This window comes from Nonomuraea terrae (assembly GCF_004348995.1).
Classification (GTDB): Bacteria; Actinomycetota; Actinomycetes; order Streptosporangiales; family Streptosporangiaceae; genus Nonomuraea; species Nonomuraea terrae.
This window is the reverse complement of sequence record NZ_SMKQ01000006.1, coordinates 1-57170: the sequence shown is the minus strand read 5'-3', so window position 1 is coordinate 57170 and position 57170 is coordinate 1. Positions and strand designations below refer to the sequence as shown.

The window sequence follows — 57170 nt, the reverse complement described above, 5'->3', positions numbered from 1 at the left end:
GCAGGAGGCGACGGCGGGCAGCACGATCCGGCCGCGCTCGTTGAGGGCCGTCGCCGCGATGGTGCGGCCCTTGGCGACCAGCTCCAGGCACGGGTCGACGTAGCCGAAGGCCCATCGGCTGTAGCGGCCCGGGTAGTCCATGCCCGAGGAGAAGGCGCCGCCGCGCCGCTCGCCGAGAGCCGTGACGATCTCTTCCAGGGCGGCTTCGTCGACCTCGCGTGACTCGCGTTCGACGCCGATGCCCCCGGCGGTGGTATATCCGCTCGTCGCCATTTCCTGCCCCTTACCACGTCAAATGATCGAGCCCCGGGGCGGACACGAGAAAGGCCGCCATCCGGGGCGGCCAGTCCGTCGAGAATGCGAAACCCGCGCCGCCTAGGAGCGGCGCCACCACTGGAGCTGAGCGTGATTTCGCATGCGTTCCACACTAACCGCCCCACCATGATCGCGCAACGCGACCCGCCACCCCCATGGACGGGCTTCAATACAGAGCTGTACTGTATTGAAATATGACCTCTTCGGAAGGGAGCCCCGAGGTGACCGAGACCGCGGCGTTCAAGCTGCCCCGCGACCGGCCCACGCCGTTCGATCCGCCCGCCGGGCTCGCCGGACTGCGCGAGATCACCCGCCTCAGCTACACCGACGGCCACCAGGGCTGGCTGGTGACCGGTTACGCACTGGTGCGCGAGGTGATGGCGGACCCGCGCTTCAGCGCCCGGGCCGAGCTGCAGCACATGCCCTTCGGGCCCGCGGGGCCCCGGCAGCCCGCGCCGCCCGGGATGTTCCTGTCGACCGATCCGCCCGAGCACACCCGCTACCGCCGTCTGCTCACCGGCGAGTTCACCGTGCGCAGGATGCGACTGCTCACCGAGCGCATCGAGCAGATCGCCCGCGAGCACCTGGACGCCATGGAGCGGCAGGGCCCGCCCGCCGACCTGGTCGAGTCGTTCGCGGCGCCGATCCCGGCGGTCGTGATCTGCGAGCTGCTCGGCGTGCCGGAGGACGAACGGGGCCGGTTCCTGGCCCACGCCGTCACGCTCACGCGGGGCGACCGCCCGCAGGAGGAGATGATGGCGGCGGTGACGGCGATGGTCGCCCACATGCGGGAGCTGGTGGCGGCCAGGCGGGCCAGGCCGGGCGACGACGTGCTCAGCGGGCTGACCAGGAGCGACCTCACCGACGAGGAGCTGGCCAACATCGGCTTCATGCTGCTCGGCGCCGGGCTGGACACCACCGCCAACATGATCGCCCTGGGCGCGTTCCTGCTGCTGTGCCGTCCGGACGAGCTCGCCGTGGTCCGCGCGGACCCGGGGCACACCGATCAGCTGGTGGAGGAGCTGCTGCGCTACCTCGCGATCACCCCCTTCCTCGTCCGGACCGCGCTGGAGGACGTCGAGCTGGGCGGCGAGCCGGTGCGCGCCGGGGAGACGGTGACCCTTTCGATCGCGTCGGCCAACCGTGACCCCGCGCGCTTCCCCGATCCCGACCGGTTCGACCCGCTGCGCCCGGCCGGCGGGCACGTGGGCTTCGGCCACGGCGTGCACCAGTGCCTGGGTCAGCAGCTCGCCCGGGCCGAGATGAGGGCGGCGTTCCCCGCGCTGCTGGCGAGGCTCCCGTCACTGCGGCTGGCCGTCGAGCCGGAGCAGGTGCCGCTGCGTACGGACACGCCCATCTACGGGGTCCGCGCCCTTCCTGTCACCTGGGAGTAGGCGAATAGACTCGCGGCGGCGGTACGACGACGAGCAGGGGGCGGGGGCATGACCGGGGCGACGCGAGCACCACGCCCGGCCGGCCGCCCGCGCAGCCAGGAGGCCGACGCCGCGATCCTCGCCGCCGCGGTCGACCTGCTCATCGAGCTGGGCGCGCAGCAGCTCAGCATCGAGCAGGTCGCCCGGCGGGCCGGGGTGACCAGGGCGACGGTCTACCGCAGGTTCGCCGACAAGACGGCGCTGCTGGTGCGGGCCCTGGAGTGGAACGCCCACGCGTACAACCCCGGCTTCACCGGCTGGCGCGACGTCGAGGACATGATCGCTGACTGGGCGGCCTACCTGGCGTCGCCGCGGCACCGCCGGCTGCTGCGCCGCCTGTGGGGCAGCGTCGACGACTATCCGGAGCTGATGGCGACGTACCGGCCGCTCAAGGGCGGGCAAGGGGCGGCGGCGGTGGACGAGATCCTGCGCCGGGCCCGCGACGCCGGGCGCCTCCCCCAGGACGCCGATCTCGACGCGGTACAGGAGATCCTGCGCGGCGCGGTGTTCAGCGTCGCGCAGGACGCCGACGACGACGCCGGGCGGATCACGGCGTACTTCATGACGATCCTGAAACAGACCGGGTACCGGGCAGTGACAAGGGACCGGAAGAGAATCTAGCCTCGGCGTCCATGGGACCGCCCTGGGCCTGGCGGCCCGTCGCCGCGATCGCCGTGCTGCTGTTCGCGATCCTGCTGGCGCTGAGCCCCGGCTACGGATACCACCGTGACGAGCTGTACTTCCGCGTGTTGTCGGAGCATCCGGCCTGGGGGTACGCCGACCAGCCGCCGATGACGCCGATGCTGGCCGGGGCGGGGATCGCGCTGTTCGGCGACACGGTCACGGGGATCAGGGTGTTCCCGGCGCTGGCGGCCGCGCTGCTGGTGGCGCTGGTGGCGCTGATCGCGCGGGAGCTGGGCGGGGGCCGGGCGGCGCAGGTCATGGCGGCGGCGGGCACGGCGACGGGAGCGTACACGCTGATCTCGGGGCACACGCTGCTGACGGTCAGCTTCGACCTGCCGTTGTGGGCGGCGGCGATCCTGTTCATGCTCAGGGCTCTGTTACGGGATCAGCCGCGCTGGTGGCTCGCGGCGGGCGCGGTCGTGGGGCTGGCCACGTACAACAAGCACCTGATCGCGCTGCTGGTGCTGGGGCTCGCGGTGGGGCTGGCGGCCGTGGGGCCGCGGCGGACGCTGGCGAGCCCGTGGTTGTGGGGCGGGGCGCTGCTCGCGGCGGTGATCGCGGCCCCGAACCTGGTCTACCAGGTGGCCAACGACTGGCCGCAGCTGGCGATGGCGGCTGCGCTGAGCGCGGACGAGGGCGCCGAGATGCGGATGCTCTTCGTTCCGATGCAGCTGGTGTTGTTCGGGCCCGTCGTGCCGGTGATCGCGGCGTTCGGGTTCGTCCGGCTGTGGCGTGATCGGCGGGTGCGGGCCCTGGCCGTGGCGTACCCGGTCGCGGCGGTGGTGACGCTGGTGACCGGAGGCCGGTTCGACTACACGGGCGGGCTGATCCTGCTGCTGTTCGCCGCGGGGTGCGTCGGCGTCGCGGCGGCGGCCCGTACCCGGCTCGCGGGCGCGTTCCTGGCGGTCGGCGCGGTGGGGTCGGCAGTGCTCGCGCTGCCGCTGGTGCCGGTGGCCGGGCTGGCCGGGACGCCGGTGCCGGCGATCAACGAGGTGGCGCGGGAGTCGGTCGGCTGGCCGGCCTTCACGGCGGCGGTCACCGGGGTGCGCGACTCGCTGCCGCCCGCCGAGCGGGACCGCGCGGTGGTCCTGACGGGCAGCTACGGCGAGCACGGCGCGCTGCGCCTGGCCGGGGTGCCGCGCGTCTACTCCGGCCACAACGAGCTCTGGCACCACGGCCCTCCCCCGGCCGACGGCGTCACCGCGATCCTGGTGAACGTCGGGCCGCGCGGGCGGGCGCTGTTCGGCTCGTGCGAGGAGCGGGCACGGGTGGACAACGGCGTCGGCCTGGAGAACGAGGAGCAGGGCATGCCGGTGCACCTGTGCCGGGAACTACTCCAGCCCTGGGCGACAATCTGGCCTATGTGGCGACATTTCAGCTGACCAGATTTCATTTCCTTAAGTAAAGTAACGTTTTACGTTTGCTATTGCTTTGCTGACACGTTCTCTTCACTCTTCTCGGCAGAGGCGTAAAGATCACCTGCCTCCCTCTGCCGTGAAGGAGAGCCCGTGCCCCACACCCTCCGCCGGCGCGCGATCCTGACCGGGATCGTCACCGCCGCACTGTTGTTACCCCAGGCGGTAGCACAGGCGGCGCCCGATCCGGCCAAGATCGACGCCGCTGTCCAGGCGCAGCTGGACCAGGACGACAAAGCCACCTTCTGGGTCCGGATGAAAGGGGACGCCGACCTGAGCGGCGCCCGCCGGGCCGTCACCAAGGACGCCAAGGCCGAGCAGGTCTTCGAAGCCAAGACCGAGCACGCGCGCACCTCCCAGGCCGGTGTGCGCAAGCTGCTCGACTCCCGCGACGCCGACTACACCCCGTTCTGGATCGTCAACGCGGTGCGGGTGACGGCCGGCGAGAAGCTCGCCGCCGAGATCGCCGCGCTGCCGGAGGTCGAGGGCATCGAGCCGGTGCGCACGCTGTCGGTGCCCAAGCCCGACGCCGGCCCCGCCGAGTCCAAGGTGAACGCGGTGGAGTGGAACATCGACCGCGTCAACGCCCCGCGCGTCTGGGACGAGCTGGGCAACCGCGGCGAGGGCATCGTGGTCGCCAACATCGACACCGGCGTGCAGTTCGACCATCCCGACCTGGCGGCGTCGTACCGGGGCAGGAACCCGGACGGGTCGTACACGCACGACTACAACTGGTTCGACCCGGCGGGCATCTGCTCGCCGGGGGCGCCGTGCGACAACAACGGTCACGGCACGCACACCATGGGCACGATGACCGGCGCCAACGGCATCGGCGTGGCGCCGGGCGCGACGTGGATCGCCGCCAAGGGCTGCGAGGTCAACACCTGCACGGACGCCTCGCTGCTGGCGGCCGGGCAGTGGGTCCTGGCCCCCACCGACCTGAACGGCGAGAATCCCCGCCCGGATCTCGCGCCGCACATCGTCAACAACTCCTGGGGCGGTGACGGGTTCGACCCGTGGTACAAGCCGACCGTCGAGGCGTGGGTCGCGGCGGGCATCTTCCCGGCCTTCTCCAACGGCAACGAGGGACCGGCCTGCGACACCAGCGGCTCCCCCGGCCAGTACGAGATCTCCTACAGCGCCGGCGGTTTCGACGTGAACAACGCGCTGTACGCCCGTTCCAGCAAGGGCGAGGGCGAGAACGGCGAGACGAAGCCGAACATCGCCGCCCCCGGCGTCAACGTGCGCTCCTCGACCCCCGGGAACTCCTACGCCAGCTACACCGGCACGTCGATGGCCTCGCCGCACGTGGCGGCCACGGTGGCGCTGATCTGGTCGGGCTCGCCGGGCCTGGAGGGCGAGGTGGCGGCCACCCGTCCGCTGCTGGACAGCACGGCGATCGACGTCGCGGACACCGGCTGCGGCGGCACCGCGCAGGACAACAACATCTGGGGCGAGGGCCGGCTGGACACCTACGCCGCCGTGCGGGCCGCTCCGGACGAGGGCCTGGGGCGGCTGTCCGGCACGGTGAGCGCGGGCGGTGAGCCCGTCTCCGGGGTGACCGTCACGGTGACCGGCCCGCTGACCCGCAGGGTCGTGACGGGCGCGGACGGCGCGTACGCCCTGCCGCGCCTGCTGCCGGGCGCCTACCGGCTGACCGCGGAGAAGTTCGGCTACGAGACGGCCGCCACCGAGGTCACGATCACCGCCGGCCAGGAGGCGGGCGGGGACGTTCCGATGACCGCGCAACCGGCCGGCACGGTGTCGGGCACGGTGACCACGGCGGGCACGCCGGAGCCGGGCGCGACGGTCGCCGCGGCCGGCACGCCGGTGAGCGCGGTGACCGACGCCGCCGGCCGCTACAGCCTGCGGCTGCCGCACGGTACGTACGAGCTGGGGGTCACGCCGGTCTCGCGCTGCTCCAGCGGCGCCACGGCGGAGGTCACGGTGGGCGGGGACGTCGTGCGGGACATCGAGCTGCCGCTGCGCGGCGACGACTTCGGCTACACGTGCGCGAGCGGCCGGCAGGAGTACGTCGCGGGCACCGAGCGGCTGACGCTGACCGGCGACGACGAGGCCCAGCAGATCACGCTGCCGTTCCGGGTCCCGTTCTACGGCACCGGGCACGACCGGGCCTGGATCGGCACGAACGGATACCTGACGTTCGCCGAGGGGCGGGTGACGACCGGCGGCAACGGGCGGCTGCCGAGCACCGGCATCCCGAACAACGCGGTCTACCCGTACTGGGACGACCTGGTGGTGGACGCGCAGGCCGGGATCTACACGGCGGTGACGGGCACGGCGCCGCACCGGACGTTCGTGGTCGAGTGGCGCGACGTCACCTTCTACAACGAGACCGGCCAGCGGGTGTCGTTCGCGACGCTGCTGGGCGAGGACGGCTCGATCGGGTTCCGGTACAAGGACATCGAGAGCGAGCGCGACCAGGGCTCCAGCGCCACCGTCGGCGTCGAGAACGCGACCGGCGACGACGCCCTGCTGTACTCCTACGAGGAGGCAGCGCTGTCCAGCGGGCAGAGCCTGACGTTCACCGCGAGCCGGCACGGCCTGGTCACCGGCACGGTCACCGACGCCAACGACGGCGACCCCATCGCCGGGGCGACGGTGCTGATCGGCGACGCGGCCACGTTCACGACCGGCGAGGACGGCGCCTTCTACGGGCAGGTGCTGGCCGGCGACTACGAGGTCGTGGTGTCCAAGGAGCACTACGGCACCTTCACGCAGGCGGTCACGGTGGCCCCGGGGTCGGTGACGCGGATCGACACGGCGCTGGTCACCGGCCGGGTGAGCGCGTCGGCGGCGGAGCTGACGGTCGTCATGCCGGCCGGGCAGAGCCGTACGCGGACGCTGGAGCTGACGAACCTGGGCGCGCCGACGCCGTACACGGTGACGGGCGGGCCGTGGTTCTCCGTCACGCCGGCGAGCGGCGAGCTGGACCGGGGCGAGTCGGTGACCCTGGAGGTCGAGGTGGCCGGCGACGGGGTGGTGCCGGGAACGTTCCGCGAGGGCACGCTGGTGGTCGAGTCGGCCAGCGGCCGGCAGCCGGCCATCGAGGTGGCGGTGACGGTCGTGGTGCCCGAGCACCAGGTGGCCGTGGACGTGGGCGCCTCGCGGAGCTTCCGGGACAGCGCCGGTGACACCTGGACGCCCGACCGGCGCTACACCCAGGGCGGTCACGGCTACGTCAGCACGTCCAGCCGGGCGCGGAGCACGTCGAGGACCATCTCCGGCACCACCGACCAGGGCCTGTTCCGGACGGCGCGGGAGGACATGCTGGAGTACCGCTTCGACGGCGTCCCGGACGGCGTCTACACGGTGGAGCTGGACTTCGCCGAGATCGAGAACACCCGGATGGGCAAGCGGGTGTTCGACGTGCTGGTCGAGGGGCGGCTGGCGATCCCGGCGCTCGACCTGGCCCTGGAGGCGGGCACGTACACCGCGGTGACCAGGCAGTACACGGTGGAGGTGACGGACGGGCAGCTCAACGTGCGCTTCGCGAGCCGGCAGGGCGCGACGCTGGTGAACGCCGTGCGTGTCTCCGAACGGCCCGACCGCACGGCCCCGTGACGGCCCGAGCCCGTCCCGCCCTCCACGGCGGGACGGGCTCCCGAGCGTGACGTCCCGCGGCGTTCGGACGCCCCCGAGGCCACGGCGCTGAGCCGGGACGGCGGCGAGACGGGTGCCCCCGGGGTTCCGGCGGGCGGGCGGGATCTGTTACTGGTTGGTACATGAGACGTGTGCGGCTGGAGCGGAATCTTCGCGTGCCGATGCCCGACGGCGTGACGCTGCTGGCCGACCACTACGCCCCCGCCCACGGCGGGCCGGCGCCCGTCATCCTGGTGCGCTCGCCGTACGGGCGGCGCGGGATGTTCGGCTGGTACTACGGCCGCGGCTTCGCCCGGCAGGGCTTCCACGTCGTGCTGCAGAGCTGCCGCGGCGGATTCGGCTCCGGCGGCCTGCTCGACCCGCTCGGCGACGAGCACGACGACGGCCTGGCGACCGTGGCGTGGCTGCGCAAGCAGCCCTGGTACGGCGGCTCGTTCGCCATGTTCGGCCCGTCCTACCTGGGCTACGCGCAGTGGGCGATCGCGCCGTACGCCGGGCCCGATCTGAAGGCCATGGCGTTGCAGGTCACCGCCTCGCAGTTCCGGGACGCCGCGTACGTGGGCGGCGCGTTCGCGCTGGAGTCGGCGCTGAGCTGGACCACCCTGACCGACGGCATGTCGCGCCGGTTCGGCGTCGCGGCGGGCTTCACCGCACCCCGGCTGACCCGCCGCGCGGTCCTGTCGGGGCGGCCGGTGGCCGAGCTGGACGTGGCCTCGGCCGGGCGGCCGCTGCGTTTCTACCGCGACCTGCTGACGCATCACGCCGACCCCGCCGCGCCGTACTGGGAGAAGAGGGACTTCTCCGCGAAGGTGGGTGAGGTCGACGCGGCGGTCACCATGCTGGGCGGCTGGTACGACGTGTTCCTGCCGTGGCAGCTGAAGGACTACGCGGCGCTGCGGGCGGCGGGGCGGCGGCCGTACCTGACGATCGGGCCCTGGTACCACGTCGACTCGCGGCACGGGAAGCCGTCGATGGCCGAGGCGTCGGCCTGGTTCCGCGCGCATCTGCTCGGCGACTTCTCCGGGCTGCGGCCCGACCCGGTGCGGATCTACGTGACGGGCGCCGGGGAGTGGCGCGACTACCCCGACTGGCCGGTGCCGGGCATGCGGGAGCAGCGCTGGCACCTGCAGCACGGGTTCGGGCTCGGGGTGAAGGCGCCGCGCGAGTCGGGGCCCGACCGCTTCCGCTACCACCCGTCGCATCCGACGCCGGTGATCGGCGGGCCGGTGCTGCTGGCCGACTCCCGGCCGCGCGACCAGCGGCGGCTGGAGCAGCGCCGTGACGTGCTGGTCTACAGCTCCCCGGCGCTCGAGGCGGACGTGGAGGCGATCGGGCCGGTCCGCGCGGAGCTGTTCGTCCGCGCCGGCACGCCGTACGTGGACGTGGTGGTACGGGTGTGCGACGTGCACCCGGACGGACGGTCGCTGAACGTATGCGAGGGGGTGCGCCGGCTCGGCCCCGAGGACGGGGCGGACGGCGTCCGGCGGGTCGAGGTCGATCTGTGGCCGATCGGGCACCGGTTCCGGCGCGACCATCGGATCCGGGTGCACGTGGCGGCGGGCGCGTACCCGACCATCGCCCGCAATCCCGGCACGGGCGACCCGCTGCCGAGCGGCGGGCGGATGGTGCCCGCCGACGTCGAGGTGTTCCACTCCCCCGGCCGCCCGTCCGCGGTGGTGCTTCCGCTGTGCGCGCCTCGCGGCTGATGTCGCTGGTCCTGCTGCTGCAGACCAGGGGTGGGATGACGGCGGCGGAGCTGGCCGGGGAACTGGAGGTCTCCGAGCGCACGGTGCACCGCGACGTGGTCGCGCTGTCGGCGGCGGGTGTGCCGGTGTACGCCGACCGGGGCCGGGGCGGCGGCTACCGGCTGCTGGACGGCTACCGCACCCGCCTGACCGGGCTCGACCGGGCCGAGGCGGAGGCGCTGTTCCTGTCGGGGGTGCCGGCCGCGCTGCGCGAAATGGGGCTGGAGGAGGTGGCGGCCACGGCCCGGCTGAAGGCCGCCGCCGCGCTCTCCCCCCGGCTGCGCGACGCGCCGGCCGTCGCGGCGCAGCGCTTCCACCTGGACGCGCCGGGCTGGTTCGCGGGCGACGACCCGCCGCCGCCCGCGCTGGCGCCGCTGGCCAGGGCGGTGTGGAACGACCGGCGGGTGGCGGCCGTGTACAAGGACGCCGAGCGGGTGCTGGAGCCGTACGGGCTGGTGCTGAAGGCGGGGGCCTGGTACCTGGCGGCCCGGCTGAAGGAGCGGTTCCTGATCTTCCGGGTGCACCGGTTCGGCGAGGTCGCGCTGCTGGACGAGCCGTTCGAGCGGGATCCGGGCTTCGACCTGGCGGCGTACTGGAAGGAGCAGTCGGCGGCGTTCACCCGTTCGCTGCTGCGGGACGTCGTCACGCTGCGGCTGAGCGAGCGCGGGGTGCGCATGCTGCGGCACATCGCCGACCCGGCCGCGCTCGCCGACGCCCTGGCCTCGCTGCGGCCCGACGGAACCGTGCGGCTGGCGGTGGAGTCGGTGGAGGTGGCGTACTCGCAGGTGCTGCGGTTCGGGCCGGAGGCGGAGGTGCTCGGCCCGCCGGAGCTGCGGGCGATGGCCGCGCGGGCCGCCGCCCGCATGGCCGCGCTCTATGGGGATCAGCCATAGGCCTCCGGCCGCGTCCGGGATCAGCCGTAGGCCTCCCGGCCGGCGGCCGGGATCAGCGGTAATCCTCCCAGCCGGCCTCGCCGCCCTTCTCCCGCACTTCGGTGATGTACCGCCAGACCTGCGGGCGGCTGCCGTCGGCGTCGGTGACGCCGTACGCGGCGGCGAGGTCGCCGCTGGTGACGGAGCCGCCCGTCCACCGCCGCCGGTCGGGGTCGCGGGCGAGGGCGGCCACGCCGCGGCCGGTGTAGAGCGGCGTCTCGGAGACCATCCAGGTCGGATCCGCTTCGGCCGCGCGCCAGTTGTCCTCCGTGACGCCGAAGTTGTCGAGCATCACCTCCGAGCGCAGGAAGCCCGGAGTGACCGCGACGGCCGTGCCGCCGTGCGGGCGCAGCTCGTGCGACCAGGCGAACGCCAGCCGGTTGACCGAGGTCTTGGCCAGGTCGTAGTAGACGTTCTCCCGGTAACGCGTCTCGTTGAACTCCTTGGTGCCGTCGGTGACCTCGACGACCAGGCCGCCCTCGTGCTCGACGAGGAGAGGGAAGAGGTGGCGGCTGGTGATGATGTGGGTGTCGACGGCCAGCCGGAGCAGCCGCAGGCCCTTGGCGAGGTCGTGTTTCCAGACGGGGGTGTCCCACTCCCACAGGGGGTCGCCGCCCCACACGTCGTTGACCAGCACGTCGAGCCGGCCCTGCTCGCTCCTGACGCGGTCGGCCAGCTCGGCCACCTGGGCCGGGTCGAGGTGGTCCGTCCGCACGGCGATGCCGGTGCCGCCGGCCGCGGTGACCAGCTCGGCGCTCTCCTCGATGGTCTCCGGCCGGTTCAGCTCCGAGCGCGCCTCGCGCGTGCTCCTGCCCGTGCAGTAGACGGTCGCGCCGGCCTCGCCCAGCGCGACCGCGATGCCTCGTCCGGTTCCGCGGGTCGCTCCCGCCACCACAGCAATCATGCGGCCGATCGTGCCAGGGAAAGCCGACATCTCCTGTCATCTTTCCGGCGGGTTCGCCGTTCGGCGCGGCTGAGCGACCATTCGGCGATCACGCGCTGACCGCGGCCGCCTCGCTGTGGTTAAGGTGCAGGTTGCGGATCGTGCGGCCTTCAGGAATGCGTCTCACATATCGAGATAAGCCCCATATTTTAGGCCAAACCGTAATATGCACGACATTGGGGTTAATAACCCCGTAAAGCTAACCTCCCTCCATTGACTACACGTCAGGAGACGGTGACATCCGGCTCCTGATCCACTCATCGGAGGGTCGATGACTACCGGGGAACCCGGGCAGCCGCGTACCGACCGCAGCCCGTGGAACTGGCTGCTGGTCCTGCCGATCGTGCTGCCGCTGCTGACATTCCTGTACAACGCCGACGAGCCCCGCCTGCTGGGCTTCCCGCTCTTCTACTGGCTCCAGATCGCCTTCATCGTGGTCGGCGTCGCCACCACCACGCTCGTCTACAGGATGACGAAGTGAGCGCGCACACGACCGAGCTGGTCGTCTTCGTCGTCCTGTTCCTGATCGTCAGCGGCATGGGCTTCGTGGCCGCCCGCTGGCGCCGCCCGAACGACCTGGCCAGCCTGAACGAATGGGGCCTGGGCGGGCGGAGCTTCGGCTCCTGGATCACCTGGTTCCTGGTCGGCGGCGACCTGTACACCGCCTACACCTTCGTCGCGGTGCCCGCCCTCGTCTTCAGCTCCGGAGCCCTGGGCTTCTACGCGCTGCCGTACACGGTCGTGGTGTATCCGCTGGTCTTCCTCGTGCTGGCGCGCATGTGGTCGGTGTCGCACGTGCACGGGTTCGTCACGCCGGCCGACTTCGTCCGGGCCCGCTTCGGGTCGCCGACGCTGGCCCTGGTCATCGCGATCACCGGGCTCGTGGCGACGATGCCGTACATCGCGCTGCAGCTCGTCGGGATCGAGGCGGTGCTCAAGGCGATGGGCATCACCGGGCACCTGCCGATCATCATCGCCTTCGCGATCCTGGCGGCGTACACCTACCAGTCGGGCCTGCGCGCGCCCGCCCTGATCGCGTTCGTGAAGGACTCGCTGATCTACATCGTGATCCTGGCGGCGGTCATCTACATCCCGGCGCAGCTGGGCGGCTGGGACTCGATCTTCGACGCGGCCAAGGCCAAGTTCGACGCGACGCCGAACCAGAACGACGGCATCGCCCTCACCGCGGCCAACCAGCTCCAGTACATCACGCTGGCGTTCGGCTCGGCGCTGGCGCTGTTCCTCTACCCGCACAGCCTCACCGGCGTGCTGGCCTCCAAGAACCGCAACGTCATCAAGCGGAACATGTCGGCCCTGCCCGCCTACAGCTTCCTGCTGGGCCTCATCGCCCTGCTCGGCTTCATGGCGATCGCCGCCGGGACCAAGCCGGTGACGACGGACGGCAAGGCCGACACGAACACGATCGTGCCGGTGCTGTTCGACCAGATGTTCCCCGACTGGTTCGCCGGCGTCGCCTACGCCGCCGTCGGCATCGGCGCGCTCGTCCCGGCCGCCATCATGTCGATCGCGGCGGCGAACCTGTTCACCCGCAACATCTACCGCGAGTACATCAACAAGGACGCCACCGACGCCCAGGAGGCCAACGTCTCCAAGCTGGTGTCGCTGGTGGTCAAGGTGGGCGCGGTGCTCTGCATCCTGCTGCTGGACCCGCAGTTCTCGATCGACCTGCAGCTCATCGGCGGCGTGATCATCCTGCAGACGCTGCCTTCGGTGGCGCTGGGCCTGTACACGCGCTGGTTCCACAAGGGCGGCCTGATCGCGGGCTGGGCGGCCGGCCTGGCGGCGGGCATGTGGATGCTCTACCTCATCCCCAACCCGGCCAACGGCAAGCAGCACTTCGGCGGCTCGGCGTTCGGCCTGCAGAACCTCGGCTTCGACACCACGATGACGATCTACGCCGGGTTCCTGGCGCTGGCCGTCAACCTGGTGGTGGCGGTGATCGGCACGCTGATCTTCCGCGCCGCCAAGGTGGCCGACGGCGAGGACGCGACCAGGCGCGGCGACTACTTCGCCGACGAGGGCGACCCCGACGTCAAGGACCTGGACCTGGCCGGCTCGCACTGACCCCGCCGGCCCGCCCTCCCACGGCGGGGGGCGGGCCGTCAGTCGCGAGTGAGGTGACCGGGGTTGGCGACCTCCAGCTTGGCGCGTACGGCCTGCTCCAGCACGGCGAGGAGCGGGCCGTCGTCGGGCACGCGGCCGTCGCGGATGGCGGCGGCCAGCTCGGCGTCGTCGGCCACGCCCAGCTCGGCCAGGCGGGCGGCGTGCTCCGCGGCCTGCGCCGGGCCGAGCTCCAGCTCCCGCTCGACCATGCCGAGCACGTTCACCGCCACCCGGGTGTGGTAGCGGACCCGGCCCTCGACGGCCGGCAGCACGTCGCTCTGGAGGAAGTCGCGTACGGCGGCCACGAGCTCGGCGGCGGTGGGAACGTCATGCGGTTCGGTGCGCGTCACAAGCACCTCATTAGCAGAGTAGGAGCCTGATCCCAAGACGGAATCGTCCAGGAGCCGGAGGATTCGCCGGATTTCGCGGGTGAGGGTGGCAGGGTGACCATCAAAGCCCTCCTGAGCCTCGCCCTCGCCGCGGCGCTCATGCCCGCGGTCCCCCATGCCAGGGCGTCCGATGCCTTGCATGAGTGCGCCCGCGCCGAGACGCGGTGCGACGGCACGCTGCCGGTCCCGCTGGACTGGGACGACCCCGCCTCCGAACGCATCGAGGTCGCCTTCGCCTGGATCCCCGCCGCGAAGGCCGCGGCCGGCACCATCCTCGCCAACCCCGGCGGCCCGCTGCCCGCGCTGCCCGGCGTGCCGCGCGTCCAGCAGACGCTCGGCCCGGCGCTCCGAGCCAGCCGATCGAGGGCGCGCAGTGGGCCGGTTACCTGGCCTACCGGTGCGGTGACGGGGGCTTCCCCTTCGACCGGGAGGCGGGGCCGGACGAGCGGCAGGAGCAGCTCGCCGCGCACTACCAGCGGGAACGGCCGCTGGCCCCTTACACGCCCGCCGACCTGGGCCTGGACGTGCGCGCCGGCCTGGAGTTCTGCGTGCACTGGCCGACGCCGCGGCCCAGCCCGGTGCTGCCGCCCGGCGCGGACCTGCCCGGTGTGCCGATCCTGGTGGTCGGCGGTGACTTCGACACGCACACGCCGGCGGAGGTGGCGCGGGCGATGCGCGTCTTCCCCGGCGCGACCTTCGTGCGGGTCCCCTTCGGCACGCACAGTCTCGCCTGGGGCGCCGGCGAGGCCGGAGCGTGCGTGCGCGCGGTGCTGCGGTCGTTCGTGACCCGCCACCGGGTGCCGGAGGCGCGGTGCGGCGCGGAGAACTACCGGGCGACCGGGGCGTTCCCGCGCTCGCCTGCCGAGGTCGCGCCGGCGCCCGTGCCGGGACTGGACGCGGGGCGGCGGCGGGTGCTCGCGGCGGCGTTCGCCACCGCGGCCGACGCCGTGGCGCGGCGCAACCCGTACAACCTGGTCCACGGACTCATGACGGAACAGCCCGGGTTGCGGGGCGGCCAGGTCGCCTTCGGGGACGGGGTGATCACGCTGGACCGGGCCGTCTTCGTGCCCGGAGTGGCGGTGAGCGGGCGGATCACGCTCACGCCGGACGGTCGCGCCGCCGCCTCGCTCGAGGTCTCGCGGGCCCATCGGGTCCAGCTGTCGTGGACGGCGTTCACGCCGCACGAGCGTCCGGCCGTGTCGGGCACCTTCGACGGGACACCGTTCGAGTTCCGCCCCTGATCGAGATTTCAGGATTTATCTGGGTTAGATCATGTAACGGCTAGTCTGCGGCCATGCACACCGCCTCGCCCCTCGCCCCGTCACCTGCGCTCAGTCCCAGGCTCATCCACGCCGAGCTCTTCGTCGTGTTGTCGGTCTCACTCGGCGCCAGTGGGCTGCTGGCGTTCGTCCGGCTGATCGGGGCGCTGACCGCGCCGCGTGAGCTACAGGGTCAGCAGGCCGTGCTCGTCGGGTCGATGGCGCCCGGCAGGCCGTGGCTGGACCTGACGCTGCAGCTCGTCCAGATCGCGATCGCGGTGGCGCCGGTCGGGCTGGTGGCGTACCTGCTGGCGCGCTCGGGCGAGTCGATGCGCACGATCGGGACCGACTTCCGGCGGCCGGGCTCCGACCTGGCGCGCGGCGCGGTGCTGGCGGCGGCCATCGGGGGCTCGGGGCTGGCGTTCTACCTCGCGGTGTGGGCGCTCGGGGTGAACCTGACCGTGGTGCCCGGCGCGCTGCCCGAGGTGTGGTGGCAGGTGCCGGTGCTGCTGCTCGCGGCGGCGCAGAACGGGGTGCTGGAGGAGGTGATCGTCGCCGGCTACCTGCTGCACCGGCTCGGCCAGGCCGGCTGGGGGCCGTGGAAGGCCATCGTGGTGTCGTCGCTGCTACGTGGGTCGTACCACCTGTATCAGGGGTTCGGCGGGTTCGTCGGGAACGTGGTGATGGGGCTGGTGTTCGGGTGGGCGTACCGGCGGTGGGGCCGCGCGATGCCGCTGATCGTCGCCCACACCCTCATCGACGCCGTGGCCTTCGTCGGGTACGCCTTCCTGCACGGCAGGGTGAGCTGGCTGCCGTGAACCCGTTGACCCGGCCCCGGATCCATATTGAGATCGTTTCATGAGCTTCGCCGTGCCCGAGAGCGTACGCCCGATCCGTGACGCGGTGTACGCGTTCATGACCGAGCGGGTCGAGCCCGCGGAACCGGTGCTGCACGCGGGCGGGCCCGAGGCCGCGGCGCTGCTGGGCGAGCTGCGCGCGCAGGCGAAGAAGGAGGGCCTGTGGGCCCTCGGCCACCCGCGTGAGCTGGGCGGGGGCGGGCTGCCGTTCCTCGACTACGTCTACGTCAACGAGGTGCAGGGGCGCAGCGAGTACGGGCAGCTGGCGCTGGGGACGTACACGCTGCAGGACTCGCTGATGCTGCACGAGCACGCCTCCCCCGAGCAGCGCGAGCGCTTCCTGGCGCCGCTGGTGCGCGGCGACATCTCGCCGAGTTTCGCGATGACCGAGCCGGGCGTCTCCAGCAGCGACCCGACGCAGATCACCACGTCGGCGGTGCTCGACGGCGACGAGTGGGTGATCAACGGGCACAAGTGGTTCACGACCGGGGCCTCGCGGGCGGCGTACACGACGGTGATGTGCCGGACCGAGCAGGACGCGCCCCGGCACCTGGCGTTCTCCATGATCCTGGTGCCGACCGACACGCCGGGCTACACGATCGTGCGCGACACGCCGGTGCTGGGCCTCGGCGGGGCGCACTGCGAGGTGCGCTACGAGGACGTCCGGGTGCCCGCCTCCAACCTGCTCGGGGCGCGCGGCCAGGGGTTCGTCATCGCGCAGAAGCGGCTCGGCCCCGGGCGCGTCTTCCACTGCATGCGCTGGCTGGGCCAGGCGCAGCGGGCCTTCGACCTGATGTGCCGCAGGCTGCACGAACGGCAGGCGTTCGGCGAGCCGCTGGCGGCCAAGCAGCTGATGCGGCAGCACGTCTTCGACTCCTACACCGAGATCCAGTCCGCGCGCCTGCTCACCCTGCACGCCGCCGAGACGATCGACGCGGGCTCGCAGGCCAGGGTCGAGATCGGGGCGATCAAGGTGGTGGGCGCGCGGATGCTGCACAACGTCATCGACCGCGCCATCCAGGTGTACGGCGCCGCGGGGCTGACCCCCGACACGCCGCTGGAGCGGATGTACCGGCACGCCAGGGCCGGCCGCATCTACGACGGTCCCGACGAGGTGCACATCGACGCGGTCGGGCGGCGCATCCTGGGCGCGTACGCGGCGGGCGGCGGCTGGGAGTTCGGCCTTCGATGACCGATCTGCTCGCGATCCTGCGCGAGGCGCTCGGAGACGGGGCGGTGATCGCGTCCAGCACGCGGCTGCCCGGCGGCGCCTCCCGCGAGACCTGGGCCCTGGACGCCGTCACCCCCGGCGGGGGACGGCACGAGCTGATCCTGCGGCTGGACTCCCCCGGCGCGCCTCCCGAGGGCGGCGGGGCGGCCGGGTGGGGGCTGGCCGCCGAGGCGCGGCTGATGCGGGCCGCGGCGGGCGCCGGGGTGCCGGTGCCGCGGATCGTGGCCTGCGGGGAGACGTACATCCTCATGACCCGCGTGCCCGGCGAGACGATCCCGCGCAAGATCCTGCGCGACGACGCGTACGCGGCGGCCCGGCCGCGGCTGGCCCGGCAGTGCGGGCAGGCGCTGGCCGCGATCCACCGGATGCCGCTGTCTTCGGTGCCCGACGACGGCGGGCAGGATCCGCTGCTGCGCTGGCGCGACGTGCTGGACCAGCTCGGCCAGCCGCATCCGGTGTTCGAGCTGGCGCTGCGCCGGCTGGCCGCGACCCGGCCGCCCGGCGGTCGCCGGACGGTCGTGCACGGCGACTTCCGCAACGGCAACCTGATCGTCGGTCCCGAGGGGATCAGGGCGGTGCTCGACTGGGAGCTGGCCCACGCCGGCGACCCGCTGGAGGACCTCGGCTGGCTGTGCGCGAAGGCGTGGCGGTTCGGCTCGCCGCTGCCGGTGGGCGGCTTCGGCGGCTACGACGAGCTGATCGAGGGGTACGAGCGCTCCGGCGGGCAGCTGGTCGAGCGGGAGGCGCTGCGCTGGTGGGAGACGTTCGGGGTGCTCAAGTGGGGCGTCATCTGCGTCATGCAGGCGATGCGGCACCTGCGCGGCGGCGCGCGGTCGGTCGAGCTGGCCGCGATCGGGCGGCGGGTGTGCGAGACGGAGTGGGACCTGCTGAGCATGCTGGACGAGCTGCCGCGCTCATCACGGGGCTGATCACGGGCTGATCACGGCGCTGATCACGGCGCTGATCACGGCGCTGATCACGGCGCTGATCAGCTGGGCCGCCGCAGGGCCCGCCGCAGCGGCGAGAGCAGGAGCAGCACGCCGAGCAGCGCGTACAGGCCGGTGACCCCCGCCAGGGTGCCGGGCGGCTCGCCGATCTCCGCGCCCGGCAGGGTGCCGGCCAGGCCCATGGCGGCGTCGAGGTCGAGGGCGAACAGCGTGCCCGTGGCGGCGAGCGGCACGCCACAGGCGAGCGCGGCGGCGGGCCAGGCGGTCAGCAGCGTGACAAGGACGGCGACCGCGGCGAGGTAGCCGAGCCCGGCGGGCGCGGGCGCGAAGGCGGCGTTGCCCGTGCGCAGGGCTCGGGCGGCGGCTTCGGTGAGGGAGCAGAGGGGCACGAGCGCGGCCAGCCCGGCGACCGCTCCCAGCAGGTGACGTACGCGCTCATCCATCCCCGCTCACCGCCTCCTTCCTGCGCAGACCTTATCCGGCGGGCCCCGGCGGGGAACGGGATTTCAGCCGGGCAGGGCCGCCACGGCGACGATGGCCGTGTTGATCGCGATGTGCGTGACGATCGCCGGCCACAACGCGCCGGAGCGGGCCCTGATCCAGCACAGGATCGACCCGATCACGGCGACGGCGGCGATCGCGACCGGGTCGAGCGCGATCCCGCCGTCGCCGACGTGCACGCCGTGGCCGATCGCGAACACCGCCGTCACGATGACGCCGCCCCACCCCATCGGCGCGCCGAACACCCGCCAGGGGCGGCCGAAGACGTGGTCGAGCAGCGCGAGCAGCGCTCCCCGCCACAACAGCTCCTCGGTGGTGCCGGGCAACGTGAGCTGGAACAGCAGGTTCTCGAACGTCGGGCCGGCCGTCGCGACGCCGTTCGCCCAGTTGAGCAGTGTGTAGAGCAGGACGGTGACGACGGCGGTGACCGCCACCGGCCGCGCCGAGCCGGGCGCCGTGCGCACGGTCAGGCCGGAGCGCTCGCGCAGGGCGGGGCCGGCCAGCGCGAACAGCAGCGTCACCATGGCCAGGTCGATCAGCCTGCCCTGCCAGTTGCGCTCCAGGCCGCCGAAGAACCCGAGGTCGGGCGTCCCGATGAGGCCGAAGGTGGACAGCGCGGTCAGCCCGGCGGCGACCAGCAGCGGGCGCGGGCCGTCCACCCGCCGGGCCAGCACGGCCGGCACGGTCAGCGCCAGACCCGGCAGCACGAGCGCGGCGGCGAGGATCGCCGCCACACCGAGCCGCGCGCCGACCTCGCCCGGCCCGGCCACCACCAGGGCGAGCGCGGTCACCGCCGCGAACGGCGCGCACGCGAACGCCAGCGCCCGCCCTGGGACGTGCGGGCCCGTGTCGACCGCCGGGATCGTCGGGGTCGTCATCGCCCTCCTCCGAAAAGCCGGTCGGCGTTACACCGCCGGCCTCGCCCGCCGGGTGGCTCGTCCAGGCGAACGGCCGCGACCCTGGTCACCCCACGAGATTACGGCGGTGATCTCCTGGCCGGAAAGTCCCGGGACCACCCGTCAGGGGAAGTCCTTCGGGTTGATGGGGCTGGTGGTGGCGTTGCCGCCCCTGACCACGTTGAGGGTGAGGGTCCAGACCCGCGCCGCGGTGGCGGTCGTGACGTACGTCAGCCGCCGGTCGAAGCGCTGATAGACGGCGCTGCGGGTGAAGCGGCCCTTGGAGGTGCTGAAGCGGTAGCCGGTGGTGAAGTAGATCCGGTACGTGCCGTCCCTGACGTCCTTGATGCTCGCGGTGGAGCGGGCCCGCACGTAGATGCTGATCGCCTTGGTCTTCCCCCTGACCAGGGTGACCACGCCGTCCTTGGCGGTGCCGTTCTTGATCGTCAGCCGGCCGAGGCCGCCGCTGTAGCGGTCGTAGATGATGCGGCCGTTGGCGGGGCGGGCCGCGGCGGCGCTCTGGGACACCGCGACGCCGGCCCGCTCCGTCGTGGCCGTCGTGGTCGTGGCCGCGTTGGCGGGGACGGCGGTCAGTAACCCGCCGGCCAGTGCGACGGCCGCGACGACGCCGGTCTTGCGGGGGGTTCGTTCGAGAAATCTCATCACGTGAACATCTCCTTGCCATGGTCAGCGCCCCACCATAGAAGATCTCCAACGTTTGAGACAGCCGTTATGCACTGAGACCCAGAAATAGAAAAGGGCATTTCCCTCCTTTTCGGGGCGAAATGGCACGCGCATATAGCGCGATATTTCGGGATGAGGGGGCTGACGGGGTCTCAGCCGGCGGTCTCGCACTCGCGCAGCCGGCGTCGCAGGTGGGCCCGTTCCGGCTCGGTGCCGGCCAGGGCGAGCGCCTCCCGGTAGGCCGCCGCGGCCTCGCCTCCGCGGCCCAGCCGCCACAGCAGCTCCGCCCGCGCGGTCGCGTACGGCGGGTAGCCGCGCAGCCGCGGCTCGCCGGCCAGCTCGTCGAGCAGCGCGAGCCCCTGCTCCGGGCCGTCGCGCAGCGCCACGGCGACCGCCCGGTTGAGCGCGATGACCGGGGAGGGGTCGATGCGCAGCAGCACGTCGTAGAGCGCCACGATCTGCGGCCAGTCGGTGGTCGCGACGTCGGCGGCCTCGTCGTGCAGGGCGGCGATCGCGGCCTGCACGCCGTAGAAGCCGGGCGGGCCGCCGGTGAGCGCGGCGACCACCAGGACCTGGCCCTCCTCGATCATCGTGCGGTCCCAGCGGCCGCGGTCCTGCTCGTCGAGGAGGACGAGCGCGCCGCCGGGGCCCGTCCTGGCGGCGCGCCGGGCGTGGATCAGCAACATCAGCGCGAGCAGGCCGGCGACCTCGCGTTCGCCCGGCAGCAGGCGGCGCAGGATGCGGGCCAGCCGGATCGCCTCCTCGGCCAGGTCGAGCCGCTGGAGGTCGGGGCCGGAGCTGGCGGCGTACCCCTCGGTGAAGATCGAGTAGATCACCTGGAGCACGCCCGGCAGCCGCTCGGGCAGCTCGTGCGGATCCGGCACGCGGAACGGGATGCGCGCCTGGCGGATCTTGTTCTTGGCGCGGACGATCCGCTTGGCCATGGTGGCCTGCGGGAGCAGGAAGGCGCGGGCGACCTCGGGGGTGTTCAGCCCGGCCAGGCAGCGCAGGGTCAGCGCGACGCGGTCCTCGGCGGGCAGCGCGGGGTGGGCGCAGGTGAAGAACAGCTGCAGCCGCTCGTCGGGCAGCTCGCCGCCGGGATCGGCGGGCGGCGCGCCCGCCGCGCGCTCGGCCTCCACCTGCAGCAGGGCCAGGCGGGCGGCGTACGCGCGGTCGCGGCGCAGCCGGTCGACGGCCCGGCGCCTGGCCGTGGTCATCAGCCAGGCGCCCGGCTTCGGCGGGACGCCGCTCGCCGGCCAGTGGACCAGGGCCGCCTCGATCGCCTCCGAGGTGACCTCCTCGGCCAGGTCGAGGTCGCCGAAGCGGCGTACCAGCGCGGCGAGCAGCCGGCCGCGTTCCTCGCGGAAGATCGCCTCCACGGAGGAGCCGACCGGAGCCGCGGCGGCGGGATCGGGGGCGGGCCGGTCCACGGGTCAGACGTCGAACTCGGCGACCGGACGGATCACGACGGAGCCGGCGCGGGCTCCCGGGCAGCGGGCCGCCCAGTCGAGCGCGACGTCGAGGTCGGGCACGTCGATGACGTAGAAGCCGCCGAGGACCTCGCGCGTCTCGGCGAACGGCCCGTCGGTGACCGTCCGGCCGCCCGAGGAGTCGACGCGGACGGCGGTGGCGGTGGTCAGGTCGGCCAGCGACTCACCGGCGACGAAGACGCCCGCCTCACGGACGGCCTTGTCGTAGGCGGCCCAGTCCTCGAACGTGGGCACGTCGCACTCCGGGGCCTCCTCGGCGGGGGCGTTGATGAGCAGCATGTACTTCATGGTCGTTCTCCTCTGTCGTCGTGCGGCGGGGTCGCCGTCGCCCTGTCCACGAACGGGACGGACCGAGAAGGACACACTTCCAGAAATTTTTCCCCTTCGATTTTCCTCAGTTCTCCCGGGGAGGACCAGGCAGGGGCGCACGAGAAGCCGATGAGCGGGCGCCCTCCCCCGGTCGCCGGCCCCCGCATCGGTGCCGATGTTCGGGCCCTGATGTCAGCGGGGGTGGGCGGCCAGCTCCTGCAGGCGCGCGATCCGGTCGGCGATGGGCGGGTGCGTGGAGAACAGCCGCCCGAGGCCCCCGCCCCGGAACGGATTGGCGATCATGAGGTGCGCCGTCGAGGAGAGCTGGCCGTTCTCCGGCAGCGGGAGCTGCCGGGTGCCCGCGTCGATCTTCCGCAGCGCGCTCGCCAGCCCCAGCGGGTCTCCCGTCAGCCGGGCGCCCGACTCGTCGGCCTGGTACTCCCGCGCCCGCGAGATCGCCATCTGGATCAGCGCGGCGGCCACCGGCCCGAGCAGCATCATCAGCAGCGCGCCGAGGACGCCGGGCCCGTCGTCGTCACTGCCACCGCCGCCGAAGAACCCCACCATGTACGCCAGGTACGTGATCATCGTGGCCAGGGCGCCCGCCACGGACGAGATCAGGATGTCGCGGTTGTAGACGTGCGACAGCTCGTGCCCGATGACCGCGCGCAGCTCGCGCTCGTCGAGCAGCCGGCTGATCCCGTACGTGACGCAGACCGCGGCGTGCCGCGGGTCGCGCCCGGTGGCGAAGGCGTTGGGCTGCATGGTCGGTGCGACGTACAGCCGCGGCATGGGCTGTCCCGCCTGCGCCGACAGCTCGCTCACCATCCGGTGCAAGGCCGGCCACTCCCCCGGGCCGACCGGCTGGGCGCGCATGGACGACAGCGCGATCTTGTCGGAGAAGAAGTACGCGACGGCGTTGCTCACGAGCGCGACGAGCACGGCGATTTGGATCCCCGCGCCGCCCCCGAACCACCAGCCGACCAGGATGATCAAGGCCGACAGGGCGCCGAGCAGGACCGCCGTCCGCAGACCGTTGTGGCGCATGGCATCCTCCCTTCCGAACCCCTCCTTCTACCCGGGATCCGGGCTCGCGATCCCGCGAACTACGCCCGTTTCATGACCGTATGTCGGGTATGGGGCTGTCGCGCGGAGGGAGCACACGGTCAGGTGTGTGAGCTGGGGCTGACCCGTTCTCCTCGCGGGACGTAACCGGGTAGTGGGGGCCGCCGATCGTGTCGGCGGCCCCCACGGCGCGTTCCGGCCACGAATGATGAACAGAATCGACGAAACATTCGCTTAACAGATCTTCCTTCCTACGATCGGGGGGCCGCGTCGCAGTGAGGCGCGGCGTGACGAAGGAGGACCACTTCCGTGGACATCAGCCAGGCCCCTGGCCGCATCCCCCGCACTCCCCTCCGATCCCCGTTCCGCCGGCGCGCCGCGGCGGGCTCCGTGATCATGGCGTCCGCGCTCATCGCGCCCATGCTGATGGCGCCCGTGCTCATGGCGCCCGCCGCGTCCGCGAGCGCGGCGACGGGCCCCGAGGTCGCGCCCTGCCCGGCTGAGCTGGCCGACCAGGCCACCTGCTACGGCGGGCAGGACGCGAACGGCGCCTACTACACGATCGCCGTCCCGCGCGACTGGAACGGCTCCCTGGTCGTGCACGCCCACGGCGGCCCGGACCTCACCGAGTCCTCCGACCCCGAGCGCAGCCCCGAAGACCTGGCCCGCTGGTCGGTGATGGTCCGCGAGGGGTACGCCTGGGCCGGCTCGGCCTACCGCCGCGGCGGCTACGGCACCCGGATGGCCGCCGAGGACACCGAGAACCTGCGGCGGCTGTTCGTGAAGACGTTCGGCGAGCCGAAGCTGACGTTCGCGCACGGCCAGTCCTGGGGCGGGAACGTCGCCGCCAAGGTCGCCGAGATCTACGGCCGGCGCTACGACGGGGTGCTGCTCACCAACGGCGTGCTGGCGGGCGCCACCCGCGGCTACGACTACCGGGTGGACCTGCGGGTGGTCTACCAGTACTACTGCCGCAACCACCCGCGCCCGTCGGAGCCGCAGTATCCGCTCTGGATGGGCCTGCGCGAGGACTCGACGATGACGACGACCGGCCTGCGCGCGCGGCTGCGCGAGTGCACCGGCTACGACCTGCCGCCCGCGGAGCGTACGGCGGAGCAGCAGCGCAACCTGGACGACATCCTCGCGGTGACGAAGATCCCCGAGCGGACCCTCGAGTCCCACCTGCGCTTCGCCACCTTCACCTTCCGCGACATCGTGCACAACCGGCTCGGCGGCCGGAACCCGTTCGGCAACCAGACCATCCGCTACACCGGCTCGCACGACGACGAGGCGCTGAACGCCGGGGTCGAGCGGTTCTCGGCCGACCCGTCGGCGGTGCGGGACCTGTCGTTCGACAGCGACGTCACGGGCGCGGTGCCGATCCCGGTGCTGACCATGCACGCGATCGACGACCCCACGGCGTTCGTCGAGCACGAGTCGGCCTACCGGGCCAGCCTGCGGGGCGCGGGCTCCGGCGGCCGGCTGGTGCAGACCTTCACCCGGGAGAGCGAGCACAGCGAGCTGAGCACCGCGGAGTACGCCGCCGTGATGTCGGCGTTGTCGTCGTGGGTACGCACCGGTGACAAGCCCACGCCCGCGTCGGTGGCGGCGTCCTGCCCGACGTTCGACGCGGCCTACGGCACGGGCTGCTTCTTCGACCCCGCGTTCGTCCCGGGTGACTACGCCTCGCGGGTGCTGCCGCGTCCGGGCGCCCGCCACTGGCCGGCGCTGACGGCGGCGCAGGAGCGGGCGTGGGCCCGCCGCGGCGGCGTCGGCATCGCTCCGTAAAGGACGCCTGCAGGAGACGCCCCGTGAAGAGGCCCGGCTCGGGGGTGCGCAGGCCCCCGGGCCGGGTCAGCCCTCGCCCGCGCGCGGGTCGAGGACGAGCGTGGTCTGGCGGTCGGCGGCGACCTGGAGCGTACGCAGCCGCAGCAGGGCAGGGTGCTCCTCGATCAGGCGCGCGGTGTTGGCCAGCGAGCGCAGCGCCGCCGCCTCGGCCCGCGCCTCCTCCAGCGCCGCCTTGCCACGCTCGCGCGCGACCACGGCGTCCATGGCGGCCCGCCGCAGCTCGCCGGGCAGCATGAGGTCGCGTACGCGGACGTCGGAGACCTCGATGCCGAGCTCCGTGACCGCCGCCTGGGCCGGCTCCGTCAGCCCGTCGGACAGCGCGGACCGGTCGGCGAGCGCCGCCTCCAGCGTCAGGCCGGAGACCCGCTCACGGACGGCGTCCTGGAGGGTCGCGTACAGGAACTGCTCCGGCGCGGCGGCGGCGCCGGTGAAGGCGACGACGTCGGCGACCTTCCACCGCGCCGTCACGGTGACCCGGACGCTGACGCCGTCGGAGGTGAGGACCTCCTGGCCGGGCACGTTGAGCAGCCGGGGCCGCAGGTCGACGGTGAGCAGGGTCGTGCGCCGGGCGCGGTGACGGTGCCGGCCCGGCTCGAGGACGCGGCGCAGCCGCCCGTCCACGTACATCAGGACGCGCTGCCACTCCATCACGGTCACGTGTGCCACTGCGTACCTCCGTCGGGGCGGGAAGAAGACGGCCCCCGGGGACCGCCGGCGGCGCGGCGGGGACCTCCCCGGACCGCCCGGGGGCGGGCGGGAGTCCGCAAGGCCTCGCCGTCGTGTGCGATCGCCCGGGGGCCGCCCCAAGAGGAGTCGAACCTCGGGTCTTGTAAGACCTTGCCAGGAATGGCCCCGATGCGCGGAACGCTCTCCGGCGATGCCGGTGCGCCGCTGTCCTGGGCCTTCGTGTCCTCACGTTAGCCCGGCGCCGCGTACCGGCTCCACCGGTTTTCCATGGGCTCAGGCGAGGGTGTCGATCCAGCGTTCGAGGTGGCGTCCCTCCGCCTCCACGAGGCCGGGGTCGCGGAAGGTGTTGGTCAGCAGCGCCGCGCCCTGGTACGCCCCCAGCGGGGCGACGGCGAGCTCACGCGCGTCGTCGCGTCCCATGGCCGCGAACTGGCCCTCCGCCCAGTCGAGCAGCCGCGCCATGACGCCGGCGACGGCCCGGTCGAGGCCGTCGCCGCGTTCGTCGAGCTCGGAGGCGAGGCTGCCGGTGGGGCAGCCGTGCCGGGCGGTGAGGTCGCGCTGCTCCACCCAGCCGCGCAGCAGCGCCTTCAGCCGTTCCTGGGGGGTGGCCAGCCGCTCCAGGGCGGCGATGAGCGCCTCCAGCTCACGGGCGTGGGAAGTCGCGCGAGGTCATGCCCGCCGTCGCGTACGGCCGCCGCCTGGCCCCCGACCTGATCGGCATGGGCGCGTCCGGCGAACCCGCGATCGGCTACTCGTTCGCCGAGCACGCGCGCTACCTCGACGCCTGGTTCGACGCCCTCGGCCTGGAGGACGTGGTGCTCGTCGGGCACGACTGGGGCGGCGCCCTGGCCTTCGACTGGGCCGCCCGCCATCCGGGCCGGGTGCGCGGGATCGCCTTCACCGAGTCCGTCGTCAAGCCGATGAGCTGGGAGGAGCTCCCCGAGGGCGGCCGGGAGACGTTCCGGGCGATCAAGACGGAGGGCGTGGGCGAGACGATGATCCTCGACGGCGAGGACCACCTCCGGCAGGGGCTGCCCGCCACCATGGCGACGCCGCTCGCCGAGCAGGACGTGGCGGCGTACCTGCGGCCGTACCCGACGCGGGAGAGCCGGGTTCCGCTGCTGCGCTGGGCCCGGTCGCTGCCGCTGGGCGGGCAGCCCGCCGACGTCGTGGCCAGGATGGAGGAGTTCGGCCGGTGGGCGGCGGCAAGCCCGGAGGTCCCCAAGCTGCTGATCGGCTTCCGCCCCGGGCCGGGCACGATGTGGACGCCGGAGACGATCGCCTGGTGCGCGGCCACCATGGCGTCCCTGGAGACCGCCGAGCACGACGCCGTCGCCGGCCACCACACCCCGGAGGATCAGCCCGCCGCCATCGCCGCCGCCGTCTCGGAGTGGGTCGTCAAGCACGGCGGGTAACCCCGCTGTGACCTGCGGCGACTCTGCGTGCGAGACTCGTTGCACGGGGATTTCCCGTCCCGGCGAAAGGCCGCAATTCAGGGGAAGCCGCCATGCACGACGTCCACGACGAGGGCATCAGCGGGCTGGCGTTCGAGGTGCTCGACCCGGCGCCGGTGGCCATCGCGGTGACCAGGGGCCCCGACCACCGGCTGGTGTACACGAACGCGAGGTACCGGACGCTGTTCGGCGACTGCGTCATCGGGTCGCCGCTCAGGACGGCGTTCCCCGGGCTCGCCGAGCGCGAGCACATGCTCCTGTTCGACGCGGTGTACACGACGGGCGCGCCGGTGGTCCGCACGGGCGCGCCCGGCCCCGACCCGCTGACCGGCCCGACCGGCGGCGAGCGGTACTTCACCTTCAGCCTGTCCCGGATCTCCTTCGACGGCGGCGCGCACGGTGTGCTGGCCGTGTTCATGGAGGTGACCGAGCAGGTCGAGGTGGCGCGGCGGCTGCAGGAGGTCGCCGACGAGCGGCGCCGCATCCTGCGCCGCTACCACAGCCTGATGCGCGTCAGCGCGGACGCCATCTGGGTGACCGACCCCGAGGGCAAGGTGATCGTCCCGAGCCCCGGGTGGGAACGGGTGACCGGCCAGACGTGGGAGGAGTACCGCGGTGCGGGCTGGCTGGACGCCCTCCACCCCGACGACCGCCCGCTCTCGATCGAGTCCTGGGCGCGCGCGATCAACGACCCGGAAACGCCGTGGGAACGCGTCTACCGCCTGCGCACGGAGGACGGCGGCTACCGCCATTTCCTGGCGCGCGGCGTCCCGGTGCGGGAGGACGGCCACCTGGTGGAGTGGGTCGGCACGGCCAGCGACATCGAGGACCAGTGGCAGGGGCAGCGCCGCAGGCGGCTGCTCGACTCCGCCGCCGCGGCGACGTCCGACCTGACGAGTGTGGACGAGATGCTGAACGCGCTCGCGAACGTCATCGTGCCGGAGCTCGCCGACGGCTGCGGCTTCCACTGGGTGATCGACCTGTCCGAGGACCTCTCGCGCGGCGGCGACTTCCTGCTGGAACGCGTGGCGACCGCCGTGCGCGACGGCCTGCCGCGGCTGCCGCCGTTCAGCGAGGAACGCCATCCGCCGGACGGCAGGCTGGCGCGCGCCATCCGCCGCCGGCGGCCGTTCCGCAAGACGTTCCCTCCGGGAGAGCCTCCGGCGGATCTCGTGCCCAAGGGGACGCGGGTGTGGCTGGAGACCACCGGGGGACACTGCGTCGCGGTCGTGCCCGTCGTGGTGGACGGGGCGGTCGCCGCCGTGGTGACCGCGTCCATCTGCGGCGACCGGCCGCCGATCGGCCAGAGCGACCTGGCCCTGCTGCGCGAGATGATCGACCAGATGCACGACCGGCTGAACAGCGCGATGCGCTTCCAGCGCACCCACCGCATCGCGCTGGCGCTGCAGCACAGCCTGCTGGCGGAGCCGCCGCGCGTGCCCGGCCTGCAGATCACCGCCCGCTACCGGGCCAGCCCGACCGCCGCGGAGGTGGGCGGCGACTGGTACGACTCGTTCGTGCTGCCCGACGGGGCCACCGTGCTGGCCATCGGCGACGTCGCGGGCCACGACCTGCGGGCCGCCGTCGCGATGGGCCAGCTGCGCAACATGCTCAGGGCCCTGGTCGTCGATCGTCAGGAGCCGCCCGGCCACATCCTGGCCCGGCTGAACGCGGCGATGAAGACCCTCTACGCCGAGGAGACGGCCACGTGCGTGCTGGCCCGGGTCGAACGCCGCGCCGGCGGGCACGCGCTCAACTACTCGGTCAGCGGGCATCCGCCGCCGCTGCTGGTCACCGCCGAGGGCAGGACGTGTTTCCTGGAGGGCGCGGCCAACCCGCTGCTCGGCATCCCGTACGACAGACCATGCACGTCGGCGCGGGAGCCGCTGCCCCCCGAGAGCACGCTGCTGCTCTACACCGACGGCCTGGTCGAACGCCCGGGCGAGCACCTCGACAAGGGCTTCGACCGGCTGCGCGAGCGGGCCGCGGCGTTGTGCCGGGCGCCGCTGGACAGGTTCTGCGACGACCTGCTGAGCTTCCTGCCGCGCAAGGCCGACGACGACGTGGCGATGATCGCCCTGCGCCTGCCCCCCGGCTCAGAGACCGGCTCAGAGACCGGCTGAGGCGGCGCTGAGGCGGCGCGGTCAGCCTTCCTCGTTGCGGTGCATGTCGTGCTGGGCGAAGAGCTCGATCAGCACCCGGACCGGCAACCCGGCCTCGGTCGGGTAGCGGAACGTGCGGTCGAGGTTGAGGCTGTAGCGGTTGCGCCGGCCGACCTTGTCGCGGTGGAGGTAGCCGGCCTCGTACAGGTCGCGGACGATGCCCTGCACCGCGCGCTCGGTGATGCCGATGCTGGCGGCGATGTCGCGCAGGCGGATCTCGGGATCTCGGGCGATCTCCACCAGCACGCGGGCATGGTGGGTCAGGAAAGTCCACCGGGACGGACGGTCATCGGTCACACTCACGGCCTTCGCCTCCATCCCCGGTCGCGGGCCGTCGTGCCGGAGCGCCGGGGAGCCTGCAATCTCTCGTTAACCGAAAATCCTATGACGAACCGGCTTTCCGGTAACCATCGCCCTGGCCGTAGTGTGCGCGGGCGCCCGGCGGGGCCGCCAGCCGGTGGCCAGGGCCACGGCGAGCAGCAGCTCGGCGAGGTCCCCTCCGTAGTACATGATCTCGGCCGCGCCCCGCCGCTGCTCGTCCGGTACGGGCAGGTCGACCAGGAGGCCGGCGTACATGAGCTGTGACAGAACGGCGTGCACCGCGATCGCCACGCCGAGCACCACCAGCCGCGCCGGCACCGACGGGCGGCGGGGGGCGGGGTCGGGCCCGGCGATCACCCACGCGAACAGGCAGCCGGACAGCAGGAAATGCGCGTGGACCGCCTCGTGCAGCCAGGCGTTGCCGGCCGTGTGCCGGTAGAGCGGCGTGCAGTACAGGACGACCATGCCGCCGACGCTCAGCACCAGAGCGGTGACGGGGTTGGCGAGGACGTGCAGGGCGCGCCCGCGCAGCAGCGCCCCGAGGCGGCGGGCGCGGGCGGCGGGCAGCGAGCGCAGCAGCAGCGTCATCGGCGCGCCGAGCACCAGCAGCAGCGGCGCCAGCATGCCGATGAGCAGGTGTTGCACCATGTGGGCGCGGAAGTCATGTGCGGCAGCGGCGGCGACGGGTCCCGCCGCGGCGGCGGCCACCAGCACCGCGCCGGCCGCGAACGACGCCGTACGGCGGCCGCGCCACCCCCGCGGGTCCCGCCGCAGGCGGGCCGCCAGCAGGAGGTAGCCGGCCGCCGCCACGAGCGTCGTGAGCAGGACCGGTGACACCGCGGCGAAGGCGTGGGCGTGGTGCGTCACGGCGCCGGTTCGCGGTCACGGCACAGGTCGACCGGACCGGCCGAACGCTGCAGCGCCCAGCCGGCGGCGACCAGAATCGCGCCGAGCAGCAGGAAGCCCAGGTCCCACGAGAGCTGGTACGGCCCCGTGCGGACGTGGTGGATGCCCAGCAGATGGTGGTCGATCACTCCCTCCACGAGGTTGAACAGCCCCCATCCGACGAGGGCCCACCCCCAGAGCGCACGCGAGCGCCACACCCGGCCGCGCGAGCCGGTGACGCGGGCGTAGAGCAGGCCGAGCCCCGTGAGCACGGCCAGCCAGGTGACGGTGTGGAACAGGCCGTCCCACAGCGTGTTCATGCGCAGGCCCGGCACGGTGTCGGGCGAGTAGAAACGGATGCCGGCGTTGTCGGTGTCGGTGCTGCTCAGCATGTGGTGCCACTGCAGGACCTGATGGAGCAGGATGCCGTCGACGAAACCGCCAAGGCCGACGCCCAGGATCGTGCCGGGCAGTGCGATGCCGTTCCGGTCCGCCACGTCAGGGTTTCTTGCCCATGGTCTGGCGGATCACGTCGCGGACCCGGTCCATCATCGCGACCGGCGTGCCGACGAGCAGGTTCTTGGTGGCCGACTCGGTGCCGGGGTGCGGATGGGTGGGCGCCATGGCCTCGGCCGCCTTGACCCCGGCGGCCATCGAGCGCCGCTCGGCCTCGCTGGTGTGGGCGCGCAGCTGCAGGAACTCGTAGCGCTCCTCGCTGCGGGCGTGCGCCTCCACGGCTGCGCGCAGCATCAGGAGGTTCTCCATGAAGTCGGGGGCGGCGGGACCGGCCTGGTCCATCCGGCTCAGCAGCTCCTTGGCCTCGTTCTCCTCGGCGAGACGGTCGTCGATCACCTCGTCGCCGCCGTCGATCTTGCGGCGGGCGTACGGGTGGACGATCTCCTCCTCGGCCGTCTCGTGCACCGCCAGCAGCCGGACGAGCCGGGTGAACGCCTCGGCGCGGTCCTTGGCCGACGCCTGCTCGACCTCGTCGAACAGGTCCCTGATCATGGCGTGCTGGGCCTGGAGCAGGTCGATGACGTCGGTCTCCCCCATCGTCTCCGGCGCCGTCTTCTGAGCGGTCATGTCAGCTCCCTCCATCGGGTACGGGCGTGGCCTACCCGAAAGACGACGGCACACGCTCGCGTACAGGCCGGCGGTCAAGACCCTTACCAAGTCCGGACATTCGGGCGAGAGGGTCCAGAGACTGACCCGGGAAGCCTCGGGTAGGGCACGCCGTCGCACACACACAAGCAGCGCGAAGGAGCGCATTCATGACCTTCAACCCACTCCGCGAGCGGGGCATCCCGCTGGACAAGCAGCTGCGCAACTGGCGCGAGCTGAACGTCACACCCATCGACCCCGACCACGCCGACCCGTACACCCGCTGCCGGATCATCACCATGAACGGCATCGAGGTCGAGGCGATCATGTTCAGCCACCACCTCGCCCGGCACTGCCCGGACACCGAGCTGAAGCAGCAGCTCGCCCGGGTGCGCTACATCGAGGCCCAGCAGCAGAAGACGGTCAACTGGCTGCTGCCCGGCCTGGCCTCGGTGCTGGAGACCACGCTCGCCTACGAGCAGGTGGCCGTCGACCTGACCGCCTGGGTCGCCCGCATGGAGCCGGACCCGTACCTGCAGCAGGCCTACCAGTTCGGCGTTCTGGAGGACTTCGACCACCTCTACCGGTACGCCAACCTGTACGAGATGATCGAGCACCGCAAGGCGGAGAAGATCGTCGACCAGCTCACCGAGGTCATGCCGGGGCGGCCGACGTACCTGCACCACCGCGACCCCATGGACAACGTGCGCCAGCCGTACGACCGCAACAACACCGCGCCGATCAGCAAGCTGCACGCGCTGACCATCATGGCGGCCGAGCAGCAGACCATGAACTTCTACATGAACGTCGGGCCCATGTACATGGAGCCCATCGCGCGCCAGCTCTACCAGGAGATCGGCCTGGTCGAGGAGGAGCACGTCACCCACTACGAGTCCCTCGTGGACCCGGGCGAGAGCTGGTGGGAGATGCTGCTCAACCACGAGTACAACGAGTGCTACCTGTACCACTCGTTCATGGAGACCGAGAGCGACCCCAAGGTGAAGAACATCTGGGAGCTGCACCTCAACATGGAGCTGGAGCACCTGCGGCTGGCCGCCGAGCTGTTCAAGAAGCACGACGGCCGCGACCCCGAGCAGGTGCTCGCGCCGGAGCTGCCCGCGCCCGTGACGTTCGAGCCGAACAAGGCCTACGTCCGCGAGCTCATCGCCACCCAGATCGACTACACGACGCTCGGCACCGGCTACGTGCAGGAGGCCCACGAGCGGTTCGAGAAGATGCAGGAAGCCATCATGGGCGGCGAGAAGGCGCCCTCGGAGCGGATCATCGACGACAACCGCGAGCGGTCCGGCCATGAGTACCGGCTGCAGACCGAGGGCGACCACCCGGTGCGCAGCCTGCAGATGCAGCGCTGAAGCCTTGTCCCGCCCCCCGGCGTGGCGGCGCGCCCGAGCGCGCCGCCGACCCACCGCGAGGGGCTCTCGGCGGTGGGCCGGTTCAGGTGGGACGACGGTGGATGCCGACCAGGTGGCCGTTGTGCCGGACCTGCGCCGCGGCGTAGGGGCACATCGGGCGCGTCACGTACGACTCGGCGATGGTGTGGGCGTCCGCCCGGTCGACACCCCAGCCGATCGTGTGCCAGCGTGCCTGGCCGTCCTCGGCGGTGGTGTCCAGGACGGCGATCTCGAACAGTTCGGCGGCGGCAGGAGGCGTGCAGGGGACGCGGGCCGGCGCCTCGCCCCGGCCCGGCGCTGTCGCATGCTCCATGGGGGATCTCCTTCCGATCTCTCGATCTCGACCCGCACATATGTGCCCGATCGCGCGCCGGTCACTCCTATCCCGCCCGTCACCTGAACACGCGGCGGCGGATGATCCGGCGGGTTAGGTTCTGGGCATGCGTTCCTCCGGTACGGGCCCCGGGCCCATCACTCCCGACGGTTCCCCGGTCGACTTCTACAGCCTGCTGCGGGCCGGTGACGAGCCCGGCATCGTGGCCCAGGTGACGCCGCCCGGCGGCGCGATCCTGGAGCTGGGCGCGGGTGTCGGCCGCGTGACCCACCCGCTCGTCGACCTCGGCTTCGACGTGGTGGCCGTGGACGAGTCCCCCGAGATGCTCGCCCGCGTACGCGGCGCCCGCACCGTCCTGAGCCGCGTCGAGGATCTGCGGCTGGAGCGCCGCTTCGACACCGTCATGCTGGCCTCGCAGCTCGTGAACACCGTCCACGAGCCGACGCGCCGCGCCCTGCTGGCGACGTGCGCGCGGCACGTCAAGCCCGGCGGCCGCGTGCTCGTCCAGTGGATGCCGGCCGAGGCGCACGACCGGTGGCACGCGGGCATGGGCCGCACCGACGGCGACGTCTCGATCTCGATGGCGGCCGTCGAGGAGGTGTCGCCGGGAGTCTTCCAGGCGACCATGCGCTACGCGTACCAGGACGACGAGGGCGACGAGAGGGTGTGGACCCAGTCGTTCTCCTCCAGGCGGCTCACCGACGACGAGCTGGCCGCCGCGTTGGAGGCCGAGGGCCTGCGGCTGGAGCGCTTCCTCACCGAGGACCGCACATGGGTGGCCGCGGCGCCCGCCTTTACATCGTAGATCTGCAAATTTACCTCGATATTGCGAAATTACTGGAAAATAGTGGGACTGTTGGTACGCTCGCCGCCATGGGTGACCGGCTGGACGAGCTGGAGCGGCGCATCGACGGGCTGCGAGCCGCCGTACGCCGCGCGATGCGGGCCCGCGACGGCGCCACCGCCCGCGTCCTGCGCGCCGAGCTGCGCAGCGCCGAGCGTGCCTGGGACCAGCTCGTCAGCGGCGAGCAGTCACCGGCGAAGCGGGAGCCGCTGCCCCTGGTCACCGTGCGCGAGCAGGTGCACCAAGGGCTGCGCCTGCTCGGCGCGACCGCCCAGCCGCGGCTGATCGTGGCGGTCGGCGACGCGTTCTTCGGCGGCACGCTGCGCAGCGACCGGCTCACCAGCCTGCGCAGGGACGAGGAGCGCTCGTTCCGGTCCTCGCCGTTCGGGCGGCCGTACTACCTGTGCGCCGCCCTGACCGACCGGCTGTCGGCCGCCCGCGGCCTGCTCACGCTCAGCACCTGGCCGCTGGAGCGGCGCGTGGTCGGGCCGCTCAGCCCCCGCGTCGACTTCCTCACCTGCGCCATCGCGGTGGGCGGGCAACGCGGCGGCGACGAGCGGGCGGTGCGGTTACTCATCCGGATGGCGAGAAACATCCCCGGCGCCACCGACGGCGGCCTGGGCCCGCCCGACCCCGAGCGGGTCATCGCCGCGGCCAGAGCCGAGCTGCGGGTGCACGCCGAGCGCGACACGCACGATCGGGCCGAGCTGGCACGACGCGCCGCCGCGCAGCTCGATGACGCGGCCCGCCTGTTCGGCGCCGCTACGCTGAGCACGATCACGAAGGAGAAGGCGAAGTGACCGGCTTGATGCGCGAAGGCGACCCCGTGCGCCGGCTCGAGGTGCTGCGGGGCACGACGCCGCCGCGGCCGCACGACGCCCGCGCGATCGCGGCGCTGGCCGCCAACCCGGGCTGCGCCCGCCGGGCCCTCATGGACGGCGCCGGCATCGACAAGGACGCCGCCGCCCGCCACCTGGGCTTCCCTGCGCCGTTCGGTCAGTCGCCGTTCGCGATCACGCGCGGCAACGCGTTCGAGGCGCTGGTCAAGGCCGACGGGTGCGCGGAGCTGCTGCGCATGCTGCGCGAGCTGCTCGGCCTGCCGATCGCCGAGGTGGCCTATCACGACGTCGAGAACGTCGGCGCCCACCTGCGCCACGCGCACACCAGAGCGCTGATCGACCGCGCCGCCCGCGACGGCGGCGAGGGAGCGCCGTCGCCGGAAGCAGGAGCCGAGGCGACGGCTCCGCCGGCGACCGAGACCGCCGGGCCGGGCGAGGCCGTGAGCACCGCCGGCACGCTCTACGACCATCCCCTGCTCAGCCTGCGGATAGCCGGCCACACCGCGTACCTGGAGCCCGATGTGGTGGCGTTCCAGCTCGGCGGCCGTTTCCGCATCGTGGAGATCAAGTCGTTCGCGGTGATCGACGGGCAGGCCGACCCGTCGTCGGTGGCCGCGGCGGCGCGGCAGGCCGCGGTCTACGTGCTGGCGCTGCGCACGATGCTGGAGGAGCTGGGGCACGACCCGCTGATGGTCTCGCACGACGTGGTGCTGGTCTGCCCGGAGAACTTCGCCAACCGCCCGGTCGCGACGCTGGTCGACGTCCGCAAGCAGCTGGCCGTGCTGCGCCGCCAGCTCGACCGGATGACCACGCTCGACCGCCTGCTCGACGGGTTGCCCGACGAGCTGACATTCGACCTGCGGCCCGACGAGGACGGCCGGCCCACCCGTCCGGTGGCCGAGCTGTCCGACGCGCTGCGCCGCACGACCGCCCGCTACGCGCCCGACTGCCTGTCGACCTGCGACCTGTGCTTCTTCTGCCGCGACGAGGCCCGCCAGGAGGGCGCCTCCGACCTGCTGGGCCGGCAGGTCCGCGACGAGCTGGGCGGAGTCGCCTCGGTGGCCGAGGCGCTCGGCCTGGCCGACGGCACGCGCGATCCGGCGGAGGGGCAGGAGGAGATCGCCCGCCTGCTCCGCAACGCCGAGCGCCTGCGCAGGGAGTGCCTGACGTGAGGACAACGGCATGAGCCTGCTCACCTCGCTGGCCCGGCTGCGCGCCCTCGACGAGGGGATCGCACAGCCCGTCGCGACCGTGCGGCACTGCCATCTGGCGGAGCGGCCGATGGTGTTCATCCCGCTCAAGCTGTCGGGCGAGGCCGCCGCGCCGCTGGCCGCGATGCTCGGCACCGACCGCGGCGATCCGCGCCTGCTCGTGGTGCCCCAGCCGCGCAACCGCGACCTGCGCTTCGCCTGGGCCGCGGAGCTGGCCGGGGTGCTGCTGCCGTACGTCGAGGGGTTCCTCGGCGACACCGAGACGGTCGAGCGCAGGAACGCCGACCCCTACGAGCGGACGGTCGACGCGCCGCAGATCATCGTGCCGAACCAGGGCGGCATGGCGTTCGTCCGGCTGCTCGGCCGCTCGACGCGGTTCCGCCGGACCGACGGGCCCTATCCGGTGCCGGAGTCGGTGCCGCTGCTGGGGCGGTGGCTGACGTACTTCGCCGAGCGGGCGGCGTACCCGGGGTCGTCGCTGATGCTGGCGGCGACCGACGAGCTGGGCCGCCACTGGGCCAGCGGGCAGAGCTCGCTGGAGGACGCCAACCTGGCCGCGCTGTTGTCCTGGATCACCACGGGGCCGAGCGACGACGCGGAGGACCCGCTGGTCTGGCCGCCCGCCGGGCCCGCGACCGATCCCGGTTTCGACGCCGAGGTGCTCGCGCCCGCGATCGAGGGCGGGTCGCCCGAGCGCGTCGCCGAGGCGCTGCGCACCCAGCTGGAGCCCACCTGGCGGCTGATGTGGCAGGCGATCGACCTGCTGGCCGGGCTGCCGGAGGGGGCGAGCGTGGCGCAGCGGTGGGAGCAGGACCGCGGCTCGTTCAGCGGGATGGCGGCGCATGTCGCCGAGGGCACGCCGCCGCAGGCGCGCCGCGACGGCGCGGTCGCCGCCGCGGCCAAGCTGGCCCGCATGGAACGCGCCCAGGCCGCCTACGACGTGCAGCGCGCCTACGACGACCCGCTGGTGATGGCCGAGTACCGGCTGACCGGGGAGGCGTTCGCGGGCGAGGTGATCGAGACCGTCCCCGACAACGTCGAGGGCGAGGGCCGTTCCCGCAAGCTCCGCCCGCTCGTGGTGATCAAAACCGACGATCCGGTACGCCTGGCGCCCGGCACCTCGCTCGGCACCCCGCAGCGCCGCACGCAAGGGGCGGAGCTGGTGTCCGCGGACGACGGCCTGGTCACCGTGAAGATCACCAAGGGGATGGGCCGCGGCAGGACGGCCGCTCCAGGGGCCGTGCCGGAGGTCGGCGAGCGGGTCTGCTACACCTCGCTGACCGACGACTTCCAGGGCTCCCCCTCGCTGCCCGAGTCCGAGGCCACCCCGTGGACGCACGGCGGGCCGCCCCAGGAGTACACCCCCGACGACGAGGACGCGCAGGAGGAGTGGTCGTGACCGACAGTCCGGAGCAGGTCATCAGGAACGTCCTCGCGGACCTGCCCCGGCATCGCGGCGTGGTGGTCGACTCCCCGCCCGGCGCGGGCAAGTCCACCCTCGTCGTGCGCGCGGCCGCCCACATCGCGGCCACCGGCGAGCCGCTGATGATCGTGGCCCAGACGAACGAGCAGGTCGACGACCTGGTGGCGCGGATCTGCGACAAACATCCCCACCTGACCGTCGGCCGCCTGTCCGCGGGCGGGTACGTGCCGCCGCTGCGCATGCTGGAGCTGCCCGGCGTCCGGGTCGGCACCCGCATCCAGGACCTCGGCGACCCCGACATCGTCATCGCCACGGCCGACAAATGGGCGTGGATCGGCGAGCGGGTGTGGCCGTGGGCGATCGTGGACGAGGCGTACCAGATGCGCTCCGACAAGCTGCTGCGGATCGCGGGGTTGTTCGAGCGGGCGCTGTTCGTGGGCGACCCCGGGCAGCTGGATCCGTTCTCGATCGTCGACGGCGACCGGTGGTCGGGGCTGTCGTGGGATCCGCTGCAGAGCGCGGTGTCGGTGCTGCTGCGGCACAATCCCGGCCTGCCGGTGCACCGGCTGCCGGTGTCGTGGCGGCTGCCGGCGTCGGCGGCGCCGGTGGTGTCGCAGGCCTTCTACCCGTTCACCGGGTTCCGGTCGGGCACCGGCCCCGGTGACCGGTGGCTGGAGCTGACGGCCGGCGGCATGGGCACCGTGCACGACCGGGCGCTGGAGGAGGCGGCCCGGTCGGGGTGGGCGCTGCTGGAGCTGCCGAACCGGCACACCGTGCGGACCGACGGCGAGGCCGTGCAGGCGGTCGCGCTGCTGGCCCAGCGGCTGCTGCAGCGCGGCGCGGTGGCGGGCTCCGAGCAGGGCGAGCGGCCGGTCACGGCCGACCGCATCGCGGTCGGCGCGGCCCACCGCGACCAGGTGGCCGCCATCCGCGCCGCCGGCCTGCCGCCGGAGATCACCGTCGACACCGCCAACCGGCTGCAGGGCCGCGAGTACGACGTGACGATCGTGCTGCACCCGCTGTCGGGCCGCCGCGACGCCACGGCCTTCCACCTGGAGTCGGGACGGTTGTGCGTGCTGGCCTCGCGGCACCGGCACGCGTGCGTGGTGGTGGCCAGGGCGGGCATCGCCGAGCTGCTGGACGCCCACCCGTCGGCGGAGCCGGTGCAGCTCGGCGTGCCGGTGAAGTTCCCCGACGGGTGGGAGGCCAACCAGGCGGTCCTGGAGCACCTGTCCCGGCACCGCGTCTGACGTTCGGCCGTTTCAGACGCGGCGCTGCCAGACGTCGATGGACAGCACGCGCCGCATCCCCGCCGACTCGTACAGGCCGACCGCGGGGGTGGCGTTGGCCGAGTCGACGTGCAGGATCGTGCCCCTGCGGCCCCGGGCTGCGTCGGCGGCGAAGGCGTGCCGCAGCAGGAACCGCCCGAGCCCCCTGCCCCGGAAGTCCGGCAGCACGGCCAGCGCGGCCACGTAGCCGCACTTCTCGTCGTCGGCGAACTGGTCGTTGCCGATGATCACGCCCGCGGGACGGCCGTCGATCCTGGCCAGCGTGAGCTGGCTCCAGTCGTTCTTGCTCATCGCCTGCCTGCGGGCGTGCCACTGCTCGTACGTGGTCGGCACGAAGCCGAAGTGGTCGGCGAACCCCTCCTGGTGCACCCGGTAGCCCTCGCGCCGCACGTCCTCGTCGTCTCCGCTGTCCACGGTGACCCCGGCAGGCGGCTCCGGCGGCAGGGCGGCGCCGTGGTGGTCGATGCGCATGCGGTGGAAGCTGGTGCCGGGCTCGAAGCCGTGCTCGGCGGCCATGGCCCGCTTGGCGTCGTCGGTGGCGTAGACGTCGATGTGGACGGTGACGCCGTCGTGGCCGCGCTCGGCGCCCAGCTCGCGGGCGCGGCGGAGCACGCGCCCCCACAGGTCGCCGGCCGGCCCCTCGGCTCCGGGGCGGACGACCACCTCGGCCTCGACCAGGTCGCTGTCGCCGACGGCGAGCGTGCGGGCCCAGCCGTCGAGCCGGCCGTCCTCGCCGTACGCCAGCCAGCCGTCCTTGTCGTGGTCGAAGCCGGGCGCGGCCAGCTCGTCGGCGACGTCGTCCAGGGTCAGGTCGGGCGCGCCGACGACCGCGGTGTCATAGGCCGCGACGAGTTCGTGGATGGCCGCGGCGTCGTCGGGGCGCGGCCGGCTGATGCGATGCATGGTGGGATTGTCCAGAAAAACCCATGCCATTACCTCCGGTTTTCCGGCCGGCCCGCCCGCCATGTGGTCACAGGGGTCACAGGCGTTTACCTGCCGACCGGTAAGCATAGAATGGGATGAATCTTTACCGGTCTCGACGAACAGGTGCACAGTGCGGGAAGACACGCGAACCCGGATCCAGCAGATCGCACTGAGGCTCTTCACCGAACAGGGATATGAAGCGACCTCGCTCCGGGAGATCGCCGAGGAGCTCGGCGTGACGAAAGCCGCACTTTACTATCACTTCAAGACCAAGGACGACATCGTGGCCAGCCTGGTCGAGCTGCGCCTCGCCGAGGTGCGGGAGCTGCTCGACTGGGCGCGCAGCCGGCCGAAGACGCCGGAGATGCGGCGGGAGCTGCTCGACCGCTACGCCCGCAACCTCAAGGAGTCGCGCCATCCGCAGGTGCTCGGCTTCCTGGAGCGCAACCAGACCGCGCTGCGCGACCACCCGACGGTCACCCGGATGCGCGAGACCGTCCTCGCGCTCACCGCGGAGATGAACGAGCCGGGCGCCACGCCGACCGAGCGCATCAGCCGCTCGCTGGCGTTGTTCGCGCTGCACGCGGGCAAGTGGATGACGCCGATGGACGACCTCGGCGAGGACGAGATCGACAAGGCCTCGATGGAGGTCGCCACCCGGCTGCTGGAGCCGTGACGCTGCGTGATGCGGGGCTTTCTGACACCGGGCCTTGACCAGATGATTGGGACAGGCCATCACGGGCAGAAGGCTGACACGCATCCGATAGGCAAGGAGGCCCAGTGGAGGCTACGATAGCGCTCCGCCTGCCCAGGGATGCGGCGAGCGTCCCGATGATCAGGCAGATGCTGGACGGCACGTTGCGCTCGCTCGGGGTCGAGCCGCAGATCCGCGATGACATCGAGCTCATGCTCACCGAGGCCTGCTCCAACGTGATCAAGCACGCGGGCCCCAGCGACGACTACACCGTCAGCGCGTCGGTGCACGACCACCTGTGCGTCATCAAGGTGGTCGACACGGGCAACGGTTTCGACCCTCGTAAGGTGCTCGAGGCCGAGGAGGGCAACGAGCACGGGCGCGGTCTGCAGATCATGCGGGCGCTCGCCGACGACATCCGGTTCACCAACAGACGAGAGCACGGTGCCGTGGTCTGCCTGGAGAAGCACCTGCGCTACGCGCCTGGTGCGGCAGGCCGGCACCTCATGGCGACCTAGGCCCCGCCCCCAAAGGGGCCTGGACCAGCCGGGGCCTGTACGCGGCCGGATCTTCCGCCGGCGCGGTCAGGCCCCTGCCGCCTGGTCGATCAGCTCCTTGACGAGCGACACGGCGACCTGTGCGGCTCGGTCGCCGCCCGGGCACGCCATGCGTCGCGTTCCAGCTGGTGCCGGTAGGCGGTGAGCCTGCCGGTACGGCCGACGGTCAGGGCTCCGACGAGCTTTCCCGCCCGGTGGTAGCCGACCTCCAGATGCCGGCCCGCGAGGTCGTGCTCATGGACGCGCACCTCGTCCGCCAAGGCGGGCAGGCCCACCGACCGGATCCGGGCGTCGTGCAGATCGGACCAGAAGGTGGGGACGCCGGTGAACGGGCGAGGATCGTCCGGCTTCAGCAAGGTGTGCGCGGCCGCGGTGCCTTGCTCCACGGCGTTGGACCAGTGGCCGAGGACGATCGGAGCGCCACCGGCGAGGTGGTGGGGTACACGGGCGACATCACCCGCTGCGACCACGCCCGGCACGACGGCTCCGTCGGCGGTCAGGGCGCGTAAGTGGATGTCGCAGCGCACGCCGTTGCCGATGTCGAGGCTGGAGCCGGCCAGCCAGGCGGTGGCGGGTGCCGCACCGAGCGCCAGGACGGCCACGTCCGCGGGCAGTTCGCTGTCGTCGGACAGGCGGACGCCGGTGAGACGTCCACCGGTGGCACGGAAATCCGCCACCGTGGTGCCGGTACGCAGGTCGATGCCCGCCTCGCGGTGCAGCTCGGCCATGTACGCGCCGGGGCCCGCTCCGATGGCCCGTTCGAGGGGCTGGCTGGCGGCCTCGACGAGAGTGACGTCGACGCCGCGCGCACGGGCCGCGGCCGCGATCTCACCGCCGAGGAAGCCCGCGCCGACGACGACGAGCTTGTGCCCCGGGGGGAGTTCGGCCCGCAGCCTCAGTGCGTCGTCCCTGGTCCGGAGGGTGAGGACGCCTCGTTCCGGAAGGCTGCGCGGGTCGTGCCAGCCACGGGCCGTCGAGCCGGTCGCGACGAGCACGCCGTCGTAGGCCAGCCGGGTGCCGTCGCCGAGCGTGACCGCCCCCCTCTGTGTGTCGAGGTGGACGGCCGGCTGGCCGAGCTCCCATCGCGCGTCGAGCCCGTCCGGCATCGGCAAGGCGTTGTCCGGCACCAGGTCGGCCGTCAGTGTCCGTTTGGACAGCGGCGGCCGGTCGTAGGGGAAATGGGGTTCGTCCCCCACGATGGTGAGGCTGCCGGTGAAGCCGTCGGCGCGTAGGGCTTGCGCGGCCCGCAGGCCGGCGAGCGAAGCTCCGACGATCACCAGCCGCCCGGTCGTCGCGCTCACCGGGCGCTGATGGTGATGGCGCGGACGGGACAGCTCGCCACGGCCTTCTCCACCTTGTCGCGCAGGGCGTCGGGAGGGGCGGCGTCGTACACGAGGTAGTCCTCGTCGTCGAAGGAGAAGACTTCGGGCGCGGCGAAGACGCACTGTCCGTGGCTTTCGCAGACGTTCATGTCCACGGTGATCTGCACTGGGTGGCTCCATTACGGGGTCGAGAGGGACGGCGCGTCGAGGCGGGGGCGCTCAGCGCACCGGCGGGTTGAATCGGGAGTAGCCGGGGGCGCTCCATCGCAGGGGGCTCGCGGCGGAGATCTCCCGCACCGCTTCGATCGAGAACTCCACCAGGCGTTGCGCTCCGGGGATCCGAGCGGTCTGCGCCGGATCCCACAGTGTGCGGGCCGTTCCGGTGAGGTGCAGTGCGGAGCCCGTTTCCCAGCCTGGGAAAACGATGCCGGCGGCGGGGTTGAGAGCCAGGTTGCCCAGCGTCAGGAACATGGCGTTCCCCACGTAGTCGGGCCAGCGGAGCAAGGTGGGAGAGAGCACCTGGACGAAGCCGGGGTTACCGCCCCGGTGCGAGGCGTCCGCGTCTCCACGGTCGGACGTGGTGGCGATGAAGAAGGTGTCCGCCACGCGAACGGTCTGCTGCTGGGCCGCGCTGAGTGCCTCGCCGTCGGTGACGGTGCGGGTGGGAGCCGGTTCGGCGTCGAACTCGAGGAAGCGATAGTTCCGTTTCTGCAGGTACTTGGGGCAGTTCGCGATGACCTGATCGATGTCGACGCGCAGGCCACCGTGCCCGGTGACGGCGCGGCCGTTGATGCGCATCCGCCGCCGGGTGGCGGGTTCGACAGCGATCATGCCCACCTGGACGGATCGCCGATGTCCGGCCAGGACGTCTGCGATGGGGTCACCGGGCAGCGGAAGCGCGTCGACGGCGAGGACCCGGGGTGTGGGCGTGCGGAGGAACCCCGGCGGGCCGGTCAGCTGACTCGCCCAGACCCGGCCCGTGGCGTCCGCACCGCCGACGACGATCATCGGCTGCTCGGCGAGGAACGCCGCAGCCACCTCCGGTATGGCCTCACCGATACCGCCGAGGGAGAAGCGCGCCTGGTCGCTGAGCTCGGCACGGTCCTGTACCGCGATTTCCCCGCTGTGGTAGGTGGCCACGGCGATCCTCTCTCACGTCAGTCGTGCGGCCGCGTGGCCGCTGATCTCTTCAAAAACCGGATCTTTTAGAAGAATCCGCAGGTCGGAGCGCCGGAGACGGGAGCAGCGGCGGGGTCCGCGCCGGTGGGCGCGTAGATCTCCAGGCGGGTGCCGTCAGGGTCGGTGAAGTAGATGCCTCCGGAGACGCCGTTCTCGCCGTGCGGAACCACGCCGTCGTAGGCGAACTCGGCGCCCAGGCCGCGCACCACTTCCGCTGCCGCGTTGACCTCCTCAATGGTGTCGACCTGGAACGACAGGTGGTGCAGGCCCGGGGTGTTCGCGCTGAATGTGCCCTCGCTCTGCTGCCACAGGGTGACCAGCAGGTGGTCGTCCCGTCCGAGGAAGGCCCAGCGGCGGTCGCTCTCGGTGCCTTCGGCCATGACCTCGAAGTCGAAGACGTGGCGGTAGAAGGCGAGCGAGCGGTCGAGATCGGTGACGTTCAGACCGACGTGTCCGGTCATCAGCTTCTTGATCGTGCTCAAAGTCATCACATGTCCTTGGTCGAGGCCGCGAGGCGCTCTCGCAACCATTGAAAGTGACTTTAAGGGTTAGATTTGCGGCCGTCAACCTGTGATCTCCAGATGACCGGTTAGAATGGACGCGTCAGTGCAGTACAGCCCCCCTGGAGGACCAGCCCCGTGGCGCCGAACACCACAGCGGACCCCCGGCCTCTCACCGGCGAGCCGCTCTCGATCGACCTGCTCAACACTCGGTGGATCGACGCCGCCGGCCGTCATGACCTGCTGGACAGCGTCGATGGGCTCGCCGTCTGGCTCGGCTCCGCCCCGGTGCGCCGAGCCTTGGGCGGCATGGTCGCTTCCGTGGACGAAGACACGCGTGCGCGGTTGCTGCAGGCGAGGACGGCCCTGGACGGCCTCGCCCGCACCGTGCCCGCCTTCACCGACGATGCGCTCCAGGCGGCGAACGCCGTGCTCGCTCACGGCCGGATCCGCCGTTCGCTGCGACCGAGCGGCCCGGCCACCGACGTGCAGGTCGATCTGCCGTCCTGGGGGCCTGCGTGGGTGGCGCTCGAGGACTTTCTGCGGCTGCTCGCCGATCGCCCCGAGCGCATCAGGCACTGCGCGAACCCGGAATGTGTCCTGCATTTCTACGACGTGTCGAAAAACGGCACTCGTCGCTGGTGCTCCATGGCCGGCTGCGGCAACCGCGCCAAGGCCATGCGTCACTACGAACGCACCAGCCGCGGCTGATCAGGGGCTACCGGTGCCGCTCCGCAGGGCCGGACGCCGGAGCCGGGGTCAACGCCGCCTCCGTAGGCGAGGCCCGCGGACCAACCGCATGCTGATCACGCAGCCGGGCCCCTGACAGGCGCGCACCTCGTGGCGTGACGGCCGCCGAAGAGGTGGATCGCATCCTCGGCGACCGTACGGGCGCGGCTGGGACCGGCCGGGCCGAGTGGCGGCGTCGCCCCCACTCCACGGTGAATGGCCCACCACAGGAATGCCGTTGTGGTGGGCCACCGCAGTGACAGGATCCTTCGCCGGCGCCGCCAGTTCGGGTGGATCGGCCGCGGTCGGACACCGCGCCTGAGCTGCGGTATCAGCTCGAATCCGAGACCACTGAGCGGGTATGGCGTGCATGGCCGGCGCCGCCCGTCCTGACCGTGATCAGAGGCCGGAGCGCAGCCGTCAACCGGTGATCGAGCCCTTTTCGACGACGTAGCGGGCCACCGAGGCGGGCAGCGAGATCTTGACGACCTCCCAGTTGTCGGAGACCTTGCGCTCGACGATCGTGCCCGTGGCGTCCACATGGCCCTGGACGATGTGACCGCCGAGGCGGTCGCCGAGGGCCACGGGCCGCTCCAGGTTGACCCGGGAGCCGGGCCCCGACGCGCCGAGGCTGGAGCGTTCCAGGGTCTCGGCCATCACGTCGGCGGTGAACTCGCCGTCGCCCAGGTCGACGACGGTGAGGCAGACGCCGTTGACGGCGATCGAATCGCCGTGTTCGGCGCCTTCGGTGACGACGGGGCCGCGCAGTCGGAAGCGGGAGGAGTCATGGAGCTTCTCGACGGCGGTGACCTCACCCAGCTCTTCGACGATGCCGGCGAACACTTCAAGCTCCTTCAAGGTTGTCGCAGGTGGTGATGGCTCGGGGAGCCGTGCCGCTTTCCCGGCCAGGCGGGCCCTCAGTGCTGCGCGCGGGCCGGCCGGGCCGTGGACGCGCTGTCTGTCACTCGAACGTGATGTCTTCCATGTCGATGGACACGATCAGCGGCTCTTCCATCACGTTGCCGTCCTCACCGATCAGGTGGACGCGGCGCCTGGTCGGAACCATGATCCCATCGAATTCCCGGTGTGCCGAGGAGTAGTGCGCCGCCGGGCCGGTGTTGGCGCCGAGCACTTCGGTCACGTAGTCGTGCCGTCGGATGAGCCCGTCGCCGTCGATGTAGTACGTCTGTTCCTTGCTGTGGGTGGCGATGTGGTCGGGGAAGACCACCTTCAACCGGCGCCAGGTCTGACCGTCTCCCCGCCATGGCTCCAGCTCTTCAGCCTGGAAACCCGGCATCGCGAACGAGAACGGCTCGGTCAGGTAGGTCCACATCGCGTACCCGGTGAAGTAGGCCAGGTGCAGCCTGTCCCAGGGCGTGTCGAGGTCGTGTCCGGCGAACGCGTCGCGGGGATCACGCCGCTCCTCGACCACGTCCCCGGCGTCGGTCTCGACGGCGACGCGGTCGGCGGTGAAGGAGCTGCGCAGCCCCGGTCCGCCGAACGGGGACTGACGGACGAACTGGCGGTGGATGTCGACGTGTGTGATCACCTCGCTCATGACACCGCCCTGTCCCTTCAGCGCCCACAGCCCACCACCGGTGAGGTGGTGCGCCTTGACGGACGTGAACGCGTTCCACCGGTCCAGTCCGCCGTGCGCGGCGATCACACGATCTATGAGCTCATTCATGTCAAGTCGTCCCTTCCTCTCTCGGGAGCAATATGACCGGTCGTCTCATTGCTGTCAAGCTACCGCCCGCTCGCGGACGAGCAGGAGGATCTGGCGGCGGAGCAGGACGTGGCGGGCCATTCCGGCCAGGAACGCCGCGTGCACGTGCGTGGGGGGTGGTTGGCGCGCGTTCGATGACAGCGGGTTCGCCGAAGCCCTCCGCACGATCCTGACCGTCGCCGACGACGTGCTCATCCCAATCGAGCCCGAGCCATTGGCGTTCGAGCCCACCTACAACACGATCGAGCATGTGGTGAAGCCCCGTGGCCTGCCGTACATGGTCGTGGTCAACAACTGGGATCCGCGGGATGGCGAGAGTTTCCGCGACCAGACGATCGAGTTTGTCGACAGCCACGGCTGGAAGCGCGCTAACACCGTGGTGCGGCACTACCGAATCCACACCAACGCCTCAGCGGACGGGCTCGTAGTAACGACGTATCCGAAGAATCGCGTGTCGCTGGAAGCGCGGCAGGACTTCTACAAGCTGGCTCTGGAGTTCGAGAGGATGCCCCGATGACGATCGCAGCGTCCGGTCGGCGTACCAGCCTGGCATCTCTCAGAGTCGGATCACTAAGCGACGTCAAGCCGCAATGGCCTACAGCGGTCAAGTTCTCCGACATGGCCGATAACCCCGACAACCCTCGTGAAACGCTCCGAGATCTCGAGGGCCTAGCCGCCACCATCAAGGAGCGTGGCATCCTCCAAGACCTCGTCGTGGTGCCACGCGAGAATTGGCTCAAGGCTCACCCCGAGCACGACAAGCCCATCGAGGATGGCGGCGTCGGCGACAAGCCGTTCGTCATCCTCATCGGACACCGGCGCCGCCACGCGGGAGAACTGGCCGGCCTGGAAGAGGGACCGGTCAGGGTACGCGAGGACGTCGCGAGCACCTCCCGGCAGGACGCGCTGATTGAGAACGTGCAGCGCGACGATCTTTCTCCCTTGGAAGAGGCTCACGCAATTCGCGACCTCATGGAGGAGGAGGGACTGTCACAGGGGAAGGTGGCGGCGGTTCTGGGGAAGACGGCCGCGTGGGTTTCCCAGCGGCTCGCGCTGCTCGGACTGCGGCCGGAGCTCCAGCAGGCGTTGGTGCGGGGCGAACTGCGGATCGAGGACGCACGTAAGCTCGGCAAGCTGCCGCACGAGGAGCAAGTATGGCCGCAGCCCGCTCAGGATCCCCCGGCCACTGCACCGGGCCTGGAACCCACGCCTCAGCCACCGTCTCCGGGGCCGCCAGCACATGGGGGAATCGTGGCCGGTGGAGTGGCCTCTCGGTCGGAACCGACCTTTGGCACTGTGGCGGGTCAGAGCATCAACCGCCAGCAGGGTGAGAGCCGGTCAGGGGACGAGCTAAGTCTGAACGAGGCGCTCCGTATCGAGGCGGCTGCCAACACGGTCGGCAACCTGCGCGCTCTTCGCCGGGTCGCGACACAACACCCGGAGAAGGCCCGCGGCATCTTGCGGGTACTGGAGGATGCGGTGAACGAGCTCCGGTCGGACCTCTCCGGGAATGCGTAGCATGCCTACAGGTCTTAACGCCGTTAACGATCGACTGTGCCGTCCCGGCTTCGATATGTAGGTTACCTACAGGTCTTAACGCCGTTAACGCCGAACTGGAGAACTGGTGGCGGTCAGCCTGGATTAGCTGACCGCTCCACCTGGAGAGGACTCTGGCTCCATTACACCATCCGGCAGCACGGGCGCGAGGGGAGGCTCCTATCAGTCATGATGTCCAGATGCCGCTCTCCTCCGTCCACCTACCAACTGCTCTCGTCGTGCGATACCGCGCCTGCGATCGCGAGACTGTCGACTCCGCGCTCGTCGACACACCCCGTCACCTGGATGCGTTAACGATCGACATCGGGAAGCACGGGATCCTCACACCGCTCTCCCTTGGGTTCAACGAAGAATTCGGGACACTCGACGGCAACCACAGGATCGCCGTGGCCCTCCGACTCGGCTTGGAATTGGTCCCGGTCACATTGTTCAGGCAACCGTTAACCCCACGGCCTGGCCACGCGCAGCCCATGCTTCCTGAGGATCTGATCATCCTTCAGAACGCCGCAGAGTCGGCAATCACCCTCGTCACGCATGACCAGCAATGATTTGATGCCCTTGGCTCTTGACCATCCAGCAAGACCCTAAGTGGTCATCAGCCTGGAGATTTTATGGCCGCCAGCCTGGACCAGGCTGGCCGCCTATCTGGACAAGATCGTGGCCGCTCACAGGGTGTTACGGGACTCGCTGCCAGCTGCGGAGCGGCGCTGTCGGAGGGGACTTAGGTGCTCTGGGGGATCCCTTCCAGGACGCCAGCACAGACCGGTTACCACCACCGCGTCGCGAGAGACGTCCCGGGCTCATCACTCCGGGGCGTCCGTCACTTCGCATGCCACGGGCCGTACGTGGACGGCACGCCGGAGGACAACTGGTGCAACCCGCCGGAGCGCAGGCTCGGCGCCTCCTCGGTCCGCCAGACGTCCGGGCCGAGTATCTGTTCTGGGTCAAGGTGCCGGGCGAATCCGACGGGCTGTGCGGAATCGGCGTGGACGTGCCGGCGGGCTCGTTTAGCCCCGAACTGGCCATGTCGCTCATCAACGGCGGCTCGTGATCCGACGCCGGCCGACATGCTTTCGAACTTGTGATTATAAAGGGTGGTTTTCGCGGGCCACCCCTGCATATGATCTTGATCTTTCATTCGCTGAGAGAACGGGAGATCCGACCATGAGACGCAAACTGATCGCGTTAGGCCTCGGCTTCGGACTGGTGGGCGCCACGGCCATCGCCGGGCCGGCCCAGGCCGACGTCATAGCCTCGGTCCCGCTGCACGGTACCGCGGCCGGCGCACAGCAGACCGCGACGTTCTGGCTTGCCGACGGAGGCGCCAACCTCAGGAACGCCACACCGTACGTCGTGCAGACCTCGGTCTCCGTGACCGACCCGGCCACCCCGCCGGTCCTGGACGCCAAGCCCGGCAACACCGCGCCGATGGTCCCCCTAGACGGGGTGACCCCCTTGACCTCGGGCAAGGTGTTCTTCGTCGGCGGTGACGGGCAGCCGCACTGGTGCACGGGCACCGCCCTGCAGAGCCAGTACCGCAACCTCGTCGCCACAGCCGGGCACTGCGTGCTCGACATCGAGGACACCACCCCCACGCAGAGCCAGGTGGTGTTCGTACCCGGCTACGCCGATGGCACGGCACCCAAGGGCTTGTACGTCGCCAAGCAGGCCTTCGTCCACTATGACTTCTCCGTCTACGACGACCTGGAGCGCGACTACGCCTTCATGACCGTCTACAACGGCGTCGTCGCCGACTCCGCCGGCGTGCTGAGCGACACGGGACGGCTCGGCGACAACGTCGGCGGGCAGGGATTCGCCTGGAATCAGCCGCCGGCCTCCTCCATCAGGGTCTTCGGCTACCCGGCGGGCCCGCACCCCGACGGGACGCTGCCCTACACGGGGGAGCACCTCCTTCAGTCCGCCGGAGCGGCATCCTGGGTGGCGGCTCCTGAGCTGTCCGCCGAGTACCTCGTCGGAGTCGAGTCCCCGTTCACCGGTGAAGGGTCGCTCGGCTCCGGGTGGCTGCTGCGCTACGACGCCAGCAAGAAGCTCGGCTACCTCAACGGCGTCACAATGAGCGTCTCCGACACCGATGCCGACAATCGCTACGACACCGGTGTCTCACCGTACTTCGACGGCGAGGCGGCCGCGATCTACAAGGCCGCTGGAGCGTCCTGGACCGGCCGCCTCGTGTAGCAGGGCGGTCCAGGAGCCTGTACGTAGTTCGGATCTCCAGGCTGGTTGGGGGCTTCGAATCCATAAGGCGGCTCCACGTAGGTGCAGGCCAGCCAGCTAGCTGCCGGGCGTCTTGTCGAACCGGAAGGCCAGCCCACGCCACTCCTTCATCCGGTTGATGCAGCGTTCGGCCGCGTTGCGCTGCTTGTAGAGATCGGGATCATTGGTGATCGGCCGGCCGCCGCGGGAGCCGCTTCTTGCGGTTGGCCGCCTGGTCGACCTTCTCCGGGATGACCGCTTTGATCCGGCGTTGGCACAGGTAGGCGCGGTGCCGCGGGAGGAGTACGCCTTGCCCGCGGCCACCGCCGTCCGGCCGGGTGCACGGCGCCAGAGCGCTCGCGAGCGTCGGCCTTTGGACGGAGGCGGACAACATGGGCAGTGTTATGGCCAGGCAAGACGGACGGATTCCTGCCTACTCCTCCCATTCGAATGAACATTTTCTCGAGCCAGTGCCGGGAGCCCATTTCCTGACAGCGTTTCAGGGCGATGCCCCTTTGATGTCTTGGGCGGATGAGTAGGGTCGGCGGCGGCGGTTTGGTTTCTGACGTCGTGTGTTTTTTCCTTTGTCTGGCCTGGTGGTTCTTTGGCTTTCCCTGGGGCAGCATGGCCCCTTCTGCTCGCGGGCGTGGTGGCGGGAGGTTCGGGGAGTCGGGCACTGGAGGCGGATGGTCGGGTGCTGGGCTGTCGGTGGCTAGGAGCGGCGGTGGGGCGGCTGGGTATATGCGCGGCGGACACGAAGGTGGTTGCGCTGGTTCGCTCCGGTGCGGGGGTGCGACGAGTCTGTCGCGGTGCTTTGGTGCGTGGGATTTTGCGTGTCGGAGTGTCCTGGGGTGTTAACACGGTGACCCCTTTGGCGCGTGGTGGGACCGCAGCGGAGTCCTGCGCTGTGGTGGTGAACGCGGCATCGGTGCGGTGCGGGATCAGCGCGGTAGGGAGTGGGGACGGGGATGTATTCGGTATGTCGTCCAGGGTGGGGGTGCTGGCGGGTACACCGAGGATGATGGCGGCGAGTGCCAGGTGGAGGAGGCCGGCCAGGAAGGTCGTGATTCGCACAGCTTCTCCGAAGCTGCGTCGCTGCACTCTGTCGTCGTGAGGGGTGGTCACTGTGGGAGCGTTCCGACCGGTGGCATGGATGACCTTCGAGGGGTGCGAGGGACAAACCTCTCAGATCTAGACATGGATGCCGACGGGCGTCAAGACCATGTGGTGAAGATCGCGGTCAATGGATCACTTCGCAGCATCTTCGCTGGATGGGCGGTGACCTGTGTTAGCTGTGAGTTTGCTGAGAGTCGACCTGCAGGGTTAACCGGAGGGCAGTAACGGCGACCTGCGGTGATCACTCAGTGTTAGACACTGCGCATCGACCTGGAGTCCCACCTTTCTGTGAAGTTTTGCAGCTAGCGACATTGAGGTGTCATGGCCTGAGCAAGCGTTCGGATGCCTTGTAAGTCACGTTCAGTGATCCTTGACGTAATGTTCCGATTTGTGGCGTGATGCGGATGTTTTGCTCTCTGCGGATCTTTAGATCCGGCTTATCTGCGCCCTTCAAGAGGGTGCAGCTCGAGGAGTGTCCGTGTTGCCATTACCCCGTCCACGATCAAAGACGGTTGATCACCGTCGGCCTCGGCGTCACACGCGGTTACGCCGGCCTGCCATCCTCGCCACCACACTCGCCCTGGCGGCCTCGCTCGTATCGGTGCCACCGGCTGCCGCTCAAACCGGACCGGCCGAGCCAGGACTGTTGTCACGCGCGTCGAGCTGGCTTGCCACCCAGTCAAGCCAGATAGCCACGCACGTGGCCGGCTGGTTCACCGAGGATCCGAAGGGCGAGGTGCGCCCGTCGGACAAGCCAATCACCCTGCCTGGACGCGACACCCCAATAGCTCAGCGGAAGCCGCCGCCCCCACCTGGCAAGCGGGTCAAGGAGGTGAAGGGCAAGCGCTCCCGCTTCGCCAGCGTGTACGAGCTGGAGGACGGCCGATTACAAGCCGAGATCTCGGCCCGGCCGACGCACTATCTGGATGGCAAGGGCGACTGGCAGCCGATCGACACCCGGATCACGGAAGTATCGGGCGACGGGTTCGTTCACGGTAACGACACCAACGACTTTTCCACCCGCTTCGGTGACACGACCAGCAAACTGATGCGGGTTGCGCTGGGCGAACAGCGCCTGGCGCTCGGCTTGCCCGGGGAGGCGCGGCAGGTCACGCCCCGGGTGGAAGGCTCGAAGGTCACCTATCAGGGCGCACTCGGCGAGGGCACCGACCTCGTCTACGAGGTAAGCGCTACCGGGGTGAAGGAGAGCATCGTGCTGGCCCGCGCCCCGCAGGGCCCACCGTCCTACACCTTCACGTTCACCGTTTCAGGAGGGCTGCGGGCGGCACCGAACGCGGACGGATCGATCGCGTTCATGCCACCGTCGGGCAAGACGGCGGTGTTCACGATTCCCAAGCCGTTCATGACCGACGCAGCCGACGATCCGACCGCGCCGCATGGCAAGCGGTACTCGCCAGCCGTCACGCAGACCGCCACCCAGCAGGGCGATCAGGTGACGATCACGGTGAGCGCGGACGCGGGCTGGCTGTCGGCTCCAGAACGCGCCTGGCCAGTGATCATCGACCCGACCGTGGTGGTGACGCCGGATGCATCGACCTCCAACGACGCGATGATCGTTTCCTCCTCGCCTAGGGAGAACTATGACGGTGACCTGCGACTCGCCGCAGGTGTATCGGGACGTGCCATCTACCGTGGCGTAATCAAGTTCCCTGAGGTGGCCTCCCTGGTACCCGCCGGCGCCACCCTCGACAATGCGGAACTAGGCCTTTACTACGACCAGACGCTGGCCGGTACGGCGGCGTCAGTGCCGCTGGAAGCCCGGGCGATCACCCAGGCGTGGGATCCGTCCACGGTGACCTGGAACTCGATCAACACCCAGATGGGCGCGGTGGCGGCCACCACCACCTACCAGTCGGCGCAGGCCAACGTCTGGCACACCTACACGATCACCGACCTGGCGCAAGGCTGGATCAGTGGGTCGCTGCCGAACCACGGAGTGATGGTCAAGGCGGTCAACGAGTCGGTCGAGGCAGGCGGCCCGGTGTACTCGTCGGGGGACTACGCATCGGGGTTCCCGGAGAACCCGATGCCAAAGCTGACACTCACCTACGACATGCCGTCGGTGCAGCTGGCCCGACCGTTGGTGGTGCATTCCACCGGCGCCGAGCTGTCCTGGTCGGCCTACGACGGCCCCGGGGAAGTGGTCCAGTATCAGGTGCATCGCAGCCTGGAGGACGATTTCACACCCTCGCCAGCAACGCTGGTAGCACCGCTGGACGGACAGACGACCAGCTACGTCGACACCTCGGCCCCCATCGACAAGTGGGTGAACTACCGCGTGGTGGCCGTCCGTGACGACGGGAACACCTCTGTTTCCGGGCCGATCGGGGTTGCCCTGCCGGATGGTGGGGTGTCGATCGCCACCATCCCCGCCAGTGCCGACACCACGCTGTCGTCCTGCCTGCCCACCACCAGTCATGACAAGCTGGGCGAGCGGGCGAACCTGGCCGCCGGCTGGGGTGGGGCCGCCTACGGCAACACGCGCAGCCTGCTCAAATTCGACACTTCGATCATCCCGTCGACCGTCCCCAGTGTGTCGGCGAATCTGCGGCTGTACCAGGTGGCCCACCGAGGCAATGAGGCGACCTTTGAGCTCTACCCGCTGACCCGCTCCTTCGACGAATCGACGGCCTCATGGAGCAATGCCGCCCCCGGCGAGCCATGGACCCAAGCCGGCGGCGACTTCTCGACCAGCTCGGTCGGGGAGGGCATCATCGCGTACCCCTACGACGACTACGAATCCTCCAGTTGGCACACCCTGGACGGGTTCGACGACCTGGTCAAGCAGTGGGTGGCCGATCCAGACAGCAATCACGGGCTGCTGCTGAAGTCCGAGAGCGAAGCCAGCACGGCGTGCGCGACCAGCGGCACGGGTATCTCGCTGACCTCCAGCGAAGTGGCCGAGCCGGAGGTGCGACCGTGGCTGGTCGTCTACTACTACGACCCGGCGCAGGCCTATCAGGCGCAGGCCACCCCTGCCGACATGAGCGCCGATGAGCAGCGCACCATCGATGTGACGGTCACCAACACCACTGACGACATCTGGCCGGCCGACTCCACCTCACTGGGCTACTTCTGGAAGCTGCCCGACGGCACGGATGTCACCGGCAACACGCAAATACTCACCCCGCTGCCCTCCGATCTGGAGCCGCAGGACACGGTCACGGTGCAGGCCACGGTCAAGGCGCCGGTACTGAACAGCCCGAACCTGGCCGAAGCGGTCTCGCTGGTGTGGGACGTGCAGGACACCACCACCAACGAGTGGAAGTCAGCCAGCCACCACATCCCGCAACTGCCGCAGCAGATCCGTCTCACCACGCCGACCTCGAACCTGCTCGGCTTGGAGAAGTTCTACGCCTACACCGGCAAGAACACCGGTGCCGGCGGCACCGCGCTGGTCAACCCGTACGCCGGGAACGTGGTGTGGGGTTACAACGCCTTCTCCAACCCTTCCCGCGGCGTGCAGACGTTCGCCAGGATGACCTACAACAGCCTCGACACCTCCAGCGCCTCCCTCGGCTATGGGTGGAGCCTGCAAACGAGCACGCTCAACAAGCTGGGCTCGCAACTGGCCTTCCATCCGCCCGGCCAACCATGGCCATCGCAGGTCAGATTGACCGACGGCGACGGCACCGAGCACGTGTGGCTGCTGAACACCCCCGACGGGGTCGACGCCAAGGACTGCACCCCCTCCACCTGTGACTACACCCATCCGCGCGGGGTGCACCTGTACCTGCAGCAGACCGGCTCGGCCGACCCCCTGCGCAAGTGGGTGTTCACCAAGCCCGACCGCACCCAATTCTTCTTCGACGACGAGGGGTTCCAGTCCGCGATCGTCGACAAGAACGGCAACACCATGTCGTTCACCTACGAGCGGCGTAAGTCGAACAACAAGCCGACTAAGTTCCTGCAGTACATTACTGACGCGTCCGGTCGTCAGACCCTGACCTTCGACTACTTCACCAAGGGCCAGGACTATACCTACATCGACGACGAGAACTGGCAGCCGGTCGACGACACCAAGCTGACCAACCCGCACATCATCGACAACGTCGAGTCGATCACCGATATCGCCGGCCGCAAGATCACGTTCAACTACACCGACAAGGGCCTGATGGCCCGCATGATCGACGGCGCGGGCGACGATGAGGCCAAGACGTTTGGCTTCCGCTACGACGCCACGCAGGGCAACAAGAACGTCAAACTTGTCACCATCATCGACCCGCGGGCACACGACGAAGCCCCGTCCGACCCGGCCGAGCGCGCCACCGAGCTGGACTACTACGACGCCACGGAAGACAGCGAAGACCTGTGGAAGGTTCAGACGCTGACCGACCGGTTGGATGGGCAGACCGGCTTCGTCTACGAGGACCCGGACGGGCCGCAGGGCGCGGTGATGCACGCCACGGTGACCGATCCGCGGGACAACCGGACGAACTATGTGCTGGACGAGAACGGCCGCCCTGATGTGATCACCAATGCCAAGGGCGAGATCACCGATCTGGACTGGGACACCGACCACAACGTCACCACGCTAAGCGAGGAAGGCCACCCCGACGGCGGCACCGACGACGCCATTACCACCTGGGTGTACGACCACAACACCGGCTACCCCAAGGAGGTCAAGGACGCCGAGGCCAACAAGAACGGCACCCCCGGCACGACGCTCGATTACATCACCCACCTCAACGGCTTCGTCGCGGACCTGGAGTCCAAGACCTCGCCACTGGGCCATCGGTGGGAGTTCCAGTACAGCGACACCGGAAACCTGACACACGTGATCGACCCGCTCGGCGTCAAGTCGACGAACGTCCCGAACGACTACACCACCCGGTACGAGTACGACCCGCTCGGCCAACTGACCAAGACGATCGACGCCGAGGACAACCCCACCGAGTACACCGACTACCACCCGACCGGCTTCCCTCAGAAAATCATCGACGCGATCGGTCTCGCCACCCCGGCCCAGGGCGACCACACCACCGTCACCGAGTACGACGTGCGCGGCAACGTACTGTCGGTTACCGACGCGCTCGGCAAGAAGGCCACGCAGACCTACGATATCTTCAAACGCCCGCTGGAGTCGCGGGTCCCCAAGGACCAGGACGCCTCCCCGCCGGTGTTCATCACCACCCCGGCGCCGGTCTACGACCGCAACGACAACGTGGTGGAGATGACCGCCCCGAACGGGGCCGTCTCCACCGCCGAGTATGACCACGCCGACCAGCTGACCACCTCGTATCTGCCCAAGGACACCACCGACGGGCCGGAGCGCAAGGCCACCTTCACTTGGGACCCGTCCGGCAACCTCCGCACCCAGACCGAGCCCAAAGGCAACCTGCCGGACGCCAACCCGGCCGACTTCACCACCACCTATGACTACGACCCGATCTACCAGCTGACCGAGGTCACTGCGGTCGACGTTGCTAACGACAACCGCCTGAACAAGATCACCTACGCTTACGACGACCTCGGCAACACTCTCAAGGTCGTCGACCCGCGCAAGAACGCCACCGCGGATGCCGCCGACTACACGGTGTTCTACGCCTACGACCGCAACCATCGGGTCACCAAGGTGAAGGACGCCGCTGGGTTCGAGACCGAGGTCCGCTACGACCGGGATGGCCGTGTCATCGAGGCCGAGGACCAGGACAACAACGTCAGCTACACCGAGTACAACGAGCGCGACGAGGTCACCCGCACCCGCGTCCCGCACGCCGACACCGCCGGCGGCATCAAGTACGTCGTTGCCGAGTACGCCTACGACCAGGTCGGCAACCAGACCAAGGTCGTCACCCCGCGCGGCGTGGAAACCCCTGACGACCCAGCCGACTTCATCCATGAGACCACGTATGACGAACTGAACCGCCCTTTCGAAGAGATCTACCCCTACGACCCTGATGACCCGGTCTACAACACCCCCGACAAGGTCCTCTACGCCTACGACCCAGTCTCGCGGCTGAAGGAGATCTCCCACC

General features: G+C 70.9%; 52 protein-coding genes and 2 pseudogenes (1 of these 54 running past the window's edge). 30 read left to right on the top strand and 24 right to left on the bottom strand.

Going from position 1 to position 57170, the window contains the following annotated elements:
* A protein-coding gene (locus E1286_RS04000) for an anthranilate synthase component I (RefSeq protein ID WP_132608911.1) crosses the window boundary here: on the bottom strand, positions 1–273 show its 5' portion. The gene continues 1854 nt to the left of window position 1, outside the view; only the first 273 of its 2127 coding nucleotides appear in the window; the start codon lies at positions 271–273; the stop codon falls past the left edge of the window.
* Between the two features lie 236 nt (positions 274–509).
* Here E1286_RS04000 and E1286_RS03995 point away from each other — a divergent pair, with 236 nt between their 5' ends.
* The 6 genes from E1286_RS03995 to E1286_RS03970 all read left to right on the top strand — a co-directional run bounded on the left by E1286_RS03995 (position 510) and on the right by E1286_RS03970 (position 10109).
* Positions 510–1709: a cytochrome P450 gene (locus E1286_RS03995; protein ID WP_132608910.1), complete on the top strand. Its 1200-nt coding sequence runs from the start codon at positions 510–512 to the stop codon at positions 1707–1709.
* A 48-nt stretch (positions 1710–1757) separates the two neighbouring features.
* Positions 1758–2369 (top strand): TetR/AcrR family transcriptional regulator, encoded by a 612-nt coding sequence (locus E1286_RS03990; protein ID WP_132608909.1) that lies wholly within the window; start codon positions 1758–1760, stop codon positions 2367–2369.
* 11 nt (positions 2370–2380) lie between these two features.
* The gene (locus E1286_RS03985) at positions 2381–3814 is read left to right on the top strand and encodes a glycosyltransferase family 39 protein (protein WP_132608908.1); all 1434 of its coding nucleotides are present in this window, start codon (positions 2381–2383) and stop codon (positions 3812–3814) included.
* Positions 3815–3940: 126 nt separating this feature from the next.
* Positions 3941–7432 carry a S8 family serine peptidase gene (locus tag E1286_RS03980; RefSeq protein ID WP_132608907.1) on the top strand — a complete coding sequence of 1164 codons (3492 nt, stop codon included), beginning with the start codon at positions 3941–3943 and terminating at the stop codon, positions 7430–7432.
* A gap of 161 nt (positions 7433–7593) precedes the next feature.
* Positions 7594–9177 (top strand): CocE/NonD family hydrolase, encoded by a 1584-nt coding sequence (locus tag E1286_RS03975; RefSeq protein WP_187368112.1) that lies wholly within the window; start codon positions 7594–7596, stop codon positions 9175–9177.
* Positions 9159–10109 carry a helix-turn-helix transcriptional regulator gene (locus E1286_RS03970; RefSeq protein ID WP_132608906.1) on the top strand — a complete coding sequence of 317 codons (951 nt, stop codon included), beginning with the start codon at positions 9159–9161 and terminating at the stop codon, positions 10107–10109. Before E1286_RS03975 ends, E1286_RS03970 begins: the two co-directional genes overlap by 19 nt.
* A 52-nt stretch (positions 10110–10161) precedes the next feature.
* Here E1286_RS03970 and E1286_RS03965 read toward each other — a convergent pair whose 3' ends face one another.
* Positions 10162–11052 carry an SDR family oxidoreductase gene (locus tag E1286_RS03965; protein WP_132608905.1) on the bottom strand — a complete coding sequence of 297 codons (891 nt, stop codon included), beginning with the start codon at positions 11050–11052 and terminating at the stop codon, positions 10162–10164.
* Between the two features lie 310 nt (positions 11053–11362).
* Between E1286_RS03965 and E1286_RS03960 the strand changes: the two genes are divergently transcribed.
* Complete coding sequence (locus tag E1286_RS03960) at positions 11363–11572, top strand: DUF3311 domain-containing protein (protein WP_111183040.1); 210 nt, start codon at positions 11363–11365, stop codon at positions 11570–11572.
* Entirely contained in the window at positions 11569–13176 is a 1608-nt protein-coding gene (gene mctP, locus E1286_RS03955) for a monocarboxylate uptake permease MctP (RefSeq protein ID WP_281282616.1), read from the top strand. The genes E1286_RS03960 and mctP overlap by 4 nt, the downstream gene beginning before the upstream one ends.
* A gap of 38 nt (positions 13177–13214) precedes the next feature.
* On the opposite strand, the gene E1286_RS03950 is transcribed toward mctP, so the two are convergent.
* Positions 13215–13565, bottom strand: a complete 351-nt coding sequence (locus E1286_RS03950) for a DUF6285 domain-containing protein (RefSeq protein WP_132608904.1) — start codon at positions 13563–13565, stop codon at positions 13215–13217.
* Positions 13566–14128: 563 nt separating this feature from the next.
* Between E1286_RS03950 and E1286_RS03945 the strand changes: the two genes are divergently transcribed.
* The 4 genes from E1286_RS03945 to E1286_RS03930 are packed head-to-tail and all read left to right on the top strand — an operon-like array spanning position 14129 to position 17880.
* On the top strand, positions 14129–14845 hold the full coding sequence (locus E1286_RS03945) for an alpha/beta hydrolase (protein WP_223189525.1): 717 nt from the start codon (positions 14129–14131) through the stop codon (positions 14843–14845).
* A gap of 53 nt (positions 14846–14898) precedes the next feature.
* Entirely contained in the window at positions 14899–15681 is a 783-nt protein-coding gene (locus E1286_RS03940; RefSeq protein WP_132608902.1) for a CPBP family intramembrane glutamic endopeptidase, read from the top strand.
* A gap of 40 nt (positions 15682–15721) precedes the next feature.
* Positions 15722–16912: an acyl-CoA dehydrogenase family protein gene (locus E1286_RS03935; protein ID WP_132608901.1), complete on the top strand. Its 1191-nt coding sequence runs from the start codon at positions 15722–15724 to the stop codon at positions 16910–16912.
* Entirely contained in the window at positions 16909–17880 is a 972-nt protein-coding gene (locus E1286_RS03930; protein WP_132608900.1) for a phosphotransferase family protein, read from the top strand. The genes E1286_RS03935 and E1286_RS03930 overlap by 4 nt, the downstream gene beginning before the upstream one ends.
* A 59-nt stretch (positions 17881–17939) precedes the next feature.
* On the opposite strand, the gene E1286_RS03925 is transcribed toward E1286_RS03930, so the two are convergent.
* The 6 genes from E1286_RS03925 to htpX all read right to left on the bottom strand — a co-directional run bounded on the left by E1286_RS03925 (position 17940) and on the right by htpX (position 22825).
* Entirely contained in the window at positions 17940–18341 is a 402-nt protein-coding gene (locus E1286_RS03925; protein ID WP_132608899.1) for a hypothetical protein, read from the bottom strand.
* A 63-nt stretch (positions 18342–18404) separates the two neighbouring features.
* Positions 18405–19277 carry a CPBP family intramembrane glutamic endopeptidase gene (locus E1286_RS03920; protein WP_132608898.1) on the bottom strand — a complete coding sequence of 291 codons (873 nt, stop codon included), beginning with the start codon at positions 19275–19277 and terminating at the stop codon, positions 18405–18407.
* A 141-nt stretch (positions 19278–19418) separates the two neighbouring features.
* Positions 19419–19958, bottom strand: coding sequence for a hypothetical protein (locus E1286_RS03915; protein WP_132608897.1), 540 nt, complete (start codon positions 19956–19958; stop codon positions 19419–19421).
* A 173-nt stretch (positions 19959–20131) separates the two neighbouring features.
* Positions 20132–21409, bottom strand: coding sequence for an RNA polymerase sigma factor (locus E1286_RS03910; RefSeq protein ID WP_132608896.1), 1278 nt, complete (start codon positions 21407–21409; stop codon positions 20132–20134).
* 3 nt (positions 21410–21412) lie between these two features.
* Positions 21413–21757: a YciI family protein gene (locus tag E1286_RS03905; protein ID WP_132608895.1), complete on the bottom strand. Its 345-nt coding sequence runs from the start codon at positions 21755–21757 to the stop codon at positions 21413–21415.
* A 213-nt stretch (positions 21758–21970) separates the two neighbouring features.
* Positions 21971–22825, bottom strand: coding sequence for a zinc metalloprotease HtpX (gene htpX, locus E1286_RS03900; RefSeq protein WP_132608894.1), 855 nt, complete (start codon positions 22823–22825; stop codon positions 21971–21973).
* 327 nt (positions 22826–23152) lie between these two features.
* Between htpX and E1286_RS03895 the strand changes: the two genes are divergently transcribed.
* Complete coding sequence (locus tag E1286_RS03895; protein ID WP_223189523.1) at positions 23153–24631, top strand: DUF6351 family protein; 1479 nt, start codon at positions 23153–23155, stop codon at positions 24629–24631.
* A 66-nt stretch (positions 24632–24697) separates the two neighbouring features.
* Here E1286_RS03895 and E1286_RS03890 read toward each other — a convergent pair whose 3' ends face one another.
* Together E1286_RS03890 and E1286_RS03885 are read right to left on the bottom strand one after the other, a co-directional pair.
* The gene (locus E1286_RS03890) at positions 24698–25357 is read right to left on the bottom strand and encodes a slipin family protein (protein WP_132608893.1); all 660 of its coding nucleotides are present in this window, start codon (positions 25355–25357) and stop codon (positions 24698–24700) included.
* A gap of 294 nt (positions 25358–25651) precedes the next feature.
* A complete protein-coding gene (locus tag E1286_RS03885; protein WP_425464736.1) occupies positions 25652–25969 on the bottom strand; it encodes an LmrA/YxaF family transcription factor in 318 nt (105 codons plus the stop codon).
* Positions 25970–26049: 80 nt separating this feature from the next.
* Here E1286_RS03885 and E1286_RS03880 point away from each other — a divergent pair, with 80 nt between their 5' ends.
* Both E1286_RS03880 and E1286_RS03875 read left to right on the top strand, forming a co-directional pair.
* On the top strand, positions 26050–26793 hold the full coding sequence (locus tag E1286_RS03880) for a haloalkane dehalogenase (RefSeq protein ID WP_132608892.1): 744 nt from the start codon (positions 26050–26052) through the stop codon (positions 26791–26793).
* Positions 26794–26885: 92 nt separating this feature from the next.
* Positions 26886–28955, top strand: a complete 2070-nt coding sequence (locus E1286_RS03875; RefSeq protein WP_132608891.1) for a SpoIIE family protein phosphatase — start codon at positions 26886–26888, stop codon at positions 28953–28955.
* Positions 28956–28976: 21 nt separating this feature from the next.
* Here the strand turns inward: E1286_RS03875 and E1286_RS03870 are convergent, their stop codons facing one another.
* The 4 genes from E1286_RS03870 to E1286_RS03855 form a co-directional block, all read right to left on the bottom strand.
* A complete protein-coding gene (locus tag E1286_RS03870) occupies positions 28977–29297 on the bottom strand; it encodes a winged helix-turn-helix transcriptional regulator (protein ID WP_223189521.1) in 321 nt (106 codons plus the stop codon).
* Positions 29298–29363: 66 nt separating this feature from the next.
* Positions 29364–30182 (bottom strand): cytochrome c oxidase assembly protein, encoded by an 819-nt coding sequence (locus tag E1286_RS03865; RefSeq protein WP_132608889.1) that lies wholly within the window; start codon positions 30180–30182, stop codon positions 29364–29366.
* Positions 30179–30697: a DUF2243 domain-containing protein gene (locus E1286_RS03860; protein ID WP_132608888.1), complete on the bottom strand. Its 519-nt coding sequence runs from the start codon at positions 30695–30697 to the stop codon at positions 30179–30181. Before E1286_RS03860 ends, E1286_RS03865 begins: the two co-directional genes overlap by 4 nt.
* 1 nt (position 30698) lies before the next feature.
* Entirely contained in the window at positions 30699–31283 is a 585-nt protein-coding gene (locus tag E1286_RS03855) for a hemerythrin domain-containing protein (RefSeq protein ID WP_246074413.1), read from the bottom strand.
* 188 nt (positions 31284–31471) lie between these two features.
* Between E1286_RS03855 and E1286_RS03850 the strand changes: the two genes are divergently transcribed.
* Complete coding sequence (locus tag E1286_RS03850; RefSeq protein ID WP_132608887.1) at positions 31472–32674, top strand: hypothetical protein; 1203 nt, start codon at positions 31472–31474, stop codon at positions 32672–32674.
* Positions 32675–32756: 82 nt separating this feature from the next.
* Here the strand turns inward: E1286_RS03850 and E1286_RS03845 are convergent, their stop codons facing one another.
* Positions 32757–33026, bottom strand: coding sequence for a hypothetical protein (locus E1286_RS03845; RefSeq protein ID WP_132608886.1), 270 nt, complete (start codon positions 33024–33026; stop codon positions 32757–32759).
* Positions 33027–33153: 127 nt separating this feature from the next.
* Here E1286_RS03845 and E1286_RS03840 point away from each other — a divergent pair, with 127 nt between their 5' ends.
* The 5 genes from E1286_RS03840 (at position 33154) to E1286_RS03820 (ending at position 38614) form a co-directional block, all read left to right on the top strand.
* Positions 33154–33852, top strand: a complete 699-nt coding sequence (locus tag E1286_RS03840; RefSeq protein ID WP_132608885.1) for a class I SAM-dependent methyltransferase — start codon at positions 33154–33156, stop codon at positions 33850–33852.
* Positions 33853–33920: 68 nt separating this feature from the next.
* Entirely contained in the window at positions 33921–34691 is a 771-nt protein-coding gene (locus tag E1286_RS03835) for a hypothetical protein (RefSeq protein WP_132608884.1), read from the top strand.
* Positions 34688–35902: a hypothetical protein gene (locus E1286_RS03830; protein ID WP_132608883.1), complete on the top strand. Its 1215-nt coding sequence runs from the start codon at positions 34688–34690 to the stop codon at positions 35900–35902. Before E1286_RS03835 ends, E1286_RS03830 begins: the two co-directional genes overlap by 4 nt.
* Positions 35903–35912: 10 nt before the next feature.
* Positions 35913–37340: a hypothetical protein gene (locus E1286_RS03825; protein WP_132608882.1), complete on the top strand. Its 1428-nt coding sequence runs from the start codon at positions 35913–35915 to the stop codon at positions 37338–37340.
* Positions 37337–38614 carry an AAA family ATPase gene (locus E1286_RS03820; RefSeq protein ID WP_132608881.1) on the top strand — a complete coding sequence of 426 codons (1278 nt, stop codon included), beginning with the start codon at positions 37337–37339 and terminating at the stop codon, positions 38612–38614. Before E1286_RS03825 ends, E1286_RS03820 begins: the two co-directional genes overlap by 4 nt.
* A gap of 12 nt (positions 38615–38626) precedes the next feature.
* On the opposite strand, the gene E1286_RS03815 is transcribed toward E1286_RS03820, so the two are convergent.
* Positions 38627–39556 (bottom strand): GNAT family N-acetyltransferase, encoded by a 930-nt coding sequence (locus E1286_RS03815; protein WP_132608880.1) that lies wholly within the window; start codon positions 39554–39556, stop codon positions 38627–38629.
* A gap of 151 nt (positions 39557–39707) precedes the next feature.
* On the opposite strand from E1286_RS03815, the gene E1286_RS03810 reads away from it, so the two are divergent.
* Both E1286_RS03810 and E1286_RS03805 read left to right on the top strand, forming a co-directional pair.
* Positions 39708–40253 (top strand): TetR/AcrR family transcriptional regulator, encoded by a 546-nt coding sequence (locus tag E1286_RS03810; protein WP_132608879.1) that lies wholly within the window; start codon positions 39708–39710, stop codon positions 40251–40253.
* Positions 40254–40357: 104 nt separating this feature from the next.
* On the top strand, positions 40358–40789 hold the full coding sequence (locus tag E1286_RS03805; RefSeq protein WP_132608878.1) for an ATP-binding protein: 432 nt from the start codon (positions 40358–40360) through the stop codon (positions 40787–40789).
* 89 nt (positions 40790–40878) lie between these two features.
* Here E1286_RS03805 and E1286_RS03800 read toward each other — a convergent pair whose 3' ends face one another.
* The 4 genes from E1286_RS03800 to E1286_RS03785 form a co-directional block, all read right to left on the bottom strand.
* A complete protein-coding gene (locus E1286_RS03800) occupies positions 40879–42129 on the bottom strand; it encodes an NAD(P)/FAD-dependent oxidoreductase (protein ID WP_246074411.1) in 1251 nt (416 codons plus the stop codon).
* On the bottom strand, positions 42126–42317 hold the full coding sequence (locus E1286_RS03795) for a ferredoxin (protein ID WP_132608877.1): 192 nt from the start codon (positions 42315–42317) through the stop codon (positions 42126–42128). The genes E1286_RS03800 and E1286_RS03795 overlap by 4 nt, the downstream gene beginning before the upstream one ends.
* A 52-nt stretch (positions 42318–42369) precedes the next feature.
* Positions 42370–43290, bottom strand: a complete 921-nt coding sequence (locus tag E1286_RS03790; protein ID WP_132608876.1) for a pyridoxamine 5'-phosphate oxidase family protein — start codon at positions 43288–43290, stop codon at positions 42370–42372.
* 65 nt (positions 43291–43355) lie between these two features.
* Positions 43356–43817, bottom strand: coding sequence for a VOC family protein (locus E1286_RS03785; RefSeq protein WP_132608875.1), 462 nt, complete (start codon positions 43815–43817; stop codon positions 43356–43358).
* A gap of 150 nt (positions 43818–43967) precedes the next feature.
* Here E1286_RS03785 and E1286_RS03780 point away from each other — a divergent pair, with 150 nt between their 5' ends.
* The gene (locus E1286_RS03780; protein WP_132608874.1) at positions 43968–44540 is read left to right on the top strand and encodes a CGNR zinc finger domain-containing protein; all 573 of its coding nucleotides are present in this window, start codon (positions 43968–43970) and stop codon (positions 44538–44540) included.
* Positions 44541–44984: 444 nt separating this feature from the next.
* Here the strand turns inward: E1286_RS03780 and E1286_RS03775 are convergent.
* Positions 44985–45401: pseudogene (locus E1286_RS03775) on the bottom strand (riboflavin synthase); the annotation flags it as partial.
* A 118-nt stretch (positions 45402–45519) separates the two neighbouring features.
* Positions 45520–46245, bottom strand: a complete 726-nt coding sequence (locus tag E1286_RS03770) for a hypothetical protein (protein WP_132608873.1) — start codon at positions 46243–46245, stop codon at positions 45520–45522.
* A gap of 148 nt (positions 46246–46393) precedes the next feature.
* On the opposite strand from E1286_RS03770, the gene E1286_RS03765 reads away from it, so the two are divergent.
* From E1286_RS03765 to E1286_RS03745, 5 genes are all read left to right on the top strand, one after another.
* The gene (locus tag E1286_RS03765) at positions 46394–46801 is read left to right on the top strand and encodes a ParA family protein (protein ID WP_132608872.1); all 408 of its coding nucleotides are present in this window, start codon (positions 46394–46396) and stop codon (positions 46799–46801) included.
* Positions 46798–47802, top strand: coding sequence for a ParB/RepB/Spo0J family partition protein (locus tag E1286_RS03760; RefSeq protein WP_132608871.1), 1005 nt, complete (start codon positions 46798–46800; stop codon positions 47800–47802). Before E1286_RS03765 ends, E1286_RS03760 begins: the two co-directional genes overlap by 4 nt.
* Before the next feature lie 218 nt (positions 47803–48020).
* Positions 48021–48389 carry a ParB N-terminal domain-containing protein gene (locus tag E1286_RS03755; protein ID WP_132608870.1) on the top strand — a complete coding sequence of 123 codons (369 nt, stop codon included), beginning with the start codon at positions 48021–48023 and terminating at the stop codon, positions 48387–48389.
* Between the two features lie 323 nt (positions 48390–48712).
* Positions 48713–48892 (top strand): hypothetical protein, encoded by a 180-nt coding sequence (locus E1286_RS03750; RefSeq protein ID WP_187368108.1) that lies wholly within the window; start codon positions 48713–48715, stop codon positions 48890–48892.
* Positions 48893–49005: 113 nt separating this feature from the next.
* Positions 49006–50037, top strand: a complete 1032-nt coding sequence (locus E1286_RS03745) for a trypsin-like serine peptidase (protein WP_132608869.1) — start codon at positions 49006–49008, stop codon at positions 50035–50037.
* 99 nt (positions 50038–50136) lie between these two features.
* On the opposite strand, the pseudogene E1286_RS03740 reads toward E1286_RS03745, so the two are convergent.
* Positions 50137–50403: pseudogene (locus E1286_RS03740) on the bottom strand (IS5-like element ISDge16 family transposase); the annotation flags it as partial.
* Between the two features lie 1468 nt (positions 50404–51871).
* Here E1286_RS03740 and E1286_RS03735 point away from each other — a divergent pair.
* Positions 51872–57170: DNRLRE domain-containing protein (locus E1286_RS03735; protein ID WP_132608867.1), on the top strand; the 5299-nt coding region annotated here is incomplete at its 3' end.

What these genes read in the sequence shown, in the direction of transcription:
- E1286_RS03995 (WP_132608910.1), top strand. Translation starts at nt 510, where the DNA reads ATGACCTCTTCGGAAGGGAGCCCCGAGGTGACCGAGACCGCGGCGTTC.
- E1286_RS03990 (WP_132608909.1), top strand. Translation starts at nt 1,758, where the DNA reads ATGACCGGGGCGACGCGAGCACCACGCCCGGCCGGCCGCCCGCGCAGC.
- E1286_RS03985 (WP_132608908.1), top strand. Translation starts at nt 2,381, where the DNA reads ATGGGACCGCCCTGGGCCTGGCGGCCCGTCGCCGCGATCGCCGTGCTG.
- E1286_RS03975 (WP_187368112.1), top strand. Translation starts at nt 7,594, where the DNA reads ATGAGACGTGTGCGGCTGGAGCGGAATCTTCGCGTGCCGATGCCCGAC.
- E1286_RS03965 (WP_132608905.1), bottom strand. Translation starts at nt 11,052, where the DNA reads ATGATTGCTGTGGTGGCGGGAGCGACCCGCGGAACCGGACGAGGCATC.
- E1286_RS03960 (WP_111183040.1), top strand. Translation starts at nt 11,363, where the DNA reads ATGACTACCGGGGAACCCGGGCAGCCGCGTACCGACCGCAGCCCGTGG.
- E1286_RS03940 (WP_132608902.1), top strand. Translation starts at nt 14,899, where the DNA reads ATGCACACCGCCTCGCCCCTCGCCCCGTCACCTGCGCTCAGTCCCAGG.
- E1286_RS03935 (WP_132608901.1), top strand. Translation starts at nt 15,722, where the DNA reads ATGAGCTTCGCCGTGCCCGAGAGCGTACGCCCGATCCGTGACGCGGTG.
- E1286_RS03930 (WP_132608900.1), top strand. Translation starts at nt 16,909, where the DNA reads ATGACCGATCTGCTCGCGATCCTGCGCGAGGCGCTCGGAGACGGGGCG.
- E1286_RS03925 (WP_132608899.1), bottom strand. Translation starts at nt 18,341, where the DNA reads ATGGATGAGCGCGTACGTCACCTGCTGGGAGCGGTCGCCGGGCTGGCC.
- E1286_RS03920 (WP_132608898.1), bottom strand. Translation starts at nt 19,277, where the DNA reads ATGACGACCCCGACGATCCCGGCGGTCGACACGGGCCCGCACGTCCCA.
- E1286_RS03915 (WP_132608897.1), bottom strand. Translation starts at nt 19,958, where the DNA reads ATGAGATTTCTCGAACGAACCCCCCGCAAGACCGGCGTCGTCGCGGCC.
- E1286_RS03905 (WP_132608895.1), bottom strand. Translation starts at nt 21,757, where the DNA reads ATGAAGTACATGCTGCTCATCAACGCCCCCGCCGAGGAGGCCCCGGAG.
- htpX (WP_132608894.1), bottom strand. Translation starts at nt 22,825, where the DNA reads ATGCGCCACAACGGTCTGCGGACGGCGGTCCTGCTCGGCGCCCTGTCG.
- E1286_RS03880 (WP_132608892.1), top strand. Translation starts at nt 26,050, where the DNA reads ATGCCCGCCGTCGCGTACGGCCGCCGCCTGGCCCCCGACCTGATCGGC.
- E1286_RS03875 (WP_132608891.1), top strand. Translation starts at nt 26,886, where the DNA reads ATGCACGACGTCCACGACGAGGGCATCAGCGGGCTGGCGTTCGAGGTG.
- E1286_RS03855 (WP_246074413.1), bottom strand. Translation starts at nt 31,283, where the DNA reads ATGACCGCTCAGAAGACGGCGCCGGAGACGATGGGGGAGACCGACGTC.
- E1286_RS03850 (WP_132608887.1), top strand. Translation starts at nt 31,472, where the DNA reads ATGACCTTCAACCCACTCCGCGAGCGGGGCATCCCGCTGGACAAGCAG.
- E1286_RS03845 (WP_132608886.1), bottom strand. Translation starts at nt 33,026, where the DNA reads ATGGAGCATGCGACAGCGCCGGGCCGGGGCGAGGCGCCGGCCCGCGTC.
- E1286_RS03840 (WP_132608885.1), top strand. Translation starts at nt 33,154, where the DNA reads ATGCGTTCCTCCGGTACGGGCCCCGGGCCCATCACTCCCGACGGTTCC.
- E1286_RS03835 (WP_132608884.1), top strand. Translation starts at nt 33,921, where the DNA reads ATGGGTGACCGGCTGGACGAGCTGGAGCGGCGCATCGACGGGCTGCGA.
- E1286_RS03825 (WP_132608882.1), top strand. Translation starts at nt 35,913, where the DNA reads ATGAGCCTGCTCACCTCGCTGGCCCGGCTGCGCGCCCTCGACGAGGGG.
- E1286_RS03815 (WP_132608880.1), bottom strand. Translation starts at nt 39,556, where the DNA reads ATGCATCGCATCAGCCGGCCGCGCCCCGACGACGCCGCGGCCATCCAC.
- E1286_RS03785 (WP_132608875.1), bottom strand. Translation starts at nt 43,817, where the DNA reads ATGACTTTGAGCACGATCAAGAAGCTGATGACCGGACACGTCGGTCTG.
- E1286_RS03770 (WP_132608873.1), bottom strand. Translation starts at nt 46,245, where the DNA reads ATGAATGAGCTCATAGATCGTGTGATCGCCGCGCACGGCGGACTGGAC.
- E1286_RS03760 (WP_132608871.1), top strand. Translation starts at nt 46,798, where the DNA reads ATGACGATCGCAGCGTCCGGTCGGCGTACCAGCCTGGCATCTCTCAGA.
- E1286_RS03755 (WP_132608870.1), top strand. Translation starts at nt 48,021, where the DNA reads ATGCCGCTCTCCTCCGTCCACCTACCAACTGCTCTCGTCGTGCGATAC.
- E1286_RS03745 (WP_132608869.1), top strand. Translation starts at nt 49,006, where the DNA reads ATGAGACGCAAACTGATCGCGTTAGGCCTCGGCTTCGGACTGGTGGGC.